This is a genomic window from Rhodococcus globerulus, assembly GCF_019334125.1.
Classification (GTDB): domain Bacteria; phylum Actinomycetota; class Actinomycetes; order Mycobacteriales; family Mycobacteriaceae; genus Rhodococcus_F; species Rhodococcus_F globerula.
Genome location: NZ_CP079698.1, coordinates 1994961 through 2052631 on the forward strand (window position 1 = coordinate 1994961; position 57671 = coordinate 2052631).

A 57671-nucleotide genomic window follows, 5' to 3' on the forward strand; every position below is an offset into this window, starting at 1 on the left:
TGGAACCCCTACGTCGGGCATGGGGTGGTCGATCCGTTGGCAGCCGTCACCGCGCTGCCGAGCGATGTCGAAACCTATCCGCTCGGTCACCACACCTCGACTCTGGCTGCGCTGCCCGTACCGCCGCCGCCGGACAACCGCGCGCGCGACGCGGCTCTCCTGGGCGTCGCGGCCGTAGGTTCGCTCGGTGTCCTCGCCCTGCTGTCATCGTTTCCGATACGTCGTGTGTTTGCGGAGCGAGGACACCGTTCACGTCGTCACTAAACAGCAGACAGCTGAGCATGGGGCAGATCCGCGTGCTCCGGGGGCAGATCTTCGGCCCGAGCGGAACGAACCTTGTCGATGACCATAACGCACAGCAAGCAGACAACGCCCCAGATCACAAACGTGATCAGATGCGACCCGACTGTGTCCGCGCCGAAGTACAGAATCGACCGTACCGATTCCACGGCAGCAGGCATTGGCAGGATGCCGTGGAGCACTCGGAATATCTCTGGTTCCATGTAGACCGACATCGCACCACCAGACGCCGGAACCCCGAGGAACATCAAGATTGCGACCGCCGGGATGACTGCGAGGAGCCCGAGTAGCCGTGCGAACACCGTCGTGAACAGCGCGGTACAGAAGATCGCGACGATTCCGGTTCCGAAGAGCTGCCAGAAGTGGCCGTCGATCGCTCCGACTACAGGTCCGGCAATTGTCCAGATCACGGCGGACATGAAGACCGACCACCCGGCTAGCACCGGGAGCAGAGTCCGCAACTTCATCACCGTGGGCGCAGCACTGCTCGCGACGACGATGATCATGAAGCCGGACATGATCCAGCCCATCGCAATGTACATACTGACCGTGCCGCTGGAATCGGAATCGGCAAGCGGCGCAAGATCCTGCGTGGTCAGCGGCACCTGCTGGCCCTGGGCAACCTGCGTGAAAACAGCTGCCACTGCTTGCTGCTGGCTCATGCCGGCAGCTTGGCTGGTGATCAGCGTCGCGGTCGGTGAATCGGCGGACGGCAGTACGTATGCTGCGACAACCGTGCGGTCCTGAACGAGGTCGCTGGCTTCGTCCACCGAATCGACTGCACGCAGATCGAACAATCCGCCCAAGTTCTGTTCAAGTCCCACAACGGCCTGCTCAGCTTGCTCGCTCGAGGCGGCAACCACAGCGACCGGCATGTCACGGGGCGCCGGCTGATACATCGCTCCGAGCATGACCGAAAGCATCAGCACAACCATGGCAAACGGGAAGAACGCGAGCGTGGCGTAGCGAACCTTGTTGCTGGTCGGACGTGGCCCAGCAGTCAGCGACGCCATGGACACCTCAGGCGCTCCACCGTCAGGACTGCGACGACGCTTGAGCGCGTCGACGCCCAAGGTCGCGAGAAGCGCAAGCGCTGCTCCGAGCGCCAAAACGATCAGGTGCGAGCCGAGACCGTCGCCGCCGAAGTACAGCACTGATCGAAGCGCCTCACCCGTTGCCGCAGTGGGCAGGAATCCGTGCAGCGTCGCGTAGATCGACGGCAGGGTGTAGACCGACATTCCCATGTTCGAGGCCGGGACGCCGAGCACCATGATGAACAGCATGCCGACCAGAACCGCCATCGGCCCGAATATCCGGGTAAGGAACAACTGCACGGAACCGACGGAAAAGACAGCGAGCCAGGAGATTCCGAGAACTGCCGCCGTATGGCCCTCGACTGCACCGAGAATCGGGCCGGTGACCAACCACACGAGCGCTGCGATCAGCGCAGACCATCCGGCAAGAAGTGGTACGACTCGGCGAAATCGCAGCAGCTCCGGCGAGTTGGACAGCGTGATACTCAGCGGCATGTAGCCCGCAAGCATCAGCGCTGTGGCCATGAACATCGCCGCCAGACCAGCGGTGTCGTGGGCAGGCAGCGGAGCCAGATCCTCGACCGTCACGTTGAGCCCCTGCTCCAGCACCTGTGGGGCGACAAGTCCGGTCACTGTCGAGACTTGAGCAGCACCGGCCGCACTCGCGGTGTAGACCGTTGCTGTGTCGCCGCCCGTAGCGGGCAACGACACGACGCCGGACACCTCACGGCCCAGGAGGAGTTGACGTGCCTCGTCCTCGCTACTGACTACTCGCACATCGACGGCCGACGGATCGGACGCCTCGAGCGCAGCAGCAAACTGATCGGCCTGTTGGATCGGCCCGGCCACCGCAATCGGCATGTTGTTCGGGGAAGGCGCGTGCATCGCGGCCAGATACCCCGTGATCATCATGCCGACCATCAGGAAGGGCAGCAGAATCATCGCGACATATCGGCCGATCTGCTCTTTTCGGGCTCGAGCAGCAGCAGCCTCGACTTCCGTGGGCTCGCCTGGCGGATGCTCGGTTTCCGGCGATGCGGTGGTGGTCATAGTCGAACTCCTAAATATCAAAAATTACGCTGCGCGTCTTAAAAAAATTACGCCGCATGACTTAAAATGGCAATCGGTAGAGTCGTGACGTTGATCCCACTTCCGCGGCGTCGCGCCGGAAGACCAGTCAGGGAACCAGCAAACGGAGGAAGCATGGGACAACACGGAGATCGGGTGCGGCAGTCATTGCTGGACTCGGCAGAGGAACTCTTTGCCACCCACGGCATCGACGCGGTGTCGAACCGTCACATCGCCGAACACGCAGGCAACGCCAATCACTCCGCCGTGGCCTATCACTTCGGCGGACGCGACGAACTCATCCGCGCTTTGTTGGAGCGTCACGCGACCGAGACCAAGCTGCGCCGCACACAACTCGTCGCCGTCCTGGGTGAGAACCCCGATCTCCGAGACTTGTTGAGCTGCCTCATCCTTCCGTGGACCGATCAGCTCGCATCGATGCCGCGGCCCAGCTGGCGGGCACGCCTGCTCCAACAATTGAGGTCAGTGCCATCCGGAATGGAACTCATCTCCATGATGTCGGACCCGCTGGAAGACGACCTCATCCAGCAAACGAGAGCCTTCCTCGCGAACGTGCCACCACCCGTACTGGCCGGCAGGGCCTGGATCATGGGTCGCATGGTCACGGACGTCTGCGCCCGGTACGAGTCACTGGTTCAGCAAGACTCGATCGACCCCGACTGGACGGGCTTGGCCTACTTCATCATCGACGCGGCCGTTGGCATACTTTCGGCCCCCGTCACCAGCGTCGGGGACTTTCTCAGCGCACGCACGAGCGCTAATTGACCGGCGCCGCCGGAAACGGGTCTGGCGTCATTCCGTCATGTGCAACAAGGGCATTCGATTTGTCGAGTGACGGTCCCGAAGCCAACAACTCCAACATTTGCCAAGGCGCGCGATCCGGAGGTCTCGAGAGTCCGAGCGCCTTCGCCGAATCTTCGTTCGGCACCCCGTATTTCACGCCGGTATCGGCAACATAGAACACGCTGTCGCGCCGAGTACTCTCCGTCTCGATCCCGGTCGCCTGAACAAATCCCCCCATACCCGGCGCGACGTAGGCAAAATCCAACCGATCCCCCGACCCGTCCGCCTGCGCCAGCGCAACCACCCTGGCGTCAGCGGCAATCGGCAGGTCGCTACCCACGAGCACACTCACGCTCGCGGAGCTACGCTGCGCTGCAACCGAGGCCGGATCCGGTTTCCAGACAAGACAACTGACCGGAGCTACGTCTTCGTTCACCACGGTCGGAGCCAGCGCCGGGAGTGCGGCCGTGGCAAGTTCGTTCACCGAGGGAATGCGATTGATCGCATCCGGCGTCACAGTGGCCATTCCCGAGTCACCTTGAGAGTCGGAGAAGTAGATCAGTTGCGCCACAGCTGAACTGACCTTCTGTATACCGTCCTCGAGAACGACGTAGTACATCATCTCGGAGCCCGTGGAGACTTGAACAACGGATCCGACTGTTTTGTCCGCCAACGGATACTGCGGCACTGTGCCAAGTCCACGAATCGTCGGAGCCTGCAACCGCGGAACCTCCGGGATCGCATTGAGCATGCCGACGCTGATCGGCCGCGGCTCGATTCCTTCAAGACCCAATGCCCGCGTGATCGCCGGATCACCGATGTCGACAGCAGCCCGTTTCCCGTCGTAGACGAGAAAATGATCAGCACCCGAACGCACGAGAAGCGCGTGATCGGAAGGCAAGTACGACGCGAGTTCCCGCAACTTCGGCTCGCCGACCAACACCGTAGAGGCCACGGACCGATTGCCGTCGGCGCCTACGGTGTCACACACCGCCCAAGGCGCATTTGTCGGATCTGCCGCCTCCGGTAGTGCCGACGGCCCACCTGGTATCCCGACCAGCGCTCCCCTAGGCTTGCCATCGATTTCGGATTCCTTCACGATCGAAGGCTTGTCAGGCGAACCGATGATCAACCTCGCAGATGCAAGGTTCAGAACCGGGTGAAATGTGCCCTCCATTGCGACAAACATTGCACCCGAGTCTTTTCCGACCACGATGGCTGCATCGGCAATCTTGTCCTGAGGCCGAAAAAGCGCAAGCACACCACACCCCGCAAGACCCAGCGACGCCAGCACGATACCGACGATCAAGGCCCGCGATTGCGATCGCATCGGGTCGTGCAGCATCCGCACATCCCGCCTGACCAGTGCATGTTCCATGCGCCGAACCAGGAAGCGGTATCCGTTGACCTGCCACCGAGTTGTAGGTGTAGCAGCCATATTTCCCCCCGTACCTGTCATCCCCTGAGATGACACAGTACAGTTCCCCCGGGGGTGGAACCGTGGACAGATCACGTTTGAAGTACTGGCCGTCGTCGCACAGGATCTCGGCGCGCGAGCTCGTCAGTGCACAGGCCGTGGGTATCAGCGCAGCGTGTCTCGCCCTGTTTGCCGGACTCGAATTGCGGTGGGCAATCGCGATCGCAGCCGCCGTCGCGGTGATCCTGCTGCTGCATATCGGCGGTCGATCGATCACGACGTGGATTCGGACCGCCGTTCGATTCATGCGACGGTGCCAGACCTCCAGCGGTACCATCGTGAGCTTCCAGACGCCCAGCGAGCAATCCATCGGCCTACGCGTCGACGGTTCGACGCTGGTGAGCGTCGTCGAGATCATGGCGCCGCACGACTACCTGACCCGAATCGGCCGAACGTCATTCGACGCGTCGCATGCCCTTCCCACTGCGGAACTCGCAGATTGCCTTCACCAACACGACATTTCGCTCACCGGGATCGACATCGTCAGCCACGGTTTTCGGGTGGCGTCCGGAACACCGGCAACCGAGGTGTACGACCGTCTGATCGGCCCGCTACCCGCTACGGCCACCAGAATCGTCTGGCTTGCACTACGATTCGACCGAATCGAAGGCTCGAATGCCGTCGACCGCCGCGGTGGTGGCGGCGACGGAGCGGCGCGGAGCATCGCCGTCGCAACAAGCCGAGTGGTGCGGGTTCTCGAAGCTGCCGGCGCACGGGCCCGCATCTTGACAGCACCCGAGATCTCCTCGTCGATCGCACAGGTCAGTCGCGGCGTGGAAGTCGCAGACGTGGCCGAAACATGGCGTTCCACACCACTTCCCGGTGTATCGAATCTCGGTTACGGAATCGAGCCGAAGGCAATTACCAAAGGCAGTCTCGCGCAGGTGTGGGCGGCCGCGACACTGGGCACCTCGGTCACCGTTCGGCTCCGGCCACGTCCCGAAACCGGACTGACGGCAGTGAGCGCCACCTGTCGATTCACGACTCGGCATCTCCCGAAAGCTGCCCCGGTCGCCGGGCTGGTATCCATGCGTGGCCGTCAACGCGATGCCCTGCTGACCAACGTGCCGACCGCGCTCACCTCGCTCGACGCCATCTCGCCTACCCGAACGATGGATGCTGCCGACCTGACCGCGCTCGAGCTCCCACTGGCGGGATGCGGACAACTCCTCGGATCCGACGATCGAGGCCAAGGCGTTGCTGCCCTCGTTGCGGGGACCGGCGTGAATACCGTCTTCGTGGCCGGGGAACTCTATCTCGCCCAACAATTGATCTTCCGTGCCGTCGCCACCGGAACCCGGGTTCTGATCCACACGGATCGGCCCGAGACCTGGACACCCTTGATCGACTCGATGGGTGTCCCCGATCGCCTCCGAGTTTCCGGCCACGGGCAAGGACCGGAAGGAACCTTCAATGCCGTTGTCTTCGACGGTGTTCGAGCTCTTCCCCCGCGCGCCGGTGTCACCGCGGTCTACGTGTACGGCGACCCGGCACAGTGGCCTGAGATCGAACCCGATCTCACGATCGTCCAGCCGAATGCCCTCGGCGATCGGATTGTCGTCGCGACCGACAAGTCGAGCGTCGAGCTCACGCTGGTGACCATCGCCGCCGAAACATCCTTCATCGGACGACCGCGGGCAGGGGCCGAGTTCCCGGTGTCACCGTAGCGGATTCACCCCGGATACGACTTCCGGCCGCGATGCTCGCGCAGTCCTCTTCCCCACCAGTCCAATTGACCGATCATCCGGTCGGCGGCATCGGTTGCGATAGCGTCCACAGTAGGATTTGGCGACCGGAATTGCTTGCGGGCCTGGTGAATACTCACGCTTTGACGCACGGACACCATGTGCAGTTCGGCAACAACCTGCCGCAATTGTTCCGTCGCTCGCAAACCTCCCGACACTCCCCCGTACGACACGAAACCGATCGGTTTCGCGCGCCATTCGTGTTTCACCGAATCGAGTGCCGTCTTCAGAGCAGCAGAATATCCATGGTTGTATTCGGGTGTGACCGCAACAACGGCGTCGGCGCGCTCGATGCGTCGACGCAATTCCTCGGCGGCCTCCGACGGCGAGAAATCGGTTGGAAGCATCAATTCGGCGAGGTCGATGACCGAGACAGACCAATTCGGTTGTTTCACGGCGCGCGCAACAAACCAATCGGCGACAGCCAAGCCGATTCGTCCCTCGCGCACGGAACCGACAATTACCTCGACGAACAGATCGGTCATGTCGTTGATGGTAACGGCGCGCCCGTCGCAGCAATCCCGGTGGTGATGAGGGCGGCAAGTTCCCGGTACGCCTGCGCGTCGTCCAGTCCGGTCGCCTTGTAGACGTCACGTTGCTGTATGCGCACCATCGTGCTCGAGGCTGCGTCAGCGACAAACGACGCGTGTACTTCGCGAAACACGCCGGCCTCCACGCCTCGAACAATCATCTCGCGTACCCGACTCGCAGCGATCGACGTGTTCTTCTCGTACACCTGACGCGCCGACGTGGACGCCGCGAGGTCCTCCATGAACTGGTGCGATGCGGCGCAAAGCTGATCGCCGACGGCCTCGAGGTACGCGCTCACTTGCTGCAACGGATCCGCGTGAGCTGCAACCGCGTCTTCGACGGCATCGGTCGCGGTACGAAAGAAATGGACCGTGACGGCGCGCACGAGATCGTCCTTGCCGGCTGCGACGGTGTACAGGGTGCTCTTGGAGCAATGCAGGCGCGCGGCGATCTCGTCGAGAGTGAGATGCGCGAATCCTTCGTCGAGAAAAAGCGCAACCAACTGATCGAATAGCTGCACTCTGCGTGCCGTCACTCTTGCCATACTGAAAACAGTACTGCAGTATCGTTGTCAGTACTACTACAGAAACAGGAGTCGACAGTGCCGGTCGAACGTCTGATGCCCAGCCAAGAAGCTCGCGATCTCATCGAACTGACCCGAGACGTGGCAGACAAGGTCCTCGCCCCCAAGGTCAACGAGTACGAGAAGGCCGAGAAGTACCCGGATGGAGTCTTCCCCGCTCTCGGACAAGCCGGGCTCCTGAGCTTGCCGTACCCCGAGGAGTTCGGCGGCGGCGATCAGCCGTACGAGGTCTACTTGCAAGTTCTCGAAGAGATCGCCTCACGGTGGGCTGCAGTTGCCGTCGCAGTGAGCGTTCACAGCCTCTCCTGCTTCCCACTCTTCACCTTCGGCACCGACGAACAGAAGAACAAGTGGCTGCCGGACATGCTGGGCGGCAACACCATCGGCGCCTACAGCCTCTCCGAATCCCAGGCGGGATCCGACGCAGCAGCGTTGTCCTGCAAGGCTGCACCCGTCGACGGTGGATACCGCATCAACGGCAGCAAAGCCTGGATCACGAACGGCGGCAAGGCAGACTTCTACAACCTCTTCGCCCGCACCAGCGACGACGGCTCACGCGGCATCTCCTGCCTCCTGGTGGACAAGGACACCGAGGGCCTCAGCTTCGGTAAGCCCGAGGAAAAGATGGGACTGCGCGCTGTTCCCACCGCCTCTGCGAACTACGACGACGCCTTCATCCCGGACGAGCGCCTCATCGGCCAGCGCGGTCAGGGACTTCCCATCGCATTCAGCGCCCTCGACTCCGGTCGGTTGGGAATTGCGGCCGTTGCCGTCGGCATCGCCCAGGGCGCACTCGACGACGCGGTTGCCTACGCCAAGGAACGCAAGGCTTTCGGCAAGCGGATCATCGACCATCAGGGCCTCGGCTTTGTGCTCGCCGACATGGCCGCAGCCGTCGACTCCGCTCGTGCCACGTACCTCGATGCGGCCCGTCGCCGCGACGCCGGAGTGCCGTACTCCCGCAACGCCAGCGTCGCCAAGCTCATTGCCACAGACGCCGCGATGAAGGTCACGACCGACGCCGTGCAGGTATTCGGCGGCTACGGGTACACCCAGGACTTCCCGGTCGAGCGGTACATGCGTGAAGCCAAAATCACTCAGATCTTCGAGGGCACCAACCAGATTCAGCGTCTGGTCATCGCGCGCCAATTGGCGGGATAGCCGGATACGACCATTGCCCTCCCACAATGGTGGGAGGGCAATGGTGGGAGGGCAATGGTGGGAGGGCAATGTCGATGAGCGCCTTCAGTCGCCGCAGCAACCGCCGGCCGACGGCAATTCGCGGGTCTCACGGGTAATCGCGTTGCGGGCCGCCAACTCCGAATAATCCGGGTAATCGACTCGCACCAACGACAAACCATGGGCCGGTGCCACCAGGATGGAACTCGACCGTGAGGATTCGTCGAGCAACCCGGCAAGCCAATCCGACGTACGACGCCCCTCACCGACGGACAGCACGGCGCCGACAAGACTCCGCACCATCGACCAACAAAACGCGTCGGCATTCACGTAGGCCGTGAACACCGTGCCCTCTTGTGTCCAGTCGAACCGCTGAAGTTCGCGTACGGTCGTCGCTCCTTCGCGGCGCTTGCAAAACGCGGCAAAGTCATGAAGTCCCAAGAGTCGCTGCGACGCTTCCTGCATCGCGGCCAGATCAAGAGCCTTCGGGTAGGAAACCATGTCACGCACACGAAGCGGTTCGACACCGAACATCGCGTTGGACACCCGGTACTCGTAATAGCGTCGCATCGCGGAGAAACGCGCGTCGAAATCGGCCGGGACGACGGAAATACTCTTGACTCGAACATCTTTCGGCAGGAACCGAGCGAGCCGCCGAACCAATCGCGACGGATCGTCCGGCAGGAGATCACCCGGCACGTCGACGTGCGCGACCTGACCACTCGCATGGACGCCGGCATCCGTCCGACCGGCGACGGTCAACTGAACGGGTTGCCGTAGAACAGTTCCCAGTTTGTCTTCGATCTCACCGCACACCGTGCGTAGATCGGTCTGCCTGGCCCAACCAGAGAAGTCGGTGCCGTCATAAGAGATATCGAGCCGCAATCGAACGAGCCCGCCGTCCCCGAGGGGGGCGGCGGGCTCGTTCGATTCAGCGTGTGCTGAAACCAAGGGAACTAGTCCTTCTTGGCCTCGGGGGCGTCGGCCGCAGTTGCGGTCTCGTCCTCGATAGCTTCGACAACTGCATCAGCGTTCTCGACCTCAGCCTCGGTCGCGTCAGCCTCTACGGCCTCGACGACGTTCTCTGCGGCGGGAGCATCCTGCGAAGCCTTGACGCGACGTGCGCGGTCAGCCTCGGAGGTGACGGTCTTTTCCTTGACGAGCTCGATGATTGCCATCGGCGCGTTGTCGCCCTTGCGGGGGATCGTCTTGATGATGCGGGTGTATCCACCGTTACGGTCCGCGTAGAACGGGCCGATCTCGGCGAACAGGGTGTGAACGACATCCTTGTTACGGATGACCTTCAGCACCTCACGACGGTGAGCCAGCGTGCCGGCCTTCGCGTGCGTGACGAGCTTCTCGGCGTACGGGCGCAGTGCCTTGGCCTTGGACTCGGTGGTGGTGATACGACCGTGCTCGAAGAGCGCGGTAGCCAGATTGGCGAAAATCGCCTTCTGGTGGGAAGCCGACCCGCCGAAGCGGGCACCCTTCTTGGGCTTGGGCATGATGATCTCCTAGTAAAGGACCTGAGCTGCTACAGCTGTTCGGTCTCGGCGTAGTCCTCGGTACCGTCGGCATCGCCGAAGGAACCGGCATCGGTGTCACTCCACGTTCCGGTGGCGGCGTCGTAGCCTGCAACGGTCGTGGGATCGAAGGATGCGGGGCTGTCCTTGAGGGACAGGCCGAGCGAATGCAGCTTGACCTTGACCTCGTCGATGGACTTCTGTCCGAAGTTGCGGATGTCGAGCAGATCGGACTCGGTACGGCCGACAAGCTCACCGACGGTGTGAACACCTTCGCGCTTGAGGCAGTTGTAGGAACGGACCGTGAGGTCCAGATCCTCGATGGGGAGTCCGAAGGAAGCGATGTGATCGGCCTCGGCGGGCGAGGGTCCGATCTCGATGCCTTCTGCTTCGACGTTCAGCTCACGGGCCAGGCCGAAGAGCTCAACCAGGGTCTTGCCCGCAGAAGCGAGCGCGTCCCGTGCGGTGATGGAGTTCTTCGTTTCCACGTCGAGAACGAGCCGATCGAAGTCGGTGCGCTGTTCGACGCGAGTGGCCTCCACCTTGTAGGTGACCTTGAGCACCGGCGAGTAGATCGAGTCGACCGGAATGCGGCCGATCTCTGCGCCGGACGCCTTGTTCTGGACGGCGGGGACATAGCCACGACCGCGCTCGACTACGAGCTCGATCTCCAGCTTGCCCTTGTCGTTCAGGGTGGCGATGTGCAGATCAGGGTTGTTCACGATGACGCCGGCCGGGGGCACGATGTCGCCTGCGGTAACAGCGCCGGGGCCCTGCTTGCGGACGTACATGGTGACCGGCTCGTCCTCTTCGGAGCTCACGACGAGGCCCTTGAGGTTCAGGATGATGTCAGTGACGTCTTCCTTCACTCCGGGGACCGTGGTGAACTCGTGGAGAACGCCGTCGATGCGGATGCTGGTGACAGCAGCGCCGGGGATCGACGAGAGCAGCGTGCGGCGCAGCGAATTGCCGAGCGTGTACCCGAAACCTGGCTCCAGGGGCTCGATGACGAACTTCGAGCGGTTATCAGCGATGACCTCTTCGGTCAACGTGGGTCGCTGAGAAATGAGCATGGTATTTCCTCCTGTACGGACGTCCACTATTTGACGCCCACGATGGGAAAGGGCCTGCGGCCCCGTGCGCCTTTCCGGTAGTCGGAACTACCGGAAAGGCGCACAGGGCGCGGAGCACCTTACTTCGAGTAGTACTCGACGATGAGCTGTTCCTGCAGAGCAATGTCGATCTGCGCACGCTCGGGAAGCTGGTGAACCAGGATCCGCAGACGCGAGCCGACAACCTGCAGCCACGCGGGAACCGGGCGATCGCCGACGGTCTCACGGGCAACCTGGAACGGAAGCGTTGCGAGCGACTTCTCCTTGACATCGATGATGTCGTACTGCGAGACGCGGTAGCTCGGGATGTCGACCTTCTTGTTGTTCACGAGAAGGTGACCGTGCGTGACCAGCTGACGTGCCTGGCGGCGCGTGCGAGCGAGGCCTGCGCGGTACACGACGTTGTCGAGACGCGACTCCAGGATGGTGAGCAGGTTCTCGCCGGTCTTACCGGGGCGGTTGTTCGCCTCCTTGTAGTACAGACGGAACTGCTTCTCCATGACGCCGTAGGTGAAGCGAGCCTTCTGCTTCTCCTGCAGCTGGAGCAGGTACTCGCTCTCCTTGATACGCGCGCGGCCGTGCTGTCCGGGCGGGTACGGGCGACGCTCGAATGCCTGGTCGCCTCCAACGAGGTCGACGCGCAGACGACGCGACTTGCGGGTGATGGGTCCGGTATAACGTGCCATGATTTTCTACCTATTCCTTCCCGCTTATACCCGACGCCGCTTGGGCGGACGGCAGCCGTTGTGCGGCTGGGGAGTTACATCGGAAATGGTGCCGACCTCGAGGCCTGCGGCCTGGAGCGAACGAATCGCGGTCTCGCGACCCGAACCCGGTCCCTTGACGAAGACGTCAACCTTCTTGACACCATGCTCCTGCGCCTTGCGGGCAGCGCTCTCAGCAGCAAGCTGAGCGGCGAAGGGAGTCGACTTACGCGAACCCTTGAAGCCGACGTGTCCCGAGGACGCCCAGGAAATGACATTTCCGGCGGGGTCCGTGATGGACACGATGGTGTTGTTGAAGGTGCTCTTGATGTGAGCGGCGCCGTGCGGGATGTTCTTCTTATCCCTGCGACGCGTCTTCTGGGTCTTCTTCGGACCGGTGCTACGTGACTTCGGGGGCATTACTTCGCCTTCTTCTTGCCGGCAATGGTGCGCTTCGGACCCTTACGGGTACGGGCGTTGGTCTTGGTGCGCTGACCACGCACGGGCAGACCACGACGGTGGCGCAGGCCCTGGTAGCAGCCGATCTCGATCTTGCGACGGATGTCGGCCTGAACCTCGCGGCGAAGGTCACCCTCAACCTTGAGCGACTCCTCGATGTACTCGCGGAGCTTTGCCAGGTCCTCGTCCGAGAGGTCCTTGCTCCGGAGGTCCGGGTTGACGCCGGTGGCGTCAAGGATTTCCTTGGAGCGGGTACGGCCGATGCCGTAGATGTATGTCAGTGCGATCTCCATGCGCTTTTCGCGAGGAAGATCAACACCAGAGAGACGTGCCATGTTGGCATTTCCTATCGGTGTGCGGAGGTCTGCTCCCAGCCCATCCCCTGTGCCTCTTGCCGAGTAACCACGTCCGAGAACGTGGCTGGTCTCATCAACTAACTCAGTGGGGCCCCGGCCTCCGTGCCGGGGGTGAACCATTGTCCGACCCTGTCGATCGGTAAACGATCGCGTGGGGTCTCGTCAACAATGGCTGGTACTGGAAGGTCTTCTTTGCTTGTTGCCAAGCAGATCTTCGAAAAGCTAGATCTAGCCCTGACGCTGCTTGTGACGCAGGTTCTCGCAGATCACCATGACCCGACCGTTACGGCGGATCACTTTGCACTTTTCGCAGATCTTCTTGACGCTCGGCTGAACCTTCACGTCTTCTGATCTCCTGTTTTGTCGCAGCCTGCCAAAGCGAACCCCGGCAGACGTACTTCTCCCTGACCCAGGTCAGATCCGGGAAGTTCGTTACTTGTAGCGGTAAACGATGCGTCCGCGCGACAAATCGTAGGGCGAGAGCTCTACGACAACGCGATCTTCCGGGAGGATGCGAATGTAGTGCTGACGCATCTTTCCGCTGATGTGGGCGAGGACCTTGTGGCCATTCTCGAGCTCAATGCGGAACATCGCATTGGGCAGCGGCTCGACTACTCGTCCTTCGACCTCGATGGCCCCGTCTTTCTTAGCCATATCCTCCGCGATCCGTTTGGTTTGGCATGCTTCGTGCATCGGCTTCCGTTACATTGGCACGCAATGGTTTCTTCATCGACATGATTTTTACATCGACTCGGTGCGTTGTTCCCCGTAGCGGCAGTCCTACACACACAAGCTGTCGACACGCATGGCGCACCGCCTAGCTATGTTACGCGAAGAGAACGACCAGGCCAAATGCGCCTCCCCTACGGCAGCGCATCTGGGCGGCAATCCATGCCTCCGCGGCCACCGAACCAGCAACCGAAAAAGTCCCGACCCCTTGCGGGACCGGGACTTCTCGAAGAGCGAATCACTCTTGCTGTCAACACTTGTCGAGCGTTGGAGCCGAAAACTACTCCGGTCGCAGCGTCAGAATTCGCGGGCCGTCCGCCGTGACAGCAACAGTGTGCTCCCAGTGAGCAGCACGCGAACCGTCGGTGGTCACCACAGTCCAGTCGTCATCGAGAATCACGGTATCCGTGGTCCCGAGCGTCAACATCGGCTCGATTGCCAGGCAAGATCCGATCACCAACTCGGGCCCCTTGCCCGGGGCACCTTCGTTGGCCAGGAACGGATCCATGTGCATCTCACGGCCGATACCGTGACCGCCGTAGCCGTCGACGATTCCGTATGAACGGCCGTGTAGCTTCTCGGCGGCCTGGGTGCCGAGCTCGATGGCGTGCGAAACGTCTGTCAGACGGTTGCCTGCGATCATCGCCGCAATGCCGGCTTCCATGGACAATCGAGTTGCTTCGCTCAGATCCTGATCGGCTGCACTTATCTCACCGACACCGAACGTCCACGCGGAGTCTCCGTGCCAACCCTCGAGGATCGCGCCGCAGTCGATGGACACCAGGTCACCCTCGGCCAGGACGTCCTGCGCCGACGGGATTCCGTGAACAACCCGGTCGTTGACCGAAGAACAGATCGAACCGGTGAAACCGTTGTAGCCGAGGAAGGACGGCACCGCACCCGCATCGCGGATGACAGATTCGGCGACCGCATCCAATTCCAGGGTGCTGACACCGGGCTTTGCCGCAGCGCGTACCGCCACCAACGCCGAACCCACGATTGCGCCGGCCGCAGCCATTGCGTCGAGTTCGCCCGCGGAGCGGAACGGAACAACCTTGCGTTTACGCCCGAAAACCATTACTTACCCAGCGCTGCCAGTGCGCGAGCGTTGACTTCTTCGACCTCGCCGATCGCGTCGACGGAAACGATGCTGTCCTTGTAGTAGTCGAACAGCGGCGACGTCTCGTCGCGGTAGACCCGGAGGCGGTTGCGAATCACGTCCTCGGTGTCGTCTGCACGGCCACGCGCGAGCATTCGCTCCACCACGATGTCTTCGTCGACGACGAAGGAAAGCACACCGTCGAGCTTCGTATCGAGATCCTTCAGGATGCCTTCGAGGGCTTCCGCCTGATCGACCGAGCGCGGGAATCCGTCGAGCAGGAATCCGTTGGCGGCGTCCGGCTCGGCAACGCGTGCCTTCACCATGTCATTGGTGATCGAGCTGGGAACAAGCTCACCGGCGTCGATGAACTTCTTCGCTTCCACGCCGAGCGGGGTGGACTGACCGATGTTGGCTCGGAAGAGGTCGCCCGTCGAGATATGGGGAACACCGAACTTCTCGGACAGGATCGCGGCCTGGGTGCCCTTGCCGGCACCGGGAGGACCAAGGAGGACAAGTCTCACTTGAGGAACCCTTCATAGTTGCGCTGCATTAGCTGACTCTCGATCTGCTTCACGGTGTCCAGACCGACGCTGACCATGATCAGCACCGCGGTGCCACCGAACGGCAGGTTCTGCGCGCCGCCGCCGTTCCCGATGTCGAGGAACAGATTGGGCAGAACAGCAATGGTGCCAAGGTAGATCGCACCCGGAAGGGTGATGCGACTCAGCACGTAGTTGAGATAGTCCGCGGTCGGCTGACCGGGACGGATACCTGGAATGAATCCACCGAACTTCTTCATCTCGTCGGCGCGCTCTTCTGGATTGAAGGTGATCGCGACGTAGAAGTACGTGAAGAACACGATAAGACCGAAGTAGATCAGGATGTACACCGGGTTGGCGGGATTGACCAAGTAGGTGTTGATGATTCGCTGCCACCAACTGGGGTCGACCGCAGTGCTTGCCGACGTGAGCTGCGCAATCAGGTTAGGCAGGTACAGCAGCGACGACGCGAAGATCACCGGGATGACACCGGCCTGGTTGACCTTGAGCGGCAGGTACGTCGACGAGCCGCCGTACATCTTGCGTCCCACCATGCGCTTGGCGTACTGGACGGGAATTCGACGCTGGCCCTGCTCGACGAAGACGACGCCGGCAATGATCAAGAGCGCTGCAAAGCAGACGAGTGCAAAGACGAGGCCACCACGGCTGTCCAGAATGGCCTTGCCTTCGGACGGGATACGCGAGGCGATACCGGCGAAGATGAGGAGCGACATGCCGTTACCGACGCCCCGTTCGGTGATGAGCTCACCGAACCACATGACGAGTGCGGCGCCGGCCGTCATGACCAGGACAAGAATGATCAAGCCGAAGATCGACTTGTCGGCGATGATGTCGTCACAGCCTTGCAGTAGCTGTCCCCTAGCTGCGAGCGCAACGATGCCCGTCGACTGAAGCACAGCCAAAGCGATGGAGAGATAGCGCGTGTACTGCGTCATCTTGGCCTGACCCGACTGGCCCTCCTTGCGAAGCTCCTCGAACTTCGGGATGACCACGGTCAGCAGCTGAACGATAATGCTGGCGGTGATGTACGGCATGATGCCGATCGCAAACACCGACAACTGGAGTAGCGCACCACCGGAGAACAAGTTGATCAGCGAGTAGATGCCCGCCGAGTCACCAGAGTTAGCTATGTCGATGCACTCACGCACTCTGGCGTAGTCGACACCAGGTGACGGAAGCACTGCGCCGACCCGGTAGAGGGCTACCAGGCCGAGGGTGAATAGGATCTTCCGCCTCAGGTCGGGTGTCCTGAGGGCCGAAACGAAGGCGGAAAGCAAAGATCCTCCTGGCACGACGGTTGGGGGCAGATCTTTTGACCTGCCGAACTTCAGAACTCTAACAGTCAATTTATGGGAACTAAACGAGCCGACCACGAAACTCGGGTAAGCCGAAGATACAACCAGTGTGCCTGACCCGGTCGACGGGGCCACACTTTCGGGACGAACAGCACAGACGCCGATGGCCGCAGCACAGCAAATGCTGCGCTGCGGCCATCGGACTAGCTACGCGTGATTACTCACAGCTCGGTGGCGGAACCACCGGCAGCAGCAATCTTTTCCTTGGCGGAACCGGTGAACTTGTCGACGGTCACCTGAACGGCAACAGTCAGTTCGCCGTCGCCCAGAACCTTGACGAGCTGGTTCTTGCGGACTGCGCCCTTGGCAACGAGATCCTCGACCGAGATTGCTCCACCTTCGGGGAACAGACGGGCGATGTCGCCGACATTGACGACCTGGTACTCGGTGCGGAAGGGGTTCTTGAAGCCCTTGAGCTTGGGCAGACGCATGTGAAGCGGCATCTGTCCACCCTCGAAGCCCACGCGCACGGTGTTACGTGCCTTGGTGCCCTTGGTACCGCGACCTGCGGTCTTACCACGCTTGCCGCCCTCGCCGCGTCCAACACGAATCTTGTTGGACTTGGATCCGGGAGCGGGGCGCAGGTGGTGCAGTTTGATGGTCATGGTTAGACCTCCTCAACTGTTACGAGGTGGCGCACCACGTTGATCAGACCGCGGTTCTGTGCGTTGTCCTCACGAACAACGGTCTGACGGATGCCCTTGAGACCGAGCGTGCGCAGAGAATCCTTCTGGTTCTGCTTGGTCCCGATGATGCTCTTGATCTGAGTGACCTTGAGATCTGCCATTACTTCACACTCCCAGCAGCCTGTGCGCGTGCGCGCAGCATGCCGGCGGGTGCAACCTCTTCGAGGGTGAGGCCGCGGCGAGCCGCAACTTCCTCGGGACGCTGCAGACCCTTGAGCGCGGCAACGGTCGCGTGCACGACGTTGATGGCGTTGTCGCTACCGAGCGACTTCGACAGGATGTCCGCGATACCAGCGCACTCCAGCACGGCACGCACCGCGCCACCGGCGATAACACCGGTACCGGGGCTTGCCGGGCGAAGCATGACGATGCCGGCAGCAGCCTCACCCTGAACGGGGTGAGTGATGGTGTTGCCGATCATCGGGACGCGGAAGAAGCTCTTGCGAGCCTCCTCGACACCCTTCTGGATGGCCGCGGGAACTTCCTTGGCCTTGCCGTAGCCGACGCCGACCAGTCCGTTGCCGTCTCCGACGATCACGAGAGCGGTGAAGCTGAAGCGACGACCACCCTTGACGACCTTGGAGACGCGGTTGATCGTGACAACGCGCTCGATGAACTGTGACTTCTCCGCAGCGTTTCCGCCACGGCCACCGTCGCGACGGTCACGGCCGCCACCACGGTTGTCCCCACGAGCGTTGCTGTTGTCGCCGCTGTTGGGGCCATTCTGTCCGGCGGGTCCGCTTCCGCCGTCACGCCTTTGACGTCCCGGCATCAGGCTGTCCTTCCGTTGAAAATGTTGGTCATCAGAACTTCAACCCGCCTTCGCGAGCTGCGTCTGCCAAGGCCGCGATGCGACCGTGGTAGCCGTGTCCGCCGTGGTCGAAGACCACTGCTTCCACGCCGGCAGCCTTTGCGCGCTCGGCGATCAGCTGACCGACCTTCGCGCTCGCAGCCTTCTTGTCGCCTTCGGCCACGCGCACGTCGGCTTCGATGGTCGACGCAGCAGCCAGAGTGTGGCCGGCCAGGTCGTCCACGAGCTGGACGTGGATGTGGCGTGAGGACCGGTTGACGACCAAGCGGGGACGCTCGGGCGTGCCGGAGACCTTCTTGCGGAGACGGAAGTGACGACGTGTCTTCGAGAGACGACGCTTCGTGGACGCATCCTTGCCGAGCGGAATCCGCTTGGCTTTCTGGTTTGCAGTCTGGCTCATATCACTTACCCGTCTTTCCGACCTTGCGGCGGATCTGCTCACCCTCGTAACGCACGCCCTTACCCTTGTACGGGTCCGGACGACGGAGACGACGGATGTTGGCCGAGATCTGCCCGACCTTCTGCTTGTCGATGCCTGACACCGAGAACCGGGTGGGCGACTCGACGACGAAGGTGATGCCTTCGGGAGCCTCGATCGGGACCGGGTGGCTGAAGCCGAGCGCGAACTCGAGGTCCTTGCCCTTCAGCGCCACGCGGTAACCGACACCGTGGATTTCCATCTTCTTGGTGTAACCCTCGGTGACACCGGTGATGATGTTCGCAACCAAGGTCCGCGACAGACCGTGCAGCGCACGGCTGCGACGCTCGTCGTCGGGGCGAGTGACGCTCAGGGAGCCGTCCTCAGCCTTGGCGATCTCGATGGGCTCGGCGATCGTCAGTGCCAGGGTGCCCTTGGGCCCCTTGACCGTGACGTCCTGGCCGGCGATCGTAACGTCGACGCCCGCGGGGACGTTGACCGGAATCTTTCCAATACGCGACATTGTGGTGGCCTCCCTCTACCAGACGTAGGCGAGGACTTCCCCGCCTACTCCTTGATTGGCCGCCTGGCGATCGGTGAGCAGACCGGACGACGTGGAGATGATCGCCACGCCGAGGCCTCCGAGGACCTTGGGCAGGTTGGTGGACTTCGCGTAAACCCGGAGACCGGGCTTGGAAACGCGACGCACGCCGGCGAGGCTACGCTCGCGGCTGGGGCCGTACTTCAGATCGACGACGAGGGTCTTGCCGACCTCGGCGTCTTCGGTACGGAAGTCGGAGATGTAGCCCTCGCGCTTGAGGATCTCGGCAATGTTCGCCTTGATCTTCGAGTGGGGAAGCTTCACCTCATCGTGGTACGCCGTGTTGGCGTTGCGCAGACGCGTCAAGAAGTCTGCGATGGGGTCAGTCATGGTCATAGGTCGACCTCGACACCTTTCTCGCTGTGGTTCCCATGCAACACCGGACGAGTCCGGTCGTGGGCCTCCAGCAATTCGGCTGGGCCGTCCGACTTATGTCAGACGGCGTAAGTTACCGCACCGAGCTGAACGCATGCGTCAGCCACGGCAACCGCTCTAGTGTAGGGAACTTTGGCCGTCCTGTCCAAACAGCGCGTCCCCATATCTGGGAAATACCCGATAAATGCCGAATGGGCGTGGATTCCCGAAGGAACCCACGCCCATTCACAAGCGTGAAGTGACAAGACCGAAAAGGTCTCAGATCACCAGGAGCTCTTGCGAACTCCGGGAAGCTCGCCGGCGTGTGCCATCTCGCGCAAGCAGATTCGGCACAGGCCGAACTTGCGGAACACAGCGTGCGGGCGACCGCAGCGCTGGCAGCGGGTGTAGGCGCGAACCGCGAACTTGGGCTTCTTGTTGGCCTTGTTGACCAATGCCTTCTTAGCCATGCGCTCAGTTCTCCTTGAACGGGAAGCCGAGGTGCTTGAGCAGTGCACGGCCTTCTTCGTTGTTGGTTGCGGTGGTCACGACGGTGATGTCCATACCGCGGGGGCGATCGATCTTGTCCACGTCGATCTCATGGAACATCGACTGCTCGTTGAGGCCGAACGTGTAGTTGCCGTTGCCGTCGAACTGGTTGCCCGAGAGACCGCGGAAGTCGCGGATACGGGGCAGCGCGACAGACACGAGGCGGTCCAGGAACTCCCACATACGGTCGCCACGGAGGGTGACGCGTGCGCCGATGGGCATGCCTTCGCGAAGCTTGAACTGCGCGATGGACTTACGTGCCTTACGGATCTCGGGCTTCTGGCCCGTGATGAGAGACAAGTCGTGGACAGCGCCGTTGATCAGCTTGGCGTCACGGGCAGCGTCGCCGACGCCCATGTTGACGACAACCTTGACAACACCGGGGATCTGCATGACGTTGGCGTAGTCGAACTCGCTGTTGAGCGCGTCCTTGATCTCAGCGCGGTAGCGTGCCTTGAGGCGCGGCTGGACCTTGTTTTCGGTGGAGGTCATGTCAGATGTCCTTCCCGTTCTTCCGGGAAACCCGAACGCGCTTGCCGGTCTCTTCATCGGTGCGGTAGCCCACGCGAGTGGGGTTTCCGTCCGAGTCGACGACTGCAACGTTGGATACGTGGATCGGAGCTTCCTGCGTGACGATGCCGCCGGAGGATGCTCCGCGCTCGTTCGCGGAAACCGCGGTGTGCTTCTTGATTCGGTTCACGCCTTCGACGAGGACCTTGTCGGTCGCGGGGAAAGCCTGAATGACCTTGCCCTTCGCGCCCTTGTCCTTACCGGCGATGACCAGAACGGTGTCACCCTTGTGCACCTTCATCACAGCACCTCCGGGGCGAGCGAAACGATCTTCATGAACTTCTTCTCGCGCAGCTCACGGCCGACGGGTCCGAAGATGCGGGTTCCACGGGGATCGCTGTCAGCCTTGATGAGCACTGCTGCGTTCTCGTCGAACTTGATGTAGGAACCGTCCGGACGACGGCGCTCCTTGGTCGTGCGAACGATGACGGCCTTGACGACCTCACCCTTCTTGATGTTTCCACCGGGGATTGCGTCCTTGACGGTGGCGACGATGACGTCACCGATCCCGGCGTAGCGACGTGACGAACCGCCGAGAACGCGGATGCAAAGGATTTCCTTGGCACCCGTGTTATCAGCGACGCGAACTCGCGACTCCTGCTGAATCACTTGATCTCCCTAGACCTGGAATTTCGTGCGCAACGGATTACCGACCCGGTGCGCGCGGTCATTGTTGCCACCTGCGTCGTGTCTGAGCTGCTGCCCCACCGAAGTTCATCGATGAAGGCGATCACTGCAAGCACCGGTCGAGCTGCGCACGTGAAGACACACCTCTGCCACAGGCAACCGTTCTATTGTAGGGAAGGGTTCACCGATTACCAAATCAGCGCACCTTGCCCACCATCTGCATTCCTGACCGAAAGCCGAATGGCCCACTCCCCCAACGGGAAGCGGGCCATTCGGTTGTGCTCGATCAGCTCGAGATCACGATCAGGCTTACTTGGCCTTTTCGAGGACCTCGACCAGACGCCAGTGCTTCGTCGCGGACAGCGGACGGGTTTCCATCAGCTGAACGCGGTCGCCGACGCCGGCAACGCCGTTCTCGTCATGCGCCTTCACCTTGGTCGTACGGCGGATGATCTTGCCGTAGAGCTTGTGCTTGACGCGGTCTTCGAGCTCGACCACGATCGTCTTTTCCATCTTGTCGGAAACTACGTATCCGACACGGACCTTACGGCTCGCGCGCTCTTCTGTGCTCACTGCTTTTTCCTCACTCATGCCGCGTCACCTGCATCCGGACCCACAGCGAGTCCGAGCTCACGCTCACGCAGGACGGTGTAGATGCGCGCGATCTCGTGACGAACGGTGCGCAGTCGTCGGTTGTTGTCCATCTGGCCTGTGGCCATCTGGAAACGAAGGTTGAAAAGTTCTTCCTTCGCTTCGCGGAGCCGGGTGACCAGCTCGTCTTCACTGAGCTCGCGGAGCTCTGCTGCTGGGGTTCCAGTAGCCATCAGAACTGCTCCTCTCTGGTCACGATCCGGCACTTGCACGGGAGCTTGTGCATCGCGCGGCGCAGGGCCTCACGAGCGATCTCCTCGTTGGGGTATGTCATCTCGAACAGAACGCGTCCGGGCTTGACGTTGGCAATCCACCACTCGGGCGAACCCTTACCGGAACCCATTCGGGTTTCGGCCGGCTTCTTCGTGAGGGGGCGATCCGGGAAGATGTTGATCCAGATCTTGCCGCCACGCTTGATGTGCCGAGTCATGGCGATACGAGCGGACTCGATCTGCCGGTTGGTGATGTAGGCAGGCTCGAGAGCCTGGATGCCGTAGTCACCGAATGTCACCTGGGTACCGCCCTTGGCGGCACCCGAACGGCTCGGGTGGTGCTGCTTGCGGTGCTTGACCCGCCTAGGGATCAACATGCGTCAGCCCTCCTGATTCTGATCAGTTGCGGGAGCATCGGCGGTTGCGGTCGCTGCGCGGCCGGCCTCGGTGCTAGTCGCGGTGGTGCCGGTTGCGCCGGAACGACGGGGACGGCTCGGACGCTCGCGGCGCGGGCGATCCCCGGCCGGAGCGGCGGCGGTGGCTGCGAGCTCACGCTTGCCGCCAACGATGTCGCCCTTGTAGATCCAGACCTTGACGCCGATGCGACCGAAGGTGGTCTTGGCCTCGTAGAGGCCGTAGTCGATGTCCGCACGAAGCGTGTGCAGCGGCACACGGCCTTCGCGGTAGAACTCCGACCGGGACATCTCGGCGCCGCCGAGACGACCGGAGCACTGAACGCGAATTCCCTTGACGTTCGGCTGACGCATGGCCGACTGAATGGCCTTGCGCATTGCACGACGGAAAGCAACGCGGTTCGAGAGCTGCTCGGCCACACCCTGTGCGACGAGCTGCGCTTCAGCTTCTGCGTTCTTGACCTCGAGGATGTTCAGCTGAACCTGCTTGCCGGTCAGCTTCTCGAGCTCGGAACGGATGCGATCGGCTTCGGCGCCGCGGCGGCCGATGACGATGCCCGGACGTGCCGTGTGGATGTCCACGCGAACACGGTCACGGGTGCGCTCGATCTCGACCTTCGCGATTCCCGCGCGCTCCATGCCGGTGGCGAGGAGCTTACGGATCGCGACGTCTTCCTTGACGTACTCCGCGTACTGCTTGTCTGCGTACCAGCGAGACTTCCAGTCGGTGGTGATGCCGAGACGGAAGCCGTGCGGGTTGATTTTCTGGCCCACTACTGAGCACTTCCCTTCCGGCGATTACGGGTCGATGTTCCGGACTTCGGCAGGCTCTCCACGATCACGGTGATGTGACTGGTGCGCTTGCGAATACGGAACGCACGTCCCTGTGCACGCGGCTGGAACCGCTTGAGGGTCGCGCCCTCGTCCACGAACGCCGTCGCAACGACAAGCGTGCTCGGGTCGAGGTCGAGGTTGTTCTCGGCGTTGGCTGCTGCGGAGGCGATCACCTTGGCGACCGGCTCGCTCGCTGCCTGCGGCGCGAACTTCAGAATGTTCAGGGCGTCTTCAACCGAGCGCCCGCGGACCAGGTCCACAACACGACGTGCCTTCATCGGTGTAACGCGCACGTGGCGCGCTACTGCCTTGGCAGTCGGGTTGGCGGTTTCGGTGTTGCTCATCGCCTCTTCGCCTTCCGATCATCCTTGATGTGACCCTTGAACGTACGGGTCGGTGCAAACTCTCCGAGCTTGTGTCCGACCATGGAGTCGGAAACGAACACGGGGACATGCTTACGGCCGTCGTGAACCGCAAACGTGTGGCCGATGAAGTCCGGGATGATGGTCGAACGACGGGACCAGGTCTTGATGACCTGCTTGGTTCCCTTTTCGTTCTGTACATCCACCTTCGCGAGGAGGTGGTCATCGACGAACGGGCCCTTCTTAAGGCTGCGTGGCATCCTTCACTCCCTCCTAGCGCTTGTTCTTGCCGGTACGGCGGCGACGAACAATCATCTTGTCGCTTGCCTTGTTCTTGCGGGTACGGCCTTCCGGCTTACCCCACGGGCTGACCGGGTGGCGACCACCGGAGGTCTTGCCCTCGCCGCCACCATGCGGGTGGTCGACCGGGTTCATCACGACACCACGAACGGTCGGGCGCTTGCCCTTCCAACGCATACGGCCGGCCTTGCCCCAGTTGATGTTCGACTGCTCGGCGTTGCCGACCTCGCCGACGGATGCGCGGCAGCGCACGTCGACGCGACGGATTTCACCGGACGGCATACGCAGCGTGGCGTAGGAGCCTTCCTTACCGAGGAGCTGGATGCTGGCACCTGCGGAACGGGCCATCTTGGCTCCGCCGCCGGGACGCAGTTCCACACCGTGGATGGTGGTACCTGTCGGGATGTTGCGCAGCGGCAGGTTGTTGCCCGGCTTGATGTCGGCGCCTGCACCGGACTCGATCGGTGAACCCTGCACCAGGCCCTTGGGGGCGATGATGTAGCGCTTCTCACCGTCTGCGTAATGCAGGAGTGCGATGTTTGCTGTGCGGTTGGGGTCGTACTCGATGTGAGCGACCTTGGCCGGGATTCCGTCCTTGTCGTTGCGACGGAAATCGATCAGTCGGTAGGCGCGCTTGTGCCCGCCGCCCTTGTGACGGGTGGTGATACGACCGTGTGCGTTACGGCCACCACGGCCGTGCAGCGGGCGAACCAGCGACTTCTCGGGGGTCGACCGAGTGATCTCGGCGAAGTCCGAGACGCTCGAGCCACGACGGCCCGGTGTTGTCGGCTTGTACTTACGGATTGCCATGAGTCTTCTCGTCCTCTATGTCTCGTCAAGTCCCGGCGCTTACGCGACCGGTCCTCCGAAGATCTCGATGGGCTTGCTGTCGGCGGCGAGAGTCACGAGAGCGCGCTTGGTGTTCTTGCGCTTTCCGTAACCGAACTTCGTCCGCTTACGCTTGCCCTGACGGTTGGCGGTGTTGACGCTGGTCACAGTGACACCGAAGACCTTCTCGACGGCAATCTTGATCTGCGTCTTGTTCGAGTCCGGGTGCACCAGGAAGGTGTAGGTGCCTTCCTCGATAAGTCCGTAGGACTTCTCGGAGATGACCGGTGCCAGCAGGATGTCGCGGGGGTCAGCGATGGTCGTCACTTGGCCTCCTCCTTGTTCTCTTCCTGGGCGGTCTCGGCGGGCCCGTGGATGAACGCGTTGAGCGCCTCGACGCTGAACACGACGTCATCCGCATTGAGCACGTCGTAGGTGTTGAGCTGGTCGGGTGCAATGGGATGCACGCCTTCCAGGTTCTGCACGCTCTTCCAAGCGGCTACATCCTGGCGACCCACGACGAGCAGCAGCTTCTTGCGATCCGAGATCTCGCCGAGGAACGCGATTGCGTTCTTGGTCGAAGGCGTCTGCCCTGCAACCAGTTCGGTGATGACGTGGATGCGCTCGTTGCGTGCGCGGTCAGAGAGGGCTCCGCGGAGAGCGGCTGCCTTCATCTTCTTGGGGGTGCGCTGGCTGTAGTCACGCGGCTGCGGGCCGTGAACGGTTCCGCCACCGACGAACTGAGGTGCGCGAGTCGAGCCCTGGCGTGCGCGGCCGGTGCCCTTCTGGCGGTACGGCTTCTTGCCACCGCCGCGGACTTCACCGCGGGTCTTGGTGGAGTGGGTTCCCTGACGAGCAGCGGCGAGCTGCGCGACGACAACCTGATGCAGAAGCGCGATGTTGGCCGGAGCGTCGAAGATCTCAGCGGGGAGATCGACGGTGCCGTTGGTCTTGCCGCCGGCGACCTTGACGTCCAGGGTCAACTTGGTCTCGGTGCTGGTCATGCTCGTGCACCACCCTTCACTGCACTCTTGACGATCACGAGGCCGCCCTTGCGGCCGGGGATCGCACCCTTGATCAGCAGCAGGCCGTTCTCGGCATCCACCTTGTGGACCGAGAGGTTCTGCGTCGTGATGCGGTCGCTACCCATGCGTCCGGACATGCGCATGCCCTTGAACACGCGGCCGGGAGTTGCACAGCCGCCGATGGAGCCGGGGCGACGGTGAACGGCCTGGGTACCGTGCGATGCACCCTGTCCCTTGAAGCCGTGACGCTTCATGGTTCCGGCGAATCCCTTACCCTTGCTGGTTCCGGTGACGTCGACGAATGCGCCGTCCTCGAAGACCTCAGCGGTGAGTTCCTGGCCGACCTCGTAGTCGGAGGCATCCGCAACGCGGAACTCGACGACGTGGCGACGCGGGGTCACACCAGCCTTGGCGAACTGACCGGAAACCGGCTTGTTCACCTTGCGCGGGTCGATTGCGCCGAACGCGAGCTGAACAGCCGTGTAGCCGTCACGCTCTTCGGTACGAATCTGGGTTACGACGTTCGGCCCAGCCTTGACGACGGTGACCGGGACAACCCGGTTGTTCTCGTCGAAGACCTGGGTCATGCCGAGCTTGGTGCCCAGGATTCCCTTGATCTTGGTATCAGTCATTGTTTTTGTCTCCGCCGTCACTGAATGTTCACGTCGACACTGGCCGGAAGGTCGATGCGCATGAGCGCGTCAACCGTCTTCGGCGTCGGGTCGAGAATGTCGATCAGCCGCTTGTGAGTACGCATCTCGAAGTGCTCGCGCGAGTCCTTGTACTTGTGCGGCGAGCGGATGACGCAATATACGTTCTTCTCGGTCGGCAACGGCACAGGTCCAACGACGCGGGCACCCGTACGGGTTACCGTCTCGACGATCTTGCGCGCTGACGCGTCGATCGCCTCGTGGTCGTAGGCCTTGAGCCTGATGCGGATCTTTTGTCCCGCCACGCTTAGTGTCCTTTTCTTGCCGCGTTTCGTAGCCCACCTGGTCAGGCTCGAGCTACCTCGTCTGCACAGTCCTTGCCTGGACGATGACACGACGAACACTTAAGCGATCGGGACGCATCCAGATCCGCTGCCGCTGTTCGTTTGTCATTGTTCTCCGGTACACGCGGTCGGGCGTGTCGCTCTCTCACTCATCCTGCGCCGATGATCTTTCGACCATCTGGCGCGTGATGTGTACCGGACGTGTTCGAAGTCGAACACAAAGTAGGTACTGCTTCCGTCTTGCTTTACATCTCGTCTTACTTGGCCACGATCATCGGCGGGTTACCCCAACACGCTGTTCGTGACGTCTTCACCCTTGACTGCTCTTGGCCGCAAGCGACCCAGTCCCAGACAAGGCAACCCGACTAGTATGCCGTAGGCGTCCGAATTACTCAACTCCGGGTGCTCACGTTCTGATCGTGATGTGGGCGACAACGATCTTACTCCCAAGTAAGATCGTGTCATGACTTCGAGTACGAGTACCGCGACTCCCACCTATCGCGCCTGGCAGAAGCTTCCGGACAACACCTTCGGTCAGGCAGTCTTCTCACTTGCCATGTCGGTGCGCGTTCCCTACTTCGCGTCCATTCTCCCCCGCGTCACAACCTTGGAACCAGGCCTGTGCGAGGTGCGCGCCCCGAAGTGGTGGGGCGTACACAACCATCTCGGCACTTTCCACGCGATAGCGGCCTGCAACCTCGCCGAGGTCGCAATGGGGATGTTGTGCGAAGCTACCGTTCCCGGCACCCACCGGTGGATTCCGAAATCGATGAACGTCGAGTACCTGGCCAAGGCCGAAACCAGCCTGCGCGCCGTGGCACAACTTTCACCCATGCCGGATTTCAGCGCCATCGCCGCCGGCACCGAGTTGGTCGTGCCGATCACGATCGTCGATCGCGCCGGCCAGGAAGTCGTCCGCGCCGAAATCACCACCTGGGTGACAAAGAAGTAACAACTAGTACGAATATATTTGGGCAACAGGACGATTCACGATCATCGACGTCGTCCACGACACCGAGAAGTGGCCTTCGCAGGAACGAATGTCCAGGGTTTCGAGTCGCCGGATTGGTGGAACACCTTCCCGAACGGCGATGATCGGTCGGGGTACCGGTGGCCGGCGCCAGCTGAACGCGTCGGTCACGGGTAGGCGTCGCCTCCGACAGCGCAGCAGCAGGAGGCACCGTGGCAGACTTCCAGCACTCGACCGGCACCGACGCGCACGGGGAGATCGCGCAGACCCACGACCGTAATCCCGGCGACGACCTGGAGAAATTCCGGCGCCAACTCGACGCCATCGACGCCACCCTGCTCGAGACCGTGCGTGAACGACTCCTGTTATGCCTGCAGATCGGCGAGTGGAAGCGGACCAGTCACGTTCCGATGATGCAGCCGTCTCGCGTACATGTCGTGCAGGAACGCGCGCGTCAATTCGCCCGCCAGCACAACCTGTCACCTGAGTTCTTCAGCTCCCTTTACGAGCTCCTGATCGCGGAAACATGCCGCCTCGAGGACCTGGTGATCGACGGGCCGGAAGCCAACGTGGAAAATGTGAGGGAATCAGTCGGCCCGAGATCAGGATTAACGAGATGAGTTCCCGCACGCTCCTCGTGGACAATTACGACTCGTTCACGTACAACCTTTTCACCCTCTTGACCAAGGTCAACGGCGTCGTGCCCACTGTGGTGACCAACGACGCCGAGTGGGAATCCCTCGATCTCGCCGAGTTCGACAACGTGGTGATCTCCCCCGGGCCGGGTCGACCGGATCGGGAACGGGATTTCGGGATCAGCCGCAGGTTCATCGACGAAGGTCCGCTCCCCCTACTCGGTGTGTGCCTCGGACATCAAGGACTGTGTCAGCTGTTCGGCGCAGATGTCGTACTCGCGCCGGCACCCATGCACGGGCGGATTTCTCTTGTCGACCACGACGGGTCCGGAGTATTTGCCGGCCTGCCCTCTCCGTTCCGTGCAGTCCGCTACCACTCACTGGCCGTCGAGAAACTTCCCGACGAGTTCGTTCGGACGGCATGGACGCCGGATGGCGTGATCATGGGAGTGCGGCATCGGACGAAGCCGATGTGGGGAGTTCAGTTCCATCCCGAGTCGATCAGCACCGAATTCGGAGTGGAACTGCTCACGAACTTCCGCGATCTGTCGGTCGGCCGAACTCTCGAGTCCGTGATGCGCCCGGATCCGACTCCCCGGGCACCAAGTTTGCGGCCGGCGTCGTCGTACCAGGTCGACAAGGTGCGGCTCGATTTTGCCGTGGATCCGTCCGCCGCATACGCCGCTCTCTTTGCCGACGGACCAAACCCGTACTGGCTCGATCGAGCAGCCACGTCGGAACCCGATGCGCGGTTCACGATCATGGGCGACTCTTCCGGTCCGTTGGCGGAGTTCATCACCTATGACGTAGACGCCGGAGTTCTCACCGTGACGCGAAAGGGGCTGCCTGACGAGCACATTCACGTCCCGTTTTTCGACTATCTCGACGGACAACTCGCGACGCGCTACATTCCCGCAGATCCGGAACTGGACTTCAACCTCGGATATGTCGGCTACCTCGGATACGAATTGAAGGCGCAGACCGGTGGTCACCGTGCTCACTCGTCCGAGGCGCCCGACGCGGCAATGGTTTTCGCGGATCGTGCGATTGTCATCGATCACACCGCCGGCCGAACCCATGTATTGCGACTACGTGAAACCCCGGTACGTGAAACACAGCAGGCAGACGATCGTGACGATTGGCTCGCGCATGCCGTCAACGTCCTTGCCGCAGTCGGCGCCGCTGACGAGGAGCGAATTCCGGTGCCCCTGATCAGCGAAACCGTTTGGGCACAAGCACGTTTGCGTCACGACCGGGCTCGGTACCTGTCGTTGATCGAGGACGCGCTCGAACAGATCCGCGTCGGTGAATCGTACGAGGTGTGCCTGACCAATATGGCCGCTGTCGACGGGGCAATCGATTCCCTGCGCACATTCGAGTATCTGCGCGCAATCAACCCCACTCCCTACAGCGCACTGCTCGATTTCACCGGAATTGCGGTCATCTCAGCGTCACCGGAACGATTCCTACGAGTCGATTCCAACGGCAAGGTGGAGAGCAAACCGATCAAAGGCACTCGCCCCCGTGGCGTCACTCGGGCGCGGGACGCGGCACTGCGGCAAGACCTCCTCGACAGTGAGAAGGACCGAGCAGAGAATCTGATGATCGTTGATCTCACCCGAAACGACCTGGCGAAAGTCTGCGTCCCGGGAAGCGTCCACGTGCCACGTTTATTCGGGATCGAATCGTATTCATCCGTTCACCAGATGGTCTCGACGGTGCGCGGAATGTTGCGCGGCGACTCGTCAGCGGTCGACTGCGTTCGAGCGGCGTTTCCCGGCGGATCGATGACGGGCGCACCCAAAGTGCGCACGATGGAAATCATCGACCGACTCGAATCAGGTCCTCGCGGAGTGTATTCCGGCTCGATCGGGTACTTTGCGCTCGGCGGCGCTGCCGATCTGTCGATCGTTATCCGCTCCCTGGTTTCGACGTCTTCCGGAGTGAGCTTCGGTATCGGCGGCGCTATCACCGCGCTGTCGGACGCGGAGGAGGAATTCGACGAGACAACCGTCAAGGCGTCGACGATGCTCCGCGCACTCGATGTAGCTCCGAGCCACCAGAAGGGCATAGGAAGGTAGCCCACGATGCCGGCGCAGGGTGATGTGATCGTAGTGGGTGGCGCCGGCGCGGTGGGATCCATGTTCGTCGATCTCCTGCGCGACGACGGCAGATCCGTGACGGTTCTGGACCGGACGCGCGGCAGCGATCTCGTCGGCGACATCTCCTGCCCCGACGGACCGGTACGGGGCGCACTCGCGCAGGCGGAACTGATTGTCCTGGCCGTAGCCGAGCAAACCGCACTCGCAGCATTGCCGACACTGACGCGTGCCGCACGCGCCGACACGCTGATCGTCGACACCTTGTCGGTCAAATCCCGCATTGCCGTTGCCGTCGAGGAATCCGGTCGCGCCGGTGAATTCCTCGGACTCAACCCGATGTTCCGGCCTTCCCTCGGCCCGCGTGGCCGTGCTGTCATCGCGGTTCCCTACGTCGACGGCCCCCGGTGTCGCGAATTCCTCGACGAGGTCAGATCATGGGGTGCGTCGACGCCTGTCATGGATCCGGACCGCCATGATCGGCTGGCCGCTGCCACCCAGGCCCTGACCCATGCTTCGGTGTTGGCTTTCGGTCTGGCGTTGACGGAACTCGACGTGGCACCGGAGCTCGCCCTCGATGTCGGACCGCCGCCCCATCGAACACTCTCCGCATTGCTTGCCCGAATCGTCACGGGCGAGCCCGAGGTGTACTGGGATGTTCAATCGGGCAATCCCTATGCCGCGACTGCGCGCAAAGCGTTGACTGCTGCGGCTGCCCGGTTGGAGGCGGCAACAGGAAATTTCGACGACTTTTCGGATCTCGTAGCGTCGGCGGCCGGTGCGCTGGGTAATCAGTCGGAGGAACTGAACGAGGTCGCCACGACGCTCTTCGAGGACCTCGGCTCCCACGAAGCCGAGCGCAACCGAGAGTAGGAGGGACCAATGCACAATCGAGTGGCACCACCTGCGCTTCCCGGCTTCGAAGCCGAGGATCCCGTCGAGAGCGCAATCGTGCGCCGACTTGCCGAGAACTGGCCTCGTCGCGCCGCCGTCAAGAAGCCCGAACCTGATCTGGACGATCTCTTCGACCACACAAAACTTGACTATCCGGACTCGTTGCTGCCGTTTGCCCAGCACCCTGTGTACATGGCACTCGCGCCGCAGCAGCAAGAACGGCTCCGCGCGTGGGCCTGGATTGCCTTCAACAAGAACGTCATGGATATCGAGCGGTGCGTGGTGAATCCCGGGTTCGAGCTACTCGCGGTGGACGCGTTCGATGTCGGGTTCGCCGATTCCGTCGCGGTCGCTGTCAATCAGGCCATGGTCGACGAGCAATACCACACGCTGATGCATCTGAACGCGAGTTCCTCGACCCGTCGCGGACGGGGATGGCCGCTGCCGACGAAGTCTCTCCCGGACGTTCTGACTGTGCGTGCTCGCGCGCAAGCACTGTCGGAATGCTCCGATGAGCGTTCCCACGCAGTGGTCGCACTGGCATATATGACCGTCGCCGAGATCTCGATCAGCTCGTACCTGGACGTGATCATCGACGGTGAGGACATTCAGCCGGTCAATCGTGCGACGGTCCGACTTCACAATCGCGACGAACTTTGTCATGCGTCGATCGCCGACGCTCTGGCCGTGTCGGTGTTCGACACTCTCGACTCGGATGAGCGTCGACGGTTCGTCGACGGCGCGGCTGACGCGATGGCAGCATTTGCCGGCAACGATTTCGGCGCGTGGCGGGCGATCATGGATACCGAGGGCATCGCCGGCGGTCACCGGATGATCGACGACGTCGAGCACTCTCCCGAATCCGGCTTACTCGTGCAGGACTTCAGTGGGATCAAAAAGTTGTACGACGCGCTCGGTGTCGACCGCCCTCTACCGTAGGGATCAGCTTCCTTCAGGCCTCGACCGGCATCTGACGGGCGGCGGGTCTGAAGAACAGTCGCTTCACGGACATTGCGTCGGTGTTCTTGTCGTACATGCGATATGCGGGCCACAGAACTGTGTGAAGTATCGAACTACGGAAAATCATGAAGCGAAGTCGACGGTTCATTGCGCCGTGGTGTTTCAGTGTTGCGATCGACGCTTTGTTGTAGGACAGAAACTCGATCGGACCGGTTTCCCCGCGGCGCCCGGACACTTCTGCTCGCATGGCAAGGTTCTGGACTATTTTCATGCCATTTCCGAGAAGGCAGTACGACAGATCGACGTCTTCGTGGAAATCCTTGCGATCACTGACCGATCCCTGCACGGACAGCCAAGCAGATTTTCTGATCGCCATATTCGACCCGGTCAGGGAAGGCGCATCTTTGAGGCCACCGAGATTTCCGAGATTGTCCTGCTTTGCAACTGCGTTGCGCTGCGCGGTTGCGAACGGCGATTCGTAGAACAACGAGAATCCGGTGACGGCATCGAATTCCCGATCCGTGAACAGATCATGTATTTCGCGAGCCCAGCCAGGTAGTACCCGGGTATCGGCATCCACTCTGCCGATCAATTCTCCCTGCACTGAATTGAATCCCAGATTTCGGGCAAAAACAACACCTTGCCGAGTTTCCACTAAATAGCGAATCTTCGGCGAGCGCCGTTCGAATTCTTTGATTATCTCAGCTGTTCCGTCGGTCGAGTTGTTGTCCACAACCACTATCTCGGAAATATCGTCGCCTTGTTCCAACAAGGATTCCAGGCATTCCGAAAGATATTCTTTTTCGTTGTACACCGGAACAACAACCGACAACTGGACGCCCATGGACGGCACGCTATCACCACGCACGATATTCGACCGATGCGGTCAGGTATCCGACACGGAGCAACCGAGTGTGCGATGGCACACAAATTAGTCCTGGCCCAACTGCGTGCTTGCTTGCCTTATCCAGGCAAAGCGACCGAATCACCCCGTCTGAGGCCAAAGTTGCACGTGTCACCTCCGGTAACATGCTCAGTGCGTTCGGAGATAGACAACCAAGGTTCCCGCAATCCGTGTGGGTCATCCGCGGCTGCGCCCTCCGGCCTCACCACAAGCCGGATCGGCACAACCAGGCCACCCAAGGTAGCCCCACCACATCCATGTAGACAGCGGAGAATTGATGCCCTTTCCCACGGACGCGGCTGTAGTCGTGGAGGACGTTCACAAGTCCTTCAAAGATGTCCACGCTCTGCGCGGTATCAACTTCCAGGCCCCCAAAGGATCGGTTCTCGGCATTCTCGGACCCAACGGTGCAGGCAAGACCACCACGGTCAAGGTGCTGTCGACCCTGATCCGTCCCGACAGCGGACGCGCGATGATCGCCGGATACGACGCGGTACGAAATGCCCCGGAAGTTCGTCGTTCGATCATGATGACGGGGCAGTTCGCGGCACTCGACAATGCACTGACCGGCCGCGAGAACATCGAACTGTTTGCACAGTTGATGGGCCTGGATCGTGCGTCGGCGAAGCAGCGGGCCGCTGACCTCCTGGAGGAGTTCGACCTGGTCGAGGCCGGCGCTCGCACGGTGGCCAACTACTCGGGCGGTATGCGTCGTCGCATCGACATCGCCTGCGGGCTCGTCGTTCGTCCCGAGGTCGTATTCCTCGACGAACCGACCACCGGATTGGATCCACGCAGCCGTCAGAGCGTGTGGAATCTCGTTCAAACGCTGAAGGAACAAGGCATCACGGTTCTGCTGACTACGCAGTACCTCGAGGAAGCCGACCTTCTCAGCGACAACATCATCGTGATCGACAAGGGCTCGGTTATCGCCGAGGGAACCGCAGATCAGCTCAAGGCCCGTACGGGAGCGAGCTTCTGCGAGATCGTTCCACTGTCCGCCGAGTTGCTCGGCCCCGCGGCCAACGCTCTGGGCAACCTACTTCCGCCGGACTTCCGTTTCGATATCGCCAAGGACAACGGAAAGATCGCAATCCCGGCACCGCGCGGTTCCGCGACGCTTGCCGAAGCATTGCGCCGCCTCGATCACGCAAGAATTCCTCTTGCCGACATCGCGCTGCGGCGCCCGTCACTCGACGATGTTTTCCTCTCGTTGACCGGACGCCCTCAGGCTGCCGAACCCGGCAAGGCCGGTGAGCCTGCATGACCACTACGACCAAGTACCAAACCCCGAACCTGACGCTGCAGAAGACCGGTCGCCGTGAGATCTCGGTTCCGGCTGCCACGCGAGTGGGACGTCACCGTCGCCCGAATCCGTCGGCGCTCATGCAGTGGTGGGTTCTCACGGGTCGCACGTTGCGGGCGATGGTTCGACGCTACGAGTTGGTTATCGCCGTCATCGCTCCACTGATCTTCACTGTGGGTTTCTACCTGCCGTTGAAGTTCGTGATGCAGCTCCAAGGCATCGACTACGCGCAGTTCCTGATGCCGATCATCGTGTTGCAGGCGATGGCCTTCACGTCGATTTCGGCCGCGCAGATGTCGGCAAAAGAGAAGATCACCGGATTCAGCTCGCGCATGCAGACCATGCCGGTGTACGGACCGGTCCCCTTGCTGTCCCGGATGAGCAGCGGATTCGTCCGTTCCGTGGTGTCGTTGACGGCCGCACTCGTCTACGGACATGCGATCGGTTTTCGATTCACCGAAGGGTTTGGCCAGGCAGCGCTCTTCTGCGGCTTGGCTTTGGTGTTCAGCACCTGCTTGTCACTGGGCGCCGACGCTATCGGCTCACTCTCGAAGAGCCCGCAGGCAACCAGCCAGGCCCTTACCCTTCCCCAGCTGATCCTGGGCATGCTCTCGTGTGGGTTCGCTCCTGAGACGGGCTTTCCCGAGTGGATCCGCCCCTTCGTGCGCAATCAGCCAGTCTCACAATTCTCCTTCGCGATGCGCGATCTCGCGCACGGCGGCGTCACGTCGCACACGATGTTCCCGGTTGTGATGTGGTCGTTGGGACTGCTGGTCGTCTGCGCTCCCCTTGCCTACTGGGCAAGTACAAGGCGGGCATGATGACAAGTACCGACAGGAGCAAACTCGACCAGAGCGAGCCACGACGCGGTCGCACGCTGAACTTTCCGGAACCCAACGCCGCGTTACCGGAAAACTCCGCGAAGGCTCTGTGGACTCACAGCCTGATTCAAGCTCGGCGGCTGCTCGTCAGTTGGGCGCGGGATCCATCCACCGCTATCCAAGCGTTGTTGTACCCGGCTCTGACGCTCATCATGTTCCGAGTTGTCCTCGGAAACTCGATCAGCGCGGCCACCGGTCAGCCGAGTATCTACGGAACTGTTCCGCTGATCATTCTGGTCGGCGCGATGTTCGGTTCCATTGCCAGTGCTGTCGGGCTACGGACCGAGAAGACCAGCGGACTACTCAGCCGCTTCTGGACGCTGCCGGCCCACCGTGCGTCGGGGTTGGTCGGGCGCATGATCGCCGAGGCCATCCGTGTCCTCGTGACGACGATCGTGATCATCGGAGTCGGTTTCATCGCGGGTTTCCGATTCAACCAAGGCCCAGTTGCCGCGATCGGAATGCTCCTTCTGCCGATTGTCTTCGGTATCGGATTTGCCGTGATGGTGACGGCTCTCGCTACAGTGTCGGACAATCTTCCACTCGTCGAGATCGTCTCCATCGTTTGCACACTGCTGATGTTCTTCAACAGTGGTTTTGTCCCCACAATGGCGTATCCCGTCTGGTTGCAACCGGTGATCGCGGCACAACCGATGTCGGTAGCAGTGGAAGCGATGCGAGGAATGTCGCTTGGTGGGCCAGTTCTCGAACCTGTGCTCAAAACATTTGCCTGGTCCTTCGGAATGATCGCAATATTCATATATCCGGCAATTCAGGGATACCGTCGGGCTGCATCGGACTAACGCCTGAATGAAAATCGATCTACCGAGTCGGGGGCGTCCCGTACCGTATCCGACGGTCGGGTCGACATATCCAATCGGGAAGCAAAGACCGCCGCTTTTCCGAGAACCGTTTCAACCGAGAGGTAAGAAGTCTTGACGCGAAACACGAAACCAGCCTGGCGTCGCGCCACACATGTCGGAGTTCTGGCAATCGCCTGCTCATTGTTCACCGCCGGTATTGCACAAGCCGCTCCCGACAACTCGGGCAATTCCGCATCCGACGTGGCCGCGAACGGTTCGTACGTCAAGTCCGTGCAGAAGATCAATGATCGGCAACTCGTCGTCAATGTCTACGCTGCGTCGATGGACAAGATGGTGCCCATTCAGGTCATCACCCCGGCCGATAATTCCGAACCACGTCCTATTCTCTACCTCTTGAACGGCGCAGGCGGTGGCGAAGACTCCGCGACCTGGCAGCGTCAGACCGACGTCGTCGACTTCTTCAGTGACAAGAACGTCAATGTCGCGACGCCGGTGGGCGGACGCCTCTCCTATTACACGGATTGGGAGCAGGACGACCCGAAGGCCGGACGCAACAAGTGGTCGACCTTCCTCGGCGAGGAACTGCCTCCACTCCTGAACAAGGAACTGGGCAGCAACGGCGAACAGGCACTGTCCGCGATCTCGATGTCCGGTACGTCTGTTCTGAACCTCGCCATCGAGCACCCCGGACTGTACAACTCGGTTGCCGCGTACAGTGGCTGCGCTCAGACCAGTGACCCGCTCGGCCAGCAGTTCGTCAGAATCACCACCGAATGGATCGGCGGAGTCGACGACGTCACCAACATGTGGGGTCCGCTCGACGGTCAGGGCTGGCGCGATCACGATCCGCTGGTCAACGCCGAAAAGCTCCGCGGAACTCCGATCTACATGAGCACCGGCAACGGTCTTCCCGGCTTCCCGAACGACACGAGCCTCAACCCTCGCATGAATGACGGACGCGCAAACCTGGAGAACCAGATCATCGTCGGCGGCGTCATCGAAGCTGCTACCAACCTGTGCACCTCCAACATGGCCAAGCGCCTGTACGAGCTGAACATTCCCGCCGTGGTCGACTTCCGCCCGACGGGCACCCACTCGTGGGGTTACTGGCAGGACGATCTCCACAAGTCGTGGCCGTTCATCGCCGGTTCGCTCGGAATCTGATTTGCCTCTGATTCACCTCGAAGGCCACCTGCTCGCGACACTCCCGTTGTGGAGTGTCCGAGCAGGTGGCCTTTGTCGTCAGATGCGGTTCCGCTTACCTGACCTGACAAAATCTCCTGATCATCCCCAGCAACACTTTCGAAGGCAACTCTTGTGAACACAGGCATTTCCCGACGTGGTTTCCTCGGCGCCGCAACGGCACTCGGAGTAGCCGGTGCCACTGCAGTTGGCGCTGCCGTACAACCTGCAGCAGCCACGCCGATTCGTTCGGCGTCTCGACACAGTCAATTGCCGGCTCCGAGCACAATTGACGCGACCGACCCTGCACTGCTCAGCGCTACCGAAGCCGCGAGTCTGCTCCAGGAAGGCATCCTTCATCCACGCGAGCTACTCGACGCGTGCTTGACACGCAGTCACGAGTACGACGGTGGAATCGGTTCATGGATCCGGATCTATCCGGAGGTCGCGTACGCTGCCGCCGAGAAGGCAGCGCAACGACTCTCGACCGCAGGGCGGACGAGCGATGGTGAAGCGCCACCACTGGTCTGTGGGTTGCCGATCGCTCTGAAAGATATGTTTGCGGTATCGGGATTACCGGTCACAGCCTCGAGTCGCGTCCTCGAAGGGAACATCGCCGCGGGTGACTCGACCGTATGGCGCCGCCTGAGTGACGCGGGCATGGTGTTGATGGGTCACGCGCACTGCGACGAGTTCGCCATCGGTGTGGCGACGGCACAAGTGGGCAACCCCTGGAATGCCGAGTACTCACCGGGTGGGTCGTCGGGCGGCAGTGCTGCCGTCCTGGCCGCCCGCTTCAGTCCCCTGGCAACTGGAACCGACACTGGCGGATCGCTCCGCTTGCCGGCAAGCGCAACGGGAATCACCTCTGTCAAGCCGACTTTCGGACGTTGCAGCACGTACGGAACGATCCCCCTCAACTGGACGCGTGACCATACCGGCCCTATGGCCCGAAGTGCGGCCGATGCGTCCTTGCTGCTCAGTTACATGGCCGGCGTCGACGTCAACGATCCAACTACGTCTGCCGGTCCCCCGGTTCCGGCTGACGGGTACCCTTTGGCAGCTCAGGGTGGACAGTCACCGCTCGCCGGCCGCCGATTCGGCATCCCCCGTAAAGGTGTCGACAAATTGCCGGCGTCGTTGGGCACACTGTTCGCCGCGTTCACGGACACCGTCGTCGCACTCGGGGGCACCCTAGTCGACGTGACGATGCCGACCTATCCGACAGGACTACTGACCGGAGATATGGCCGAGGCCGGCCATTATCACCAGCAGTTCTCCGACCGGATCGGACTGTACAAACCGGAGCGAGCACTCTTCGTCGGGCAGGCCCTTGCATCGATGGCGGTTCCAGTCGCCGACTACATGACGTTGGCGCACAACAGGCTTCGCTACCAACACGACTACAACCGCATGCTCTCCGAGCAGAATCTCGACGCCATTCTCGTACCAGGCGCCAGTGTGGACGGCAGTAAGCGTTCTGAGGTCGCGGGCATCGCACTGTTCGACGGAGTCACCGCCGACGTCGCCTGGGCCAACTACACAGGCGCTCCGGTTGTCACGACGCCGGCCGGAAGGTCGAAGGAGACCGGACTTCCGTTCGGAGTCCAACTCGGTGGTCGCATGTGGGACGAAGCCGGTCTCATTCAGATTGCGCTGGAACTCCAAGCTGCCCAGCCTTTTTGGCAGGAAGCGCCACCTCTGACCCAAAATGCCAGGCAGATACCGACGTCGGTTATTGCCCAACCTGGCCCGGGACCTGACCCGACAAACACGCAGAACGTCGGCTTCTCGTTCAGATTTGTGCCGACGTCCTCTTAACGCTCCGATCAACTCCTGAAGAACGCCGCCAATCGTGGACCGATCAGCTCGAGCTGATCGGTTTCCATCATCGAGTGATGCGAACTCTCGACTGTTGTCTCAGTCAAAGTTCCGTTGACATAGGGCTTCCAGGCCTCGGCAAGTTCGATTGTCGAACCGACTCCCACGGTGGCGCTGAGAAGTACAGCGTCACCGTCGAAGACGCTCGGCTCGTATCCGTCGATCATCGAGGCCGCTGAGATCGCAAAATCGTACAGAGACCCGAGTTGATCGTCGGAGAGGAACGACAGGGAATCGAGTGACCGACCGAGAGCGAGGATCTCTTCCCGACCCAACGCACTGAGATCCAGGGTGTCCCCGACGTCGACCCCCCATCCCGCGGCCAGTTCGGAGACGTTGTCCCGGGCCTGGTTCTCCCCGACTTCGGTAGTGCCGCGAGGATCGATCATTGCCAGCTTCACGTCGAACCCCTTCGAGCGCAATAGAACTGCACACGCGTGTCCGATGAACCCGCCGAGCGAGTAGCCGACGATGTGGAACGGGCCGCTCGGATTCACACTCAACATCTCGCGAACGTAGCGTTCGGCCAATGCGTCGACCGACGTGGGCAGAGACCACGGTTCCGCCATCACCGGTGCCTGCAGACCGTAGAGCGGCGTCTGCGCGTCGAGGTGAGGTACCAGGCCGGAGGCCTTCCATGCCAGCCCGCTCATCGGGTGGATGAAGAATACCGGTACGGACGATCCAGCTTCCCGGATCGGCAATAGAACATCGAGTGCCTGATTCGACGACGCCGCGCTGCCACAAAGCGTGTCTTCGATTCGAGCGGAGAGGGATTCAACTGTCGATGCACCGAACAGCGTGCGCACGGGGACGTCGGCACCAACAGATGCACTCAGTTCGGACGCCAACTTCATCGCGATGAGGGAGTTGCCACCCAACTCGAAGAAATCATCATCCAACCCCACCCGATCAACACCCAACACACCCACAAACGCCGACGCCACCACCAACTCCACCGACGACACCGGAGCCCGAAACACCCGAGCCTCGAACACCGGCTCCGGCAACAACGCCCGATCCAACTTCCCCGACGAATTAAGTGGGAACGCATCCAACACCACCACAGCAGCCGGAACCATATAACCCGGAACCCGCTCCCCCACAAACCCCCGCAACACCGACACATCCACAACCGACCCCACCGCCGGCACCACATACCCCACCAACTGATCACCCATCACCGACCCACGCACCACCACCGCAGCCGACAACACCGACCCATGCGACACCAACGCCGCCTCGATCTCCCCCAACTCGATCCGCTGACCACGAAACTTCACCTGAAAATCAGTACGACCGATGTACTCCAGATCCCCCTCAGACGACCACCTCACAAGGTCACCCGTCCGATACATCCGCTCCCCACCCACACCGAACGGCGACGCCACAAACCGATCCGCACTCAAATCCGGACGACCCACATACCCCCGAGCCAACTGCACACCCGACAAATACAACTCACCCGCAACACCCACCGCAACCGGCCGCAAACGCGAATCCAACACAAACACCCGGCAATTCCACTCCGGCACACCAATCGACACCACCGACCCCGACCCAGCACCCGTCACATCCGCAAACGTAAACGACACCGCAGCCTCAGTCGGACCATACAAATTATGCAACCGCGCCGACGACACCAACCCGAACTCACGCACCGCCTCCACCGGCAACGCCTCACCAATGACCAACACATCACGCAACGAACCCAACAACCCCGGATCCACCAACGACGAAAACGTCGACAACATCGTCGGAACAAAATCCGTCACCGACACACCCTGCTCGTCAATCACCGACGCCAAATACCCCGGATCCCGATGACCATCAGCCGACGCCAACACCAACACCGCACCCACCCGCAACGGCATGAAAAAACCCCACAACGACACATCGAACGTCGTCGCCGTCTTCTGCAAATACACATCCGCAGCCGACAAAACATACTCGCCCTGCATGAACTCGAGCTGATTCACAATCGCCGCATGCGACACCGCCACACCCTTCGGCCGACCCGTCGACCCCGACGTGAAAATCACATACGCCGTATTCGACGCCCGCAACGGCGAAAGACGATCCACATCAGAAACCCGCGCACCCGAAAAACCAGACACATCAACAACATCGACACACACAACCCGACGACCCGACGCCGTGAAACCATCACGCTCCGTCGACACCACACACACCGGATCAGCCGAATCCAACACATACTCATTACGCGAGGACGGAGCATCAGGATCCAACGGCACCCACGCCCCACCCGCACGCACAATCGCATACAACCCAACCAACAAATCCACAGACCGCCGAACAGCCAACCCCACCAACGACTCCGGCCCAACACCCAAACCGATCAAATAACGCGCAAACCTATTAACCCTCTCATCGAACTCCCCATACGAGAGCACCACATCCCCACACACCACCGCACGCGAACCCGAAGAAACCCCCACCACAGAATCAAAACCATCCAACAACAACCCACCCACAACCGGACGAGACGTGTCGTTGAAGTCTTCGATGATGTTCTGTATTTCCTTGGTGGACAACAGTTCCACGTCACCGACAGCAGTTCCCGGATTCGTGACCATCGCACGGAGAATGGTGGTCAGGCGCTCGGCTAGCCCGCCAACAGTAGCGGCGTCGAAAAGATCTGTGGCGTAGAGCCACGACATCACCATGCCGGCACCGACGCCGGCCTCGCCTTCAACCGGCGATGCCGTCAACTGAAGGTCGAATTTTGCGATATCGATTCCCGCATCGAACTCCGAGACTCGCAGGTCAGGCAACTCCAGAGCGTCACCTGCCATGTTCTGGAAGAACAACGCAACCTGGAACAACGGATGATGCGCCTGCGAACGGGCCGGATCGAGAACCTCCACCAAACGCTCGAAAGGCAAGTCCGCGTTGGCAAATGCACCCAAATCGTTTTCACGAACCTGATCGAGAAGATCGGCAAACGATACGTTCGACGTCACCGGCGTACGCAACACCAGCGTATTGACAAACATCCCGATCAGATCATCGAGCGCAGGTTCCCCCCGACCGGAAATCGGCGAACCGATAACCACGTCGTCAGTCGACGCCATCCGCGCAAGCAGCACCGCAAGGGCCGCATGCACAACCATGAACAGCGAAACACCACGATCCAACGCCAATTGCTCCAGAGCCCTGTGCAACTCACCGTCGATATCGAAACGATGCACCGCGCCACGCGTCGACGCAACCGCCGGGCGCTTCCGATCGAACGGCAGATCGATCTTCTCCGGCAACCCCGCGAGATTCTCACTCCAATAACGCAATTGCTCCGACATCAACGACGCCGGATCAGAATCGACCCCCAAAACCTCATGCTGCCACAACGCAAAATCTGCGTATTGCACCGCAAGCGGCGACCACGCCGGCGCGCCGCCCTGCGCCCGGGCAAGATAGGCCAATGCAACATCACGCACCAGAGGACCCACCGAAACACCGTCGGCAGAGATATGGTGAACCACCATTGCGAGAACGAATTCACTTGGGCTGGTACGGAACAGGCGAACCCGAAGTGGGACGGCAACGGAAACGTCGAACCCAACGGTCACCAGCGGCGCCAAAGCTGCAAGCAACTCCGACTCGTTGAGATCCCGAGGATCCAGATCGATATCTGCCGTGGATACTTCGAGAACGTCCTGATAGCCGATACCACCGAACTCCGGATACACAGTCCGCAGCACCTCGTGCCGAGCGACAACATCCTCAACAGCGCGCGCAAGCGCACTCACGTCCAGTTCACCGGACAGTCGCAAAACGATCGGAATATTGTTCACAGCAGATTCCGCGTCGAACCGACTCAGGAACCACATACGCTGTTGCGCAAGAGACAATGGCACACGATCAGGACGAACCATCGGCGCCAAGGCCACATGCCCGATCGTTTCCGTCTCGGCTTCGATGCGAGCGGCGAGCGCTTCGACGGTAGACGCTTCGAACAGAGTCTTCACCTGAACGCGGGTATCGAACGCTGCGCCCAGACGACCGGCCAGCTTGGCGGCGATCAGGGAGTTGCCACCCAATTCGAAGAAATCATCCGAAGCGCCGACCTGTTCGAGGCCGAGCAGATCGGCAATCGCGTCGGCCACAAGCTTCTGGGCAGGCGTGGATGGCGCTTGGTACGAGCGCGATTCGAATGTGGGCGCCGGCAATGCGTCGACGTCGAGCTTGCCGACCGGGGTCAGCGGAATATCTTCGAGCATCACCATTGCGGCCGGGACCATGTGCCGAGGCAGTGCGCCGCGTGCGTGGACTGTCAATGCCTCAGCGTCGAGCGTGTTTCCGGCCTTTACATACGACACCAATGCTGGTTCACCCGTCGGCCCACTCCGAGGAAGTGTCGCCACAAATTCGACGCCGGGCACCGAGGCGAGAACTGCGTCGATCTCACCGAGTTCGATGCGGAATCCGCGAATCTTGACCTGAGAGTCACCGCGGCCGAGGTATTCGAGACTGCGTTGGTCGTCGCCGGCCTTGATCCAGCGAACGGTGTCGCCGGTGCGGTACAGACGTTCGCCCGTGTCCGCGAACGGGTTTGCCACAAAACTTGCTGCGGTTGTCGCGGGAAGCTGGTTGTACCCACGGGCGAGATGTGTTCCGGAAACATACAATTCGCCGGCAGTGCCGGTCGCCACCGGCTGCAGGCGGGAGTCGAGAACGTAGAGTCCGACGCCGCGCACCGGGCCGCCGATCGTGACCGGACTGTCGACCGTCAGTTCGGCAATCGACACGACGACGGTGGTTTCGGTGGGGCCGTACGCGTTGAAGAATTTTCGTCCGGGCGCCCACTGAGTCACCAGTGCGGGCGAACATGCTTCGCCGCCCACGACAACAACGTCGAGCGTGTCGAAATCACCCTCCGCAGAGAGCGATCCCAGTGCAGCAGGAGTCATGAACGCGTGGGTAATCTTTTCTTCGGTGAGCAGTTCGGCGAGCTCGTCGCCGCCGTACACATCGGGGCGTGCGATCACCATCGTGGAACCGGTGCCGAATGCGAGGAGCAATTCCAGAACGGAGGCATCGAAGCTGGGCGATGCAAAGTGCAGGGTTCGGGATGCAGAAGTGAGACCGTAGCGCTCGATCTGCTCGGCACACAGGTTCGCAATGCCTCCATGCGTGACGACAACGCCCTTGGGTCGACCGGTCGAACCCGAGGTGTAGATCACGTAGGCGGGATGCTCCGCACGCAAAGTTCCGACACGTTCGGTGTACGACACCGGTTCGGCAGGAAGTTCGGCCGCCTTTGCCAGGAACTCGGCGTTGTCGAGTTCCCACCACTGAAGACTCGCCGGCAGTCCGTCGGCGACAGCGCCTACCGTCAAGCCGATCGAGACGCCGGAATCGACAAGCATGTGCAAGGCGCGGTCGGCCGGGTAGTTGGGATCAACCGGTACAAATGCGGCCCCGGTCTTCGCGACGGCCCACAGTGCGCACACCGACTCGACGGAGCGTGGGATGGAGATCGCTACCCGATCTTCCGGTCCCACTCCGTGAGCAATGAGGAGACGCGCCAGCTGCGACGACGCGGCATCCAGCTCGGCGTAGGTGACGGAACGACCGTCGAAGCGGATGGCGACGGCGCCTGGGTCGATATCGACGGCAGCCGCCAGTAGCTGCGGCAGCAAGGGCACTCGAACGCGGCGAGTACGGGTGGGACGGGGTTTGCGGCTTCCGCGTGTCTTTGCGGGGGTCAGATCGTCCGCGCTCATGCGATCACGTCCGATGATCGATCAGCATGTACGTCGGCCCCTTGCGCCATCAGACAACTCACCTTCGCGTAATACTTGTTTTCACGGTCATCTCGCCCGTTGCGGCTCCCCACAATGCATCGGCAACCGAGTGCCATTGTTACAGCCGCGGAGTTGCCGAGCGCCGCATACCGCGAGTGGATATGAGTTCCACCACTCGCGGTACGTGAGGTCACCACGAGCGCGGGCTGTGCTCCTCGAGGACGTGTTCGAGATCCGGCAGTTCGCTGCGATCGATGCTTGCAGCGTCATCCACCGACAGCACCGCGTGTGTCACCCACTCGTCGGCCAGCAGGTCGTCGAGCGATTCGATGTCACTACCTGCCACCACCCACGCAGCACCCGCCGATGCAGCGAGCAGAATCGCGGGCACCCGTCCGCTCGCGTCGATCGAGCCGGTCTGCAGCACTCGCGACTCGACATCAACCGCGTACTTCTCGCTCCAGGTCGACAGGGTTGCGGTGAGTTCCCCGTACGTCTGCTCCCAGGCTCCGTCTCCGAACACCTGGAATGCGGCGTCGTCCGCGGTGAGCGGGCGAATGCGGTCGGTGTAATTGATCGCACGCGCGGGTTGTGCGACCGCAGCGTCGAGTGTTTCCGGCGTGATCGTCACGACAGAGTCCGGAATCTCTCCGGCCTGCCCGACTGCAATCGCTGCCCCGGTCTTGACAATTGCCCAGCACGCCACTACTTCGCCTGCTCCCGATACGCCGGAGAGGCTCACGAAGTCTCCTGGACCGACGCCACCATCGATGAGCAGACGCGCAAGCTGCGAGGAACGTGAATCGACTGCGGCATAGTCGATTTCCTCGTCGCCGACCACAACGGCGGGAGCTTCGGGGTCAGCCTCGACTGTCGACGCCAGCAGTTGGGGCAGGAGGGCCGCGCTCGATCCACTCGGAGCGCTGGACTGAACTGCAGCGCCGAGAGCCTCGTCTTTCTCTGCTGCGGTGAGCAATTCGATGTCGCCGACCGGCCTCGATGGGTTGTCGGTGACCTGTTCGAGTACGCGAACAAACCGCTCCACGAACGATTCGACGGTTCCCTGGTCGAACAGATCAGTCGAGTAGATCCAGACGCCGGAGAGTCCGTATCCGTCCGCGGCGCTACTGAGCGTCAGTTGCATGTCGAACTTCGTGGTCGCCACAGGTGAATCGACTCCGCTGATCGTCAAGTCCGGCAGCGAGAACTCGGCTCCGCCAGCGGGTTCCAGCGACAAGATGATCTGGAAGAGTCCGTCGGCCGAGGCACCCAGCGCTTCGGCCACTTCTTCGAACGGGAGGTCGGACTTCCCGAAGGCCTCCAGATCCACGTCGCGCACGGCAACTACCAGATCGTCGAAACTTGCTGCAGTATCTACCTGAGTCCGCAAGGCGAGCGTGTTCACGAACATTCCGACCAGATCGTCGAGCGCACGCTCCCCTCGCCCACCTACGGCGGTACCGATCGCAAAGTCATTGGTTGCCCCGACGCGAGCAACCAATACGGCCAGTGCGGCGTGCAATGCCATGAAGGCAGTCGCATTCCGTTCGCGGGCGATCTCTACCAACCGGGCGTGGATCTGCTCACTCACGGTGAACTCGACGGCACCCGCTGCCGGTGACACCGCACTCGGACGTGGGCGATCCGTCGGAAGTCCGGCCATCGAGGGAAGCGAAGCAAGCTTGCCCCGCCAGTACTCGAGTTGAGCGGCAGCGACACTACCGACCTCGTCGGCCGTGCCCACGACGTCACGCTGCCACAGCGCGAAGTCCGCGTACTGCACGGTCAACGGACTCCATCCGGGAATGCTGCCTCTGGTCCGGGCTTCGTACGCGATCATCATGTCGCGCGCCAACGGCGCCATCGACTCACCGTCGGCGGCAATGTGGTGTGCAACAAGCGCAAAGACGTACTCGCCGGTCCCGCAGTGCAGAAGTTCCATCCGCACAGGTACTTCTGTGGAGACGTCGAAGCCCGTCGACATCACAGCGGCGACGCGCGAGTACAACTCGGATGCGTCCGCAACGGCAACGACGGCGCACTGCGGCGCCTCGTCGACGTCGAGAATCCGTTGTGTTGGTCCGTTGTCGTCTGCCGGATAGAACGTCCGGAGCGACTCGTGCCGATCGGTGACATCGCGCAGAGCTGCCCGCAATGCGTCGACGTCGAGGTCGCCGGTCAACCGCAGCGCCATCGGAATGTTGTACGTCCCTGCGGCCGTGTCCATCTGGTTGACAAGCCACATCCGCTGCTGCGCCAGTGACAGTGGCAACCGGTCCGGGCGTTCGGCGGCTTCGAGCGACTTTCGTCGACCCGACCCTACCGATGCCGCAATGGCAAGGGCCAGTGCTTCAACTGTCGTGGCGTCGAACAGCATCCGAACCGGAACGGTGGTATCGAGCGCCTGACCGAGACGGGCCGCGAGCCGCGTCGCGATTAGCGAGTTTCCGCCGAGTGCAAAGAAATCGTCGTCGAGTCCGACTCGGTCTACGCCGAGAAGATCGGCAAAAACAACTGCAACTGCCTTCTCGACAACGGTGAGCGGTTCGCGGTACTGCGCCGTGTCGAACACCGGGTCGGGCAGGCTCCGACGGTCGATCTTTCCGTTCGCGTTGAGCGGCACCGAGTCCAGGACGATGAACGCCGACGGAACCATGTACTCCGGTAGACGCTGCGCTACAGCGTCCCGCAGGATTTCCGGAACGATCACAGCGCCTGGGACGCCAACGACATAGGCAACCAACCGGTCGCCCACCGCCGAGTCAGCGTGGACTGTGACGACGGCGGTCCCGACGGAATCCACAGCGTTCAAGGCAGATTCGATCTCACCGAGCTCGATGCGTAAACCGCGGATCTTGACCTGGAAGTCCGTGCGCCCGATGTACTCGAGCTCACCGGCCGTGTTGCGGCGCACGAGGTCGCCGGTTCGATACATGCGCTCGCCGGCCGCCCCGAAGGGGTTGGCAACAAACCGTTCTGCCGTCAGGTCGTACCGGTTGCCGTAACCACGGCCGACTCCGATACCACCGACGTACAGCTCGCCGACAACTCCGGACGGAACGAGACCCAACCGTGAATCCAGCACATAGAGATCGATGTTCGGCACCGGTGAGCCGATCGGAACACCAAGCGTGTCCGCTGCCGTCGCCTGTTGGAACGACACCACATCCGACGCTTCGGTGGGACCGTAGCTGTTCACGATTCGAACTCCGCGCGAAAGCAGGTGCCCCAGACGGCTGACCTGTATCGGCTCTCCGCCGAGGAACACCACCTGGAGACTTGCCAGCATGTCGTCTTCGTCGGAATCGATCAGAGCGTCGAACGCACTGGGTGACATGTTTGCCGTCGTGACTCGCTCGTCTGCGATGACACGAAGGATCTCACTCGGGTCGAAGCCGGCGGGTGCGAGGTGCACACTTCCACCACTCGTCAGTGGTCCCCACACGTTCTTCTGCGTGAGGTCGAAACTCGGTGACGACGCCACTGCAACCCCGGCGCGTGCCGGCAGCGAAGAGTTATACCACGCAACGGTATTCGCTATACCTGCCATCGGAACGACGGTCGGCTTCGGTCGCCCGGTCGAACCGGACGTCGAAATGACGTAGCCGACTCGGGCATCCGCGCCGTCCTCACGCCAACGATCGACCCAAACCGGTGCGTCGGCAGCGACCACGGGCTCGTCACCGATCAGCACCACTGGGAGATCGAGGTCGGGCGTCTCGATCGCCACCACACACCGTGCCGCGATATCGGTGAGCAGTGCGCTCACCCGTTCTTCCGGAAGAGCAGGGTCGATCGGAAGATAGCCGGCACCGGCTTTCCACACAGCCACCATCGCTACGACCCACTGCCAGGACCTCGGCAGGATCAATCCGACAACGTCGTCCGGACGGACGCCGGCGACGACGAGTTGAGCGGCCGCGACCGAGGACAGTGCATCGAGGTCCCCGTAGGACAACTCGACATCACCGGCCACCACTGCGCACGCCGACGGATCGGTCTCGACGTACTGCGCGAACAACGTCATCGGTGACGCGTCGAGCCGGCCATCGTCACTGCCCCGTGACCAGCCGAGAATCTGTTCCTGCTCGGATGTTTCGATGATATCGATGTCGCCGACCACCTGCGCCGAGTCGACTACTGCAGCATTAAGAACGCGGAGGAATCGGTTCGCGAGGGATGCGATTGTCGACTCGTCGAACAGGTCGGTCGCGTATGTGAACTGGGCGGTCAGTCCTCCGTTGCCAGACGACTCGGACTCGATCAAGGTCAGTTGCAGATCGACCTTTGCCAGTAGGTCCGGCAACGCGAAGTCGGCAACGTCCAGATCCTGCAACTGCAGAACCGATCGCTGCAGGTTCTGGAACGCCAGACCGACCTGGAACAACGCATGCCTGGCCTGAGATCGCTCGGGGTTGAGAATCTCGACGAGCCGTTCGAAGGGGACGTCCGCGTGCGAGAACGCGCCGAGATCCGATTCCCGGACATGTCTGACCAAGTCTGCGAACGACGATTCGGGGTCGACCTCGGCGCGAAGCACCAGGGTATTGACGAACATACCGATCAGATCGTCGAGAGCACGTTCACCACGGCCGGCGGCCGGGGTACCGATCACGATGTCCGATGTCCCGGACAACCTCGCGAGCACGACCGCCAGGGCGCTGTGCACCACCATGAAGAGCGATGCATTGACCTCACGGGCCACTCGATCGAGACCCGCCCGGAGCTCGGCATCGATCGAGAAATCGTATCCCGCTCCGCGGTGCGATTCGATGCGCGGCCGCGGACGATCCGTCGGCAAATCCAACTGGTCCGGAATGCCGGCCAAGCGTTCCTGCCAGTACGTGACCTGCTCGGAGATAACCGATTCGGGATCGTCCTCGCTGCCGAGGATCTGCCGCTGCCACAACGCAAAGTCGGCGTACTGCACCGGCAATGGTTGCCACTGCGGCGACTGCCCTTGCGACCGTGCAACATACGCGGAGACGAAGTCGCGGATCAGCGGGCCCATCGAGAAGCCGTCACCGCTGATGTGATGGATCACAAAAACGAGGACGTACTCGGACTGGCTCAAATCGAACAATTGCGCTCGAACCGACGCCTCGTGGGTGACGTCGAATCCGGGAAGGATCACGCCTGCAACCCGATCGATGACAACGGATTCGTGAATACGAACCGGCGTCAGATCCGGAACCATCCGGTCCACATCCACCAACTGCTGATAGCCGACGCCGTCGATCTCGGGATACACCGTTCGCAAAATCTCATGACGTTCGAACACGTCCACCAGCGCAGCCTGCATCGCCGCAATGTCCAGCTCTCCGGTCAGCCTGATGGCCACCGGGATGTTGTCCACACCCGAGGACGCGTCGAACCGGTTGAGGAACCACATGCGTTGCTGCGCAATCGACAACGGAACACGATCCGGTCGTTCCTGCGCCACCAGCGGCGGGCGGGCGCCCTTACCGGATTGCGAGTCGATAAGCGAGGCAAAGGATTCCACACTGGACGCGTCGAACAGCAGGCGAACAGGAACCGTCGTGTCGAGCGCCTCGCCGAGTCGCGCAACGACCTGAGTCGCGATGAGCGAGTTGCCGCCGAGCGAGAAGAAATCATCGTCGAGGCCAACCTGCTCGATGCCGAGCAGGTCGGAGAAAATCCGCGCGACCGCAAGCTCCGCCACGCTCCGTGGCTCACGGAAGGCAGCGATCTGAGCAACAGGGTCGGGCAACTGCTTGCGATCCAGCTTGCCGGACGTGCCCAGCGGGAATGCCTCGAGCTCAACGTGCGCAGTCGGGACCATGTAGCCGGGCAGTCGTGCGGCCAGTGCTGTCTCGACCGATGCCCAGTCCACTACCGCGCCGGCGTGTCCCACAACGTAGGCAACCAATTGTTCGTTGCGCACTGCCACCGCAGCCGACGCAACGGACGGCTGATCGCGCAATGCTGCCTCGATCTCGCCCAGTTCGATCCGCAATCCGCGAAGTTTGACCTGGAAGTCGGTCCGCCCGATGTATTCGATCTCACCAACGCTGGAATCATCCCCCCTCGCTCCGCTCGACCGTTTCCACCGCGCCAGGTCACCCGTGCGATACAGCCGACTGCCGGAAGGTCCGTAAGGATCTGCGACAAAACGATCTGCCGTGAGGTCCGGCCGACCGACGTAGCCGCGCGCCAACTGGATTCCCGCCAGGTACAGCTCACCCGAGACACCCACCGGCACCGGGCGCAGACGCGAATCCAACACCAGGACACGAGTGTTCCAGACCGGCGATCCGATCGGGACGATCTCGGAATCCGATGGCGTGACCTCGTGGAATGTGACGTCGACTGCCGCTTCGGTAGGCCCGTACAGATTGTGCAGTCGAGCCTGCGGAAGGAGTGTGCACAGTTCCTGCGCAACCTGCGGCGGCAGCGCTTCGCCCGAGGCAAATACCCGACGCAGAGCATCCGCTCCGCGAACTGCGGGTTCTGCGACAAACAGTTCGAGCATCGAGGGCACGAAGTGGACAGTGGTGACGCCGTGTTCCGCGATAGCAGCTGCGAGGTATGCCGGTTCCCGGTGTCCGTCCACTGCAGCAACGATCAACCGAGCGCCAACCTGCAACGGCCAGAAGAACTCCCACACCGACACGTCGAACGTGAAAGGCGTCTTCTGCAACACCACGTCATCGCCGGTCAGCCCGTACTCGGCCTGCATCCACACCAGACGATTCACGATCGCCCGATGCGAAACCGCAACACCCTTCGGCTTACCGGTCGAACCGGAAGTAAAGATCACGTACGCCGTGTTGTCCGGCCGCAGCGGTGCCAGGCGATCGGCATCGGAGATCGCAGCATCCGAGTGAGCGGACAGGTCGATCGTGTCGACCTGAGCAACCGGGCAGACTGACGTCTCGAATTGGTCCAGCGAGGTCGTGAGGACACAGATCGGAGCCGCGGTCGAAAGAACGTACTCGTTACGTTCGGTCGGCTGATCCGGATCGATCGGAACGTACGCGCCGCCTGCCTTCACTATCGCGTACATCGCGACAAGTAGGTCGAGCGATCGTCGCACCGACAATCCCACCATGGCATCAGGACCGACACCGATCGAGATCAAATGGCGTGCAAGACGATTGATCCGGGCATCGAATTCCGCGTAGGTCAGCGTCGTAGCGTCGAACGTGAGTGCCGGCGCATCCGGTGTTGCCGACACCTGGGCGTCGAAGAGATCTACCAGGGCGGAATCGGGAACACGACGCTCGGTCGAGTTCCATTCGACGAGCACCCGCTGACGCTCGTCGGCACTCGATACGTCGATGTCGCCGATGACAGCAGAAGTATCATCCGCCAGGGCGCGCAGAATCGTGACGTAACGCTGCGCAAACAGTTCCACGGTTGCTGCGTCGAAAAGGTCTGTTGCATAGTTGAACTGCGCAAGAAGGCCGCCCTGTGGCGATTCACTCACCGTCAGCTGGAGATCGAACTTTGCGACGGGCGATTCGATGTCCACGGCGGACACCGCAACACCGTTCATCGCTGCCGACTCCGGACTCGAGCCGCCAATGTTCTGCATCGTCAGCATGACCTGGAACAGCGGGTTCCGGGCCTGCGACCGTTCGGGGTTGATGATCTCGACAAGGCTCTCGAACGGGACGTCCGCGTGATCGAATGCGCCGAGATCGGTTTCACGGGCGCGGTGGATCAGGTCGGCGACCGTCGACGCCGGATCGATATCGGTTCGCAGTACCAACGTGTTGACGAACATTCCGATGACGTTGTCGAGCACTTGCTCACCGCGTCCGGCAACGGGAGTGCCGATCACGATGTCGGTGGAACTCGACAGCTTTGCGAGCAGCAGCGCAAGCGCAGAATGCACAACCATGAACAGCGAGGCGTTCGATGCCTGGGCGACCGCGTTCAAGCGCTCCAGCAAATCCGCATCAACGGAGAAGTCGTGGTAGGCACCCTGATTAGTTGCAATTCGGGGCCGCGGACGATCCGTCGGCAACTCGAGTTGATCCGGGACACCGGCCAATTGTGTTCGCCAATAGTCGAACTGCCCGGAAATCACCGAGTCCGGATCGCTCTCGCTGCCCAGGACTTCGCGTTGCCACAATGCAAAATCGGCAAACTGCACCGGAAGTGGTTCCCACTGCGGCGCCGCTCCGGCCGATCGCGCACCGTATGCCGCGACGACGTCCCGAACCAACGGAAGCATCGAGAATCCGTCACCACTGATGTGATGGACGACAAATACGAGAACGAACTCGGAATCGGTGATCCGCAAGAGCGAAACTCGAATGGGCACTTCGGTGGTCACGTCGAACCCGGGCGCCACCACAGCGGCGACCTGAGCCACAACATCATCGGCATCCACGTCGATCGGCGCAAGATTGATCAGACGAGCGGGTTCGAGAACCTGCTGGTAACCGACGCCGTCGATCTCGGGGTAAATAGTTCGCAAGCTCTCGTGACGACGCACCAGATCGTCGAGAGCGTCCTGGAGCGCGTCGACATCGAGTGTCCCGGTCAGCCGAAGTGCGGCTGGGATGTTGTCGACATTCGATCCCGGTTCGAAGCGGTTCAGGAACCACATGCGTTGCTGCGCGAGCGAGAGCGGCACACGCTCCGACCGGACCTGCGCGGTGAGCGGAGGCCGCGCTGCCGTGGTGGTTCCCAAATCGATACGGGCAGCAAGTGCCCCGACGGTCGGTGCGTCGAACAGGGTCCGCACACCGACGGTGGTGTCGAGCCTCTGTCCCAGCCGCGCAACAACCTGAGTTGCCATGAGGGAGTTACCCCCCAGGGCAAAGAAATTGTCACCCAATCCCACCTTCTCGACTGCCAGAAGGTCCGAGAAGACCTGAGCCACAGCAATTTCGGCACCTGTGACCGGCGCCTGGAACTCGGCACTACGAGCCACTGGATCCGGCAACTGCGCACGGTCGAGCTTGCCCGAGGAGCCAAGTGGGAAGCTGTCGAGCACCACATGAGAGGCCGGAATCATGTATGCGGGCAACCGCTGCGACAACGCATCGGCGATGTCGTGCCAGTCGAGGCTGACGCCCGCTGCCGGCGTCAGATACGCCACCAACTGGTCGCTGCGAACCAGTACTACCGCCGCGGATACCGCGGGGTGATCGCGTAGAGCCGATTCGATTTCACCGAGTTCGATGCGCAGTCCGCGCAGCTTGACCTGAAAATCCGTTCGACCGATGTACTCAATCTCACCAAAACTGTTCCACCGCACCAGGTCACCCGTGCGATAAAGCCGCTGCCCGTTACCGGAGAACGGATCCGCGACAAACCGGTCGGCGCTCAGATCGGGCCGCGCCAGGTAGCCGCGTGCAAGCTGGACACCGGCGAGGTACAACTCCCCCGCAACTCCGACCGGAACCGGATGCAACCGCGAGTCGAGCACCAGCGCCCGGGTGTTCCACACCGGCGCACCGATCGGCACACTTGCGACGTCGGATTCGGTGACCTCGTGGTACGTCACGTCGACCGCGGCCTCGGTCGGACCGTACAGGTTATGCAAGCGCGCAGCGGGAAGAACTGTCCGCAGCGTTGACGCCACCTGTGGTGTCAACGCCTCACCGGAGGCGAACACTCGGGTCAAAGAAGTACACGCCGCCACCGAGGGTTCGCCGACAAACACGTCGAGCATCGACGGAACAAAGTGAGCGGTGGTGACGCCGTACTCCGAAATGGCGGACGCGAGGTAGGCGGGGTCGCGGTGTCCGTCCGGCTCGGCAACAGCCAACCGGGCACCAACCTGCAACGGCCAGAAGAACTCCCACACCGACACGTCGAACGTGAACGGCGTCTTCTGCAACACCACGTCATCACCGGCCAGTCCGTACTCGGCCTGCATCCACACCAGGCGATTCACGATCGCCCGATGCGATACCGCAACACCCTTCGGCTTACCGGTCGAACCGGACGTAAAGATCACGTACGCCGTGTTGTCCGGCCGCAGCGGCGCCAGCCGATCGGTATCGACAAGCGCTGCGTCCGAGAACTGGGAAGTATCCAGCGAATCCAACGAGACAACCGTGGTGCCCGCTGTGAAACCGTCACGATCGGTGGTCAGCACGCACACCGGTCCGGCCGTCCCCAGAACGTACTCGTTGCGATCGGCGGGCTGATCGGGATCGACCGGCAGATAGGCCCCGCCTGCTTCGATCACCGCGTACATCGCGACAACCAAGTCGATGGACCGCCTGATTGCCAAGCCCACCAAGGTGTCAGGTCCGACGCCCATCGTCACCAGCATCCGGGCGAGTCGATGCACACGCGCCGAGAAATCGCGATAGGTCAGCAGCTCGTCCTCGTAGACGAGTGCCGTGGCGTCCGGAGTCCGATGCGCTTGTTCGACAAACATGTCGACCAGTGTCTTCTCCGGCACCTCGTGGCCGGTCGCATTCCAGGTGCCGATCACCAATTCGCGCTCGTCGACGGTGAGCAGGTCGATGTCACCGACCACGATGGCCGGATCTTCCGCGACGACGCCGAGGAGCGCCGCCAACCGTGAGGCAACAGAATCGATGGTCGACGGATCGAAAAGATCTGTGGCGTAATCGATCATGATCGACAGCCCGCCGTGCTCGGCGTCTTCCCAGACGGTGAACTGGAGGTCGAACTTGGCCACCGCGGATTCGAGTTCGACGCCCGTGACCGTCAACCCGCCGATATCGGTAGCGCCGTGTTCACTCTGGCCGAGGTTCTGAAACGCCAGCATGACCTGGAAGAGCGGGTTGTGCGCCTGTGAGCGGGCGGGATCAAGGACCTCGACAAGGCGCTCGAACGGAACGTCCGTATGGCCGAAGGCATCAAGATCGGTCGCGCGAGCGGCTTTCAGCACGTCCACGAACGAACTCGCGGAGTCGATCTCGGTGCGCAGGACCAGAGTGTTGACGAACATTCCGATCACATCGTCGAGAGCGCGATCGCCACGACCTGCGACCGGCGTACCGATCGCGATATCCGATGTAGCGGACAACCGGGCAAGCAGGACGGCAATGGCACTGTGCAGCACCATGAAGACCGAAGCCTTGTGTTGCTGCGCCAACGATTCGAGCCGGACGAGCAAGTTCTTCTCGATCGAGAACTGGTGCGACGCACCACGGTTGGTTGCCACAGCAGGGCGCGGGCGATCTGTCGGAAGTTCGAGCAGTTCCGGCATCCCTGCCAACTGATGCGTCCAGTAGTCGATCTGCCGCGAAATCAACGATTCCGGGTCGCTCTCGTCACCGAGAACGGACCGCTGCCACAGCGTGAAGTCCGCGTACTGGACCCCCAAAGGAGCAAAATCGGGCGCTGAACCCTGCGATCGAGCTGCGTAGGCACTCACAACGTCGCGGACCATCGGCCCCATCGAGAAACCGTCGCCGCTGATGTGGTGAACCACAAAGACGAGGACGTATTCCGAGTCTGCGACGTGGAACAGGCGGGCCCGCAACGGAACCTGCGTCGTGACGTCGAAGCCCTCGGTGACAACAGCAGTGACACGGTCGATCAGGTCGGATTCCGTGACCACAACCGGGGTCAGGTCCAGCACGACGTCCGACGCGGCGAGAACCTGCTGGTATCCGACGCCGTCGATTTCGGGATAGACGGTGCGCAGGCTCTCATGGCGCTCGACCAGATCGGTGATCGCGGCGCGTAGCGCCTCGACGTCGAGGGCGCCGGTCAGCCGGAGTGCCACTGGAATGTGATCGACGGCCGACGCGGAATCGAACCGGTTGAGGAACCACATGCGCTGCTGCGCCAACGACAGCGGTATCTGTGCCGGACGCTCTCGAGCAACCAGCGGATCCCTGGTACCACTTCCGGCCGAATCTACTACCAGAGAGGCTAATTCGGATACGGTCGGAGCATCGAAGAAAGCTCGCATGTCGAGTTCCACGCCGAGTTCGGCGTTGGCGCGTGCCACGACCCGGGTTGCGAGGAGCGAGTTACCACCGAGGTCGAAGAATCCGTCGTCGATGCCGAGATCGTCGCGGCCGAGCAAGTCGGCAAAGATCGCGACCAACGTCTTCTCGACCGGGGTGCTCGGTGCGCGGTATTCGACAACCTGCGCTGTGAACTCGGGTGCCGGCAGAGCCTTGCGATCCAGCTTGCCGCTGGCGTTGAGCGGAAATGCCTCGAGTTCGACAAACAGCGACGGCACCATGTAGTCCGGCAGGCGCCCGCCCAATTCATCTGCAAGAGCGTCGGTGTCGAGTAAAAAACCTAGCGCGGGAACCACGTACGCCACGAGGTTGTCACCAAGAGTCGCGTCGGAATGGACGAGAACAGCCGCCTGCGCGATTGCAGCGTTGTCGAGAAGTGCGGATTCGATCTCGCCGAGTTCGATGCGCAGCCCGCGCAGTTTCACCTGAAAGTCGGTGCGGCCGATGTACTCGAGGAGTCGCTGAGCACCAAGCCCGCGCCAGCGAACGAGGTCGCCGGTCCGGTACATACGAGCACCGGCCTCGGTGGGATGCGCAACAAACCGATCGGCCGAGAGATCAGGACGGGCGAC

General features: G+C 61.7%; 52 protein-coding genes and 1 pseudogene (2 of these 53 cut by a window edge). 14 read left to right on the forward strand and 39 right to left on the reverse strand.

What is annotated here, in order from left to right; all coding sequences use genetic code 11:
• Positions 1–264, forward strand: the final stretch of a protein-coding gene (gene mycP, locus KYT97_RS09115) for a type VII secretion-associated serine protease mycosin (RefSeq protein ID WP_219112137.1). 1140 nt of this gene lie to the left of the window's left edge; only the last 264 of its 1404 coding nucleotides appear in the window; its start codon lies beyond the left edge, outside the window; its stop codon occupies positions 262–264.
• Here mycP and KYT97_RS09120 read toward each other — a convergent pair.
• Complete coding sequence (locus KYT97_RS09120) at positions 261–2384, reverse strand: ABC transporter permease (protein ID WP_219112138.1); 2124 nt, start codon at positions 2382–2384, stop codon at positions 261–263. The two genes, mycP and KYT97_RS09120, sit on opposite strands and share 4 nt — an antisense overlap.
• Before the next feature lie 153 nt (positions 2385–2537).
• On the opposite strand from KYT97_RS09120, the gene KYT97_RS09125 reads away from it, so the two are divergent.
• The gene (locus KYT97_RS09125; RefSeq protein WP_219112139.1) at positions 2538–3188 is read left to right on the forward strand and encodes a TetR/AcrR family transcriptional regulator; all 651 of its coding nucleotides are present in this window, start codon (positions 2538–2540) and stop codon (positions 3186–3188) included.
• Here KYT97_RS09125 and eccB read toward each other — a convergent pair.
• Entirely contained in the window at positions 3181–4644 is a 1464-nt protein-coding gene (eccB, locus tag KYT97_RS09130) for a type VII secretion protein EccB (RefSeq protein WP_219112140.1), read from the reverse strand. The two genes, KYT97_RS09125 and eccB, sit on opposite strands and share 8 nt — an antisense overlap.
• 62 nt (positions 4645–4706) lie before the next feature.
• On the opposite strand from eccB, the gene eccE reads away from it, so the two are divergent.
• Positions 4707–6350, forward strand: coding sequence for a type VII secretion protein EccE (eccE, locus tag KYT97_RS09135; protein WP_219112141.1), 1644 nt, complete (start codon positions 4707–4709; stop codon positions 6348–6350).
• 5 nt (positions 6351–6355) lie between these two features.
• Here eccE and KYT97_RS09140 read toward each other — a convergent pair whose 3' ends face one another.
• Positions 6356–6913 carry an NADPH-dependent FMN reductase gene (locus KYT97_RS09140; protein ID WP_033231356.1) on the reverse strand — a complete coding sequence of 186 codons (558 nt, stop codon included), beginning with the start codon at positions 6911–6913 and terminating at the stop codon, positions 6356–6358.
• Positions 6910–7503 carry a TetR/AcrR family transcriptional regulator gene (locus tag KYT97_RS09145; protein ID WP_219112142.1) on the reverse strand — a complete coding sequence of 198 codons (594 nt, stop codon included), beginning with the start codon at positions 7501–7503 and terminating at the stop codon, positions 6910–6912. Before KYT97_RS09145 ends, KYT97_RS09140 begins: the two co-directional genes overlap by 4 nt.
• 57 nt (positions 7504–7560) lie before the next feature.
• Here KYT97_RS09145 and KYT97_RS09150 point away from each other — a divergent pair, with 57 nt between their 5' ends.
• Positions 7561–8703 carry an acyl-CoA dehydrogenase family protein gene (locus tag KYT97_RS09150; protein WP_033231358.1) on the forward strand — a complete coding sequence of 381 codons (1143 nt, stop codon included), beginning with the start codon at positions 7561–7563 and terminating at the stop codon, positions 8701–8703.
• 84 nt (positions 8704–8787) lie between these two features.
• Here the strand turns inward: KYT97_RS09150 and truA are convergent, their stop codons facing one another.
• The 32 genes from truA to rpsJ form a co-directional block, all read right to left on the reverse strand.
• Positions 8788–9672 (reverse strand): tRNA pseudouridine(38-40) synthase TruA, encoded by an 885-nt coding sequence (gene truA, locus KYT97_RS09155; protein WP_095886657.1) that lies wholly within the window; start codon positions 9670–9672, stop codon positions 8788–8790.
• A 5-nt stretch (positions 9673–9677) separates the two neighbouring features.
• Positions 9678–10226 carry a 50S ribosomal protein L17 gene (gene rplQ, locus KYT97_RS09160; RefSeq protein WP_033231360.1) on the reverse strand — a complete coding sequence of 183 codons (549 nt, stop codon included), beginning with the start codon at positions 10224–10226 and terminating at the stop codon, positions 9678–9680.
• A gap of 29 nt (positions 10227–10255) precedes the next feature.
• Positions 10256–11317 (reverse strand): DNA-directed RNA polymerase subunit alpha, encoded by a 1062-nt coding sequence (locus KYT97_RS09165; RefSeq protein WP_033231361.1) that lies wholly within the window; start codon positions 11315–11317, stop codon positions 10256–10258.
• Positions 11318–11436: 119 nt separating this feature from the next.
• On the reverse strand, positions 11437–12042 hold the full coding sequence (gene rpsD, locus KYT97_RS09170) for a 30S ribosomal protein S4 (protein ID WP_033231362.1): 606 nt from the start codon (positions 12040–12042) through the stop codon (positions 11437–11439).
• A 24-nt stretch (positions 12043–12066) separates the two neighbouring features.
• Positions 12067–12480: a 30S ribosomal protein S11 gene (gene rpsK, locus KYT97_RS09175; RefSeq protein ID WP_003940683.1), complete on the reverse strand. Its 414-nt coding sequence runs from the start codon at positions 12478–12480 to the stop codon at positions 12067–12069.
• Entirely contained in the window at positions 12480–12854 is a 375-nt protein-coding gene (rpsM, locus tag KYT97_RS09180) for a 30S ribosomal protein S13 (protein ID WP_033231363.1), read from the reverse strand. Before rpsM ends, rpsK begins: the two co-directional genes overlap by 1 nt.
• 249 nt (positions 12855–13103) lie before the next feature.
• Entirely contained in the window at positions 13104–13217 is a 114-nt protein-coding gene (gene rpmJ / locus KYT97_RS09185) for a 50S ribosomal protein L36 (protein WP_003938068.1), read from the reverse strand.
• 90 nt (positions 13218–13307) lie between these two features.
• A complete protein-coding gene (gene infA, locus KYT97_RS09190; RefSeq protein WP_003418601.1) occupies positions 13308–13529 on the reverse strand; it encodes a translation initiation factor IF-1 in 222 nt (73 codons plus the stop codon).
• 355 nt (positions 13530–13884) lie between these two features.
• On the reverse strand, positions 13885–14682 hold the full coding sequence (gene map / locus KYT97_RS09195) for a type I methionyl aminopeptidase (protein ID WP_033231364.1): 798 nt from the start codon (positions 14680–14682) through the stop codon (positions 13885–13887).
• The gene (locus KYT97_RS09200) at positions 14682–15227 is read right to left on the reverse strand and encodes an adenylate kinase (RefSeq protein ID WP_033231365.1); all 546 of its coding nucleotides are present in this window, start codon (positions 15225–15227) and stop codon (positions 14682–14684) included. The genes map and KYT97_RS09200 overlap by 1 nt, the downstream gene beginning before the upstream one ends.
• Entirely contained in the window at positions 15224–16543 is a 1320-nt protein-coding gene (gene secY / locus KYT97_RS09205) for a preprotein translocase subunit SecY (protein WP_033231366.1), read from the reverse strand. Before secY ends, KYT97_RS09200 begins: the two co-directional genes overlap by 4 nt.
• 239 nt (positions 16544–16782) lie before the next feature.
• A complete protein-coding gene (gene rplO / locus KYT97_RS09210) occupies positions 16783–17226 on the reverse strand; it encodes a 50S ribosomal protein L15 (protein WP_033231367.1) in 444 nt (147 codons plus the stop codon).
• A 2-nt stretch (positions 17227–17228) separates the two neighbouring features.
• Entirely contained in the window at positions 17229–17408 is a 180-nt protein-coding gene (gene rpmD, locus KYT97_RS09215; RefSeq protein WP_003940751.1) for a 50S ribosomal protein L30, read from the reverse strand.
• Complete coding sequence (gene rpsE / locus KYT97_RS09220) at positions 17408–18079, reverse strand: 30S ribosomal protein S5 (protein ID WP_033231368.1); 672 nt, start codon at positions 18077–18079, stop codon at positions 17408–17410. Before rpsE ends, rpmD begins: the two co-directional genes overlap by 1 nt.
• A 31-nt stretch (positions 18080–18110) precedes the next feature.
• Positions 18111–18518 carry a 50S ribosomal protein L18 gene (rplR, locus tag KYT97_RS09225; protein WP_033231369.1) on the reverse strand — a complete coding sequence of 136 codons (408 nt, stop codon included), beginning with the start codon at positions 18516–18518 and terminating at the stop codon, positions 18111–18113.
• Between the two features lies 1 nt (position 18519).
• Complete coding sequence (rplF, locus tag KYT97_RS09230; RefSeq protein ID WP_033231370.1) at positions 18520–19059, reverse strand: 50S ribosomal protein L6; 540 nt, start codon at positions 19057–19059, stop codon at positions 18520–18522.
• 15 nt (positions 19060–19074) lie between these two features.
• Positions 19075–19473, reverse strand: a complete 399-nt coding sequence (gene rpsH, locus KYT97_RS09235) for a 30S ribosomal protein S8 (protein ID WP_033231371.1) — start codon at positions 19471–19473, stop codon at positions 19075–19077.
• Positions 19474–19775: 302 nt separating this feature from the next.
• Positions 19776–19961, reverse strand: coding sequence for a type Z 30S ribosomal protein S14 (locus tag KYT97_RS09240; protein ID WP_033231372.1), 186 nt, complete (start codon positions 19959–19961; stop codon positions 19776–19778).
• Positions 19962–19965: 4 nt separating this feature from the next.
• Entirely contained in the window at positions 19966–20532 is a 567-nt protein-coding gene (rplE, locus tag KYT97_RS09245) for a 50S ribosomal protein L5 (protein WP_033231373.1), read from the reverse strand.
• Between the two features lies 1 nt (position 20533).
• Positions 20534–20851, reverse strand: a complete 318-nt coding sequence (rplX, locus tag KYT97_RS09250; protein ID WP_033231374.1) for a 50S ribosomal protein L24 — start codon at positions 20849–20851, stop codon at positions 20534–20536.
• Complete coding sequence (gene rplN, locus KYT97_RS09255) at positions 20851–21219, reverse strand: 50S ribosomal protein L14 (RefSeq protein WP_003940951.1); 369 nt, start codon at positions 21217–21219, stop codon at positions 20851–20853. The genes rplX and rplN overlap by 1 nt, the downstream gene beginning before the upstream one ends.
• A 327-nt stretch (positions 21220–21546) precedes the next feature.
• Positions 21547–21828, reverse strand: a complete 282-nt coding sequence (gene rpsQ, locus KYT97_RS09260; protein WP_003941020.1) for a 30S ribosomal protein S17 — start codon at positions 21826–21828, stop codon at positions 21547–21549.
• A complete protein-coding gene (rpmC, locus tag KYT97_RS09265) occupies positions 21825–22061 on the reverse strand; it encodes a 50S ribosomal protein L29 (RefSeq protein ID WP_033231375.1) in 237 nt (78 codons plus the stop codon). The genes rpsQ and rpmC overlap by 4 nt, the downstream gene beginning before the upstream one ends.
• Positions 22061–22477 (reverse strand): 50S ribosomal protein L16, encoded by a 417-nt coding sequence (gene rplP / locus KYT97_RS09270; RefSeq protein ID WP_003940899.1) that lies wholly within the window; start codon positions 22475–22477, stop codon positions 22061–22063. The genes rpmC and rplP overlap by 1 nt, the downstream gene beginning before the upstream one ends.
• 3 nt (positions 22478–22480) lie before the next feature.
• Complete coding sequence (rpsC, locus tag KYT97_RS09275) at positions 22481–23287, reverse strand: 30S ribosomal protein S3 (protein WP_033231376.1); 807 nt, start codon at positions 23285–23287, stop codon at positions 22481–22483.
• On the reverse strand, positions 23287–23691 hold the full coding sequence (rplV, locus tag KYT97_RS09280) for a 50S ribosomal protein L22 (RefSeq protein ID WP_033231377.1): 405 nt from the start codon (positions 23689–23691) through the stop codon (positions 23287–23289). Before rplV ends, rpsC begins: the two co-directional genes overlap by 1 nt.
• Positions 23688–23969: a 30S ribosomal protein S19 gene (gene rpsS, locus KYT97_RS09285; RefSeq protein ID WP_003940820.1), complete on the reverse strand. Its 282-nt coding sequence runs from the start codon at positions 23967–23969 to the stop codon at positions 23688–23690. Before rpsS ends, rplV begins: the two co-directional genes overlap by 4 nt.
• A gap of 13 nt (positions 23970–23982) precedes the next feature.
• Positions 23983–24819 (reverse strand): 50S ribosomal protein L2, encoded by an 837-nt coding sequence (gene rplB / locus KYT97_RS09290; protein ID WP_033231378.1) that lies wholly within the window; start codon positions 24817–24819, stop codon positions 23983–23985.
• A 39-nt stretch (positions 24820–24858) separates the two neighbouring features.
• Positions 24859–25164, reverse strand: a complete 306-nt coding sequence (gene rplW, locus KYT97_RS09295) for a 50S ribosomal protein L23 (RefSeq protein WP_033231379.1) — start codon at positions 25162–25164, stop codon at positions 24859–24861.
• A complete protein-coding gene (gene rplD, locus KYT97_RS09300; protein WP_033231380.1) occupies positions 25161–25841 on the reverse strand; it encodes a 50S ribosomal protein L4 in 681 nt (226 codons plus the stop codon). Before rplD ends, rplW begins: the two co-directional genes overlap by 4 nt.
• Complete coding sequence (gene rplC, locus KYT97_RS09305) at positions 25838–26494, reverse strand: 50S ribosomal protein L3 (protein ID WP_033231381.1); 657 nt, start codon at positions 26492–26494, stop codon at positions 25838–25840. Before rplC ends, rplD begins: the two co-directional genes overlap by 4 nt.
• A 17-nt stretch (positions 26495–26511) precedes the next feature.
• Complete coding sequence (gene rpsJ / locus KYT97_RS09310; protein ID WP_003938093.1) at positions 26512–26817, reverse strand: 30S ribosomal protein S10; 306 nt, start codon at positions 26815–26817, stop codon at positions 26512–26514.
• Positions 26818–27319: 502 nt separating this feature from the next.
• Here rpsJ and KYT97_RS09315 point away from each other — a divergent pair.
• The 5 genes from KYT97_RS09315 to KYT97_RS09335 all read left to right on the forward strand — a co-directional run bounded on the left by KYT97_RS09315 (position 27320) and on the right by KYT97_RS09335 (position 32393).
• Positions 27320–27808 (forward strand): hotdog fold domain-containing protein, encoded by a 489-nt coding sequence (locus KYT97_RS09315; protein ID WP_095886658.1) that lies wholly within the window; start codon positions 27320–27322, stop codon positions 27806–27808.
• Positions 27809–28038: 230 nt separating this feature from the next.
• The gene (locus KYT97_RS09320) at positions 28039–28446 is read left to right on the forward strand and encodes a chorismate mutase family protein (protein ID WP_084703048.1); all 408 of its coding nucleotides are present in this window, start codon (positions 28039–28041) and stop codon (positions 28444–28446) included.
• Positions 28443–30542 (forward strand): aminodeoxychorismate synthase component I, encoded by a 2100-nt coding sequence (gene pabB, locus KYT97_RS09325; RefSeq protein WP_095886660.1) that lies wholly within the window; start codon positions 28443–28445, stop codon positions 30540–30542. Before KYT97_RS09320 ends, pabB begins: the two co-directional genes overlap by 4 nt.
• Before the next feature lie 6 nt (positions 30543–30548).
• On the forward strand, positions 30549–31433 hold the full coding sequence (locus KYT97_RS09330; RefSeq protein WP_033231384.1) for a prephenate dehydrogenase dimerization domain-containing protein: 885 nt from the start codon (positions 30549–30551) through the stop codon (positions 31431–31433).
• 9 nt (positions 31434–31442) lie between these two features.
• Positions 31443–32393, forward strand: coding sequence for a diiron oxygenase (locus tag KYT97_RS09335; protein ID WP_095886661.1), 951 nt, complete (start codon positions 31443–31445; stop codon positions 32391–32393).
• 13 nt (positions 32394–32406) lie between these two features.
• Here KYT97_RS09335 and KYT97_RS09340 read toward each other — a convergent pair whose 3' ends face one another.
• Positions 32407–33258, reverse strand: a complete 852-nt coding sequence (locus KYT97_RS09340) for a glycosyltransferase family 2 protein (protein WP_033231386.1) — start codon at positions 33256–33258, stop codon at positions 32407–32409.
• Positions 33259–33595: 337 nt separating this feature from the next.
• Between KYT97_RS09340 and KYT97_RS09345 the strand changes: the two genes are divergently transcribed.
• From KYT97_RS09345 to KYT97_RS09365, 5 genes are all read left to right on the forward strand, one after another.
• The gene (locus tag KYT97_RS09345; protein WP_045070838.1) at positions 33596–34585 is read left to right on the forward strand and encodes a daunorubicin resistance protein DrrA family ABC transporter ATP-binding protein; all 990 of its coding nucleotides are present in this window, start codon (positions 33596–33598) and stop codon (positions 34583–34585) included.
• Positions 34582–35445 carry an ABC transporter permease gene (locus KYT97_RS09350; protein WP_033231388.1) on the forward strand — a complete coding sequence of 288 codons (864 nt, stop codon included), beginning with the start codon at positions 34582–34584 and terminating at the stop codon, positions 35443–35445. The genes KYT97_RS09345 and KYT97_RS09350 overlap by 4 nt, the downstream gene beginning before the upstream one ends.
• A complete protein-coding gene (locus KYT97_RS09355; protein ID WP_033231548.1) occupies positions 35445–36308 on the forward strand; it encodes an ABC transporter permease in 864 nt (287 codons plus the stop codon). Before KYT97_RS09350 ends, KYT97_RS09355 begins: the two co-directional genes overlap by 1 nt.
• A 132-nt stretch (positions 36309–36440) precedes the next feature.
• Positions 36441–37493 carry an alpha/beta hydrolase gene (locus tag KYT97_RS09360; protein ID WP_045070840.1) on the forward strand — a complete coding sequence of 351 codons (1053 nt, stop codon included), beginning with the start codon at positions 36441–36443 and terminating at the stop codon, positions 37491–37493.
• Between the two features lie 153 nt (positions 37494–37646).
• Positions 37647–39332, forward strand: coding sequence for an amidase (locus tag KYT97_RS09365; protein ID WP_092801692.1), 1686 nt, complete (start codon positions 37647–37649; stop codon positions 39330–39332).
• 8 nt (positions 39333–39340) lie between these two features.
• Here KYT97_RS09365 and KYT97_RS09370 read toward each other — a convergent pair.
• Positions 39341–45043 (reverse strand): annotated as a pseudogene (locus KYT97_RS09370) (amino acid adenylation domain-containing protein); the annotation flags it as partial.
• Between the two features lie 307 nt (positions 45044–45350).
• Positions 45351–57671: the 3' portion of a non-ribosomal peptide synthetase gene (locus tag KYT97_RS09375; RefSeq protein ID WP_219112144.1), read on the reverse strand. The gene runs 1392 nt beyond the window's last position; 12321 of the gene's 13713 nt are visible here — the last part of the coding sequence; its start codon lies off the right edge, out of view — the gene reads right to left on this strand; it ends in the stop codon at positions 45351–45353.

Coding starts and splice junctions, on each gene's coding strand:
- KYT97_RS09120 (WP_219112138.1), bottom strand. CDS start 2,384: ATGACCACCACCGCATCGCCGGAAACCGAGCATCCGCCAGGCGAGCCC.
- KYT97_RS09125 (WP_219112139.1), top strand. CDS start 2,538: ATGGGACAACACGGAGATCGGGTGCGGCAGTCATTGCTGGACTCGGCA.
- eccB (WP_219112140.1), bottom strand. CDS start 4,644: ATGGCTGCTACACCTACAACTCGGTGGCAGGTCAACGGATACCGCTTC.
- KYT97_RS09140 (WP_033231356.1), bottom strand. CDS start 6,913: ATGACCGATCTGTTCGTCGAGGTAATTGTCGGTTCCGTGCGCGAGGGA.
- KYT97_RS09145 (WP_219112142.1), bottom strand. CDS start 7,503: ATGGCAAGAGTGACGGCACGCAGAGTGCAGCTATTCGATCAGTTGGTT.
- rplQ (WP_033231360.1), bottom strand. CDS start 10,226: ATGCCCAAGCCCAAGAAGGGTGCCCGCTTCGGCGGGTCGGCTTCCCAC.
- KYT97_RS09165 (WP_033231361.1), bottom strand. CDS start 11,317: ATGCTCATTTCTCAGCGACCCACGTTGACCGAAGAGGTCATCGCTGAT.
- rpsD (WP_033231362.1), bottom strand. CDS start 12,042: ATGGCACGTTATACCGGACCCATCACCCGCAAGTCGCGTCGTCTGCGC.
- rpsK (WP_003940683.1), bottom strand. CDS start 12,480: ATGCCCCCGAAGTCACGTAGCACCGGTCCGAAGAAGACCCAGAAGACG.
- rpsM (WP_033231363.1), bottom strand. CDS start 12,854: ATGGCACGTCTCTCTGGTGTTGATCTTCCTCGCGAAAAGCGCATGGAG.
- infA (WP_003418601.1), bottom strand. CDS start 13,529: ATGGCTAAGAAAGACGGGGCCATCGAGGTCGAAGGACGAGTAGTCGAG.
- map (WP_033231364.1), bottom strand. CDS start 14,682: ATGGTTTTCGGGCGTAAACGCAAGGTTGTTCCGTTCCGCTCCGCGGGC.
- rplO (WP_033231367.1), bottom strand. CDS start 17,226: ATGACCATCAAACTGCACCACCTGCGCCCCGCTCCCGGATCCAAGTCC.
- rpmD (WP_003940751.1), bottom strand. CDS start 17,408: ATGGCAGATCTCAAGGTCACTCAGATCAAGAGCATCATCGGGACCAAG.
- rpsE (WP_033231368.1), bottom strand. CDS start 18,079: ATGCCGGGACGTCAAAGGCGTGACGGCGGAAGCGGACCCGCCGGACAG.
- rplR (WP_033231369.1), bottom strand. CDS start 18,518: ATGAGCCAGACTGCAAACCAGAAAGCCAAGCGGATTCCGCTCGGCAAG.
- rplF (WP_033231370.1), bottom strand. CDS start 19,059: ATGTCGCGTATTGGAAAGATTCCGGTCAACGTCCCCGCGGGCGTCGAC.
- rpsH (WP_033231371.1), bottom strand. CDS start 19,473: ATGACCATGACTGACCCCATCGCAGACTTCTTGACGCGTCTGCGCAAC.
- KYT97_RS09240 (WP_033231372.1), bottom strand. CDS start 19,961: ATGGCTAAGAAGGCATTGGTCAACAAGGCCAACAAGAAGCCCAAGTTC.
- rplE (WP_033231373.1), bottom strand. CDS start 20,532: ATGACCTCCACCGAAAACAAGGTCCAGCCGCGCCTCAAGGCACGCTAC.
- rplX (WP_033231374.1), bottom strand. CDS start 20,851: ATGAAGGTGCACAAGGGTGACACCGTTCTGGTCATCGCCGGTAAGGAC.
- rpsQ (WP_003941020.1), bottom strand. CDS start 21,828: ATGAGTGAGGAAAAAGCAGTGAGCACAGAAGAGCGCGCGAGCCGTAAG.
- rpmC (WP_033231375.1), bottom strand. CDS start 22,061: ATGGCTACTGGAACCCCAGCAGCAGAGCTCCGCGAGCTCAGTGAAGAC.
- rplP (WP_003940899.1), bottom strand. CDS start 22,477: ATGTTGATCCCTAGGCGGGTCAAGCACCGCAAGCAGCACCACCCGAGC.
- rplV (WP_033231377.1), bottom strand. CDS start 23,691: ATGAGCAACACCGAAACCGCCAACCCGACTGCCAAGGCAGTAGCGCGC.
- rpsS (WP_003940820.1), bottom strand. CDS start 23,969: ATGCCACGCAGCCTTAAGAAGGGCCCGTTCGTCGATGACCACCTCCTC.
- rplB (WP_033231378.1), bottom strand. CDS start 24,819: ATGGCAATCCGTAAGTACAAGCCGACAACACCGGGCCGTCGTGGCTCG.
- rplD (WP_033231380.1), bottom strand. CDS start 25,841: ATGACCAGCACCGAGACCAAGTTGACCCTGGACGTCAAGGTCGCCGGC.
- rplC (WP_033231381.1), bottom strand. CDS start 26,494: ATGACTGATACCAAGATCAAGGGAATCCTGGGCACCAAGCTCGGCATG.
- KYT97_RS09315 (WP_095886658.1), top strand. CDS start 27,320: ATGACTTCGAGTACGAGTACCGCGACTCCCACCTATCGCGCCTGGCAG.
- pabB (WP_095886660.1), top strand. CDS start 28,443: ATGAGTTCCCGCACGCTCCTCGTGGACAATTACGACTCGTTCACGTAC.
- KYT97_RS09330 (WP_033231384.1), top strand. CDS start 30,549: ATGCCGGCGCAGGGTGATGTGATCGTAGTGGGTGGCGCCGGCGCGGTG.
- KYT97_RS09335 (WP_095886661.1), top strand. CDS start 31,443: ATGCACAATCGAGTGGCACCACCTGCGCTTCCCGGCTTCGAAGCCGAG.
- KYT97_RS09340 (WP_033231386.1), bottom strand. CDS start 33,258: ATGGGCGTCCAGTTGTCGGTTGTTGTTCCGGTGTACAACGAAAAAGAA.
- KYT97_RS09345 (WP_045070838.1), top strand. CDS start 33,596: ATGCCCTTTCCCACGGACGCGGCTGTAGTCGTGGAGGACGTTCACAAG.
- KYT97_RS09350 (WP_033231388.1), top strand. CDS start 34,582: ATGACCACTACGACCAAGTACCAAACCCCGAACCTGACGCTGCAGAAG.
- KYT97_RS09355 (WP_033231548.1), top strand. CDS start 35,445: ATGACAAGTACCGACAGGAGCAAACTCGACCAGAGCGAGCCACGACGC.